Here is a 45,853-nt window from a genome sequence, read left to right as displayed (position 1 = left end):
GCTGCAGGTCGGGCCACCCCGGCGGTACGTTTCTGCTCGGGCGGTGGTGCGCTCAGCCCTCGTCGTGCGAGGCGACCGCGCGGCGCGCGTCCGCGTCCAGCACGCCCCAGCTGATCAGCTGTTCGGTGAGAACCGAGGGCGACTGGTCGTAGATCACGGCGAGCGTGCGCAGGTCGTCCTGGCGGATCGAGAGCACCTTGCCGTTGTAGTCACCGCGCTGGGACTGGATCGTCGCCGCGTACCGCTGCAGCGGGCCTGCCTTCTCCGGCGGCACCGTGGCCAGCCGCTCCAGGTCGAGGACCAGCTTCGGCGGCGGCTCGGCGGCGCCGCCCGGCGTGGTACCCGGAAGCAGCTCCTGCACCGGAACGCCGTAGAAGTCGGCCAGCTCGGCAAGACGCTGCACGGTCACCGCGCGGTCGCCGCGCTCGTACGAACCGACCACGACCGCCTTCCAGCGGCCCTGGGACTTCTCCTCGACACCGTGGAGGGAAAGGCCCTGCTGGGTGCGGATCGCGCGGAGCTTGGCCCCGAGCTGTTTGGCGTATTCGCTGGACATATAGCTCCCCGGCACTGTGTCGACGCGGCCGGCATGGTTTCCGGGCCGCGCGGCTGGTAACTCACTGTGAGGTTACGCAGAGTTACTCTCGCCCGTCAAGCCGAACGGTCCACACCGACTCTTCCGGGGCCGGCGGGAACCGTTGCGCCAATGGGGTGGCCGGCGCCGGCGGGAGGGGGAATCGGGGGTGTCGCTCCCCGCCTGGTAGCGTGGGCGCCGTACATCCGACGTCCTTTAAGGTCCGTCCCGTGAGGCGGAGAAGGAGGTCCGTTCACATGGACACGCACTCCGACGCGCGGCCCGTTCTCGAGGGCCCCGACATCGCGCGGGTACTCACCCGCATCGCCCACGAGATCGTCGAACGCGCCAAGGGCGCCGACGACGTGGTGCTCCTCGGCATCCCGACGCGGGGCGTCTTCCTCGCCCAGCGGCTCGCCGCCAAGCTCGAGCAGGTCACCGAGCGCAAGGTCCCGGTCGGCTCGCTCGACATCACCATGTACCGCGACGACCTGCGCATGCACCCCCCGCGCGCGCTGGCCCGCACCGAGATCCCCGGCGACGGCATCGACGGCCGCCTCGTCGTCCTGGTCGACGACGTGCTCTTCTCCGGGCGCACCATCCGCGCCGCCCTCGACGCGCTGAACGACATCGGGCGCCCGCGCGCGGTGCAGCTCGCCGTCCTCGTCGACCGCGGCCACCGCGAACTGCCCATCCGTGCCGACTACGTCGGCAAGAACCTCCCCACGTCGTTGCGGGAGACGGTCAAGGTCCTGCTCGCCGAGGAGGACGGTCGCGACACCGTGCTGCTCGGCGCCAAGCAGCCCTCCCCGTAGCGATCCGGGCGCGCCACCCGCGTGCGCCGGCCCGGTGCGCCCCCATGCGTCCGGCTGCCCGGATTCTCCCGTTCTTCCGATTGAACTGCCTTACGGAGCCTGACAGATGCAGCGTCATCTCATCTCGGCCGCCGACCTCACCCGCGACGACGCCGTCCTGATCCTCGACACCGCCGAGGAGATGGCCCGGGTCGCCGACCGGCCGATCAAGAAACTGCCGACCCTGCGCGGCCGGACCGTCGTCAACCTCTTCTTCGAGGACTCCACCCGGACCCGGATCTCCTTCGAGGCCGCCGAGAAGCGGTTGTCCGCGGACGTCATCAACTTCACCGCCAAGGGTTCCAGCGTCTCCAAGGGCGAGTCCCTCAAGGACACCGCCCAGACCCTGGAGGCCATGGGCGTCGACGCCGTCGTCATCCGGCACGGCGCCTCCGGGGCCCCGTACCGGCTGGCCACCTCCGGCTGGATCGACGCGCACGTCATCAACGCCGGCGACGGCACCCACCAGCACCCCACCCAGGCCCTGCTCGACGCCTTCACCATGCGGCGCCGGCTCGTCGGCCGGGACACCGGGATCGGCCAGGACCTCTCCGGCCGGCGCATCACACTGGTCGGCGACATCCTGCACAGCCGGGTCGCCCGCTCCAACGTCGACCTGCTGCACACCCTCGGCGCCGAGGTCACCCTCGTCGCCCCGCCGACCCTGCTGCCGGTCGGGGTCGGGGCCTGGCCCTGTGAGGTCTCCTACGACCTCGACTCGACGCTGACCAAGTCCGACGCGGTGATGCTGCTGCGCGTGCAGCGCGAGCGCATGAACGCCGCGTTCTTCCCGACCGAGCGAGAGTACTCCCGCCGCTACGGCCTCGACGGCGACCGCATGGCGAAGATGCCCGGGCACGCCATCGTGATGCACCCCGGCCCCATGGTCCGCGGCATGGAGATCACCGCCGAGGTGGCCGACTCCGAGCGCTGCACCGCCGTCGAACAGGTCACCAACGGGGTCTCCATCCGGATGGCCGTCCTGTACCTGCTGCTCGGGGGCAACGAACCCGCCCTCACCCACGCCGCCCGCACCACGGAGGAGAAGTAACACCATGAGCAAGACCCTGATCCGCGGTGCGAAGGTGCTCGGCGGCGACCCGCAGGACGTGCTGATCGACGGCGGGACCGTCGTGGCCGTCGGCACCGGGCTGAGCGCCGGGGGCGCCGGTCGTGCCGGAGGCGCGCAGGAGGTGACCGTCGTCGAGGCGGACGGCAAGGTGCTGCTGCCCGGCCTGGTCGACCTGCACACCCACCTGCGCGAGCCCGGCAGAGAAGACTCCGAGACCGTACTGACCGGCACCCGTGCGGCGGCGAGCGGCGGCTACACCAACGTCTTCGCCATGGCCAACACCTTCCCGGTCGCCGACACCGCCGGCGTCGTCGAGCAGGTCTGGAGGCTCGGCCAGGAGTCGGGCTACTGCGACGTGCAGCCCATCGGCGCCGTCACCGTCGGCCTGGAGGGCGCCAAGCTCGCCGAGCTCGGCGCCATGCACGAGTCGGCGGCCGGTGTCACCGTCTTCTCCGACGACGGCAAGTGCGTCCACGACGCCGTGATCATGCGCCGTGCCCTGGAGTACGTGAAGGCCTTCGGCGGCGTCGTCGCCCAGCACGCGCAGGAACCCCGGCTGACCGAGGGCGCCCAGATGAACGAGGGGGTCGTCTCCGCCGAGCTGGGCCTGGGCGGCTGGCCGGCCGTCGCCGAGGAGTCGATCATCGCCCGGGACGTGCTGCTCGCCGAGCACGTCGGCTCCCGCGTCCACATCTGCCACCTGTCGACCGCGGGCAGCGTCGAGATCGTCCGCTGGGCCAAGTCCCGCGGCATCGACGTCACCGCCGAGGTCACCCCGCACCACCTGCTGCTCACCGACGAGCTGGTGCGGTCGTACGACCCGGTCTACAAGGTCAACCCGCCGCTGCGCACCGAGCGGGACGTCCACGCGCTGCGCGAGGCGCTCGCCGACGGCACCATCGACATCGTCGCCACCGACCACGCCCCGCACCCGCACGAGGACAAGGACTGCGAGTGGGCCGCCGCGGCCATGGGCATGGTCGGCCTGGAGACCGCGCTGTCGGTGGTCCAGGAGACCATGGTGGACACGGGGCTGCTGGACTGGGCCGGGGTCGCCGACCGGATGTCCTTCACGCCCGCGCGCATCGGACGCGCCGAGGGCCACGGCCGGCCCGTCTCGGCAGGTGAGCCCGCCAACCTCACACTCGTCGACACGGCATACCGTGGTTCCGTGGACCCCGCGGGCTTCGCCTCGCGCAGCCGCAACACCCCGTACGAGGGCCGCGAGCTGCCGGGCCGTGTCACGCACACCTGGCTCCGGGGCACGGCCACGCTCATCGACGGGAAGCTCACGTGACACCTGTAATCCTGCTGGCCGCCGAGAAGGAATCGGCGGAAGTGACCGACTGGGCGGCCCGGATCGGCTGGGTCGTCGGCCTCGCCCTCTTCGTCGCGCTCGTCTACTGGCTGATGCGCGAGGGCTGGAAGTGGCGCGGCACCCTCCAGGGCGACCTGCCCGAGCTGCCCACCCGCCCGTCTCCCACCGCCACCCTCAACCGAGGCGGCGAGCCGTCGCTGCCTGGAATGCCGGAGTCGCCGGGTGCGGCGAGACTGACGATGAGCGGCCGCTACCACGGCTCCACCACTGCCGGGCAGTGGCTGGACCGCATCGTGGCGCACGGCCTGGGCACCCGCAGCCGGGCCGAGGTCACCCTGACGGACGCGGGACTGGACGTCGTACGCCCCGGCGCGAGCGACTTCTTCGTTCCTGTCGCCGCGCTGCGCGAGGCCCGGCTCGACAAGGGCATCGCCGGCAAGGTCCTCACCGAGGGCGGTCTGCTCGTCGTGACCTGGGCGCACGGCGACAAGCTGATCGACTCCGGCTTCCGCTCCGACCGCGCGGCCGAGCACAACGCATGGGTCGAGACCCTGAACGACATGATCAACAAAATGGAAACGGAAGGCGCACGATGACGACCTCCACCAGGGGAGTCGCCAAGACTCCCGCCGTACTCGTCCTGGAGGACGGCCGGATCTTCCGCGGCCGCGCCTACGGGGCAGTGGGGGAGACCTTCGGCGAAGCGGTGTTCTCCACCGGCATGACCGGCTACCAGGAGACCCTCACCGACCCCTCCTACCACCGCCAGGTCGTGGTCATGACCGCCCCGCACGTCGGCAACACCGGCGTCAACGACGAGGACCACGAGTCCCGGCGGATCTGGGTGGCCGGCTACGTCGTGCGCGACCCCGCGCGCATGCCGTCCAACTGGCGCTCCCGCCGTTCCCTGGACGAGGAACTCGCCGCCCAGGGCGTCGTCGGCATCAGCGGCATCGACACCCGCGCCCTCACCCGGCACCTGCGCGAGCGGGGCGCCATGCGCGTCGGCATCTTCAGCGGCGACGCAGTACGCGACGACGCCTCGCTGCTGGCCGAGGTCCGCGAAGCGCCCGGGATGAAGGGCGCCGACCTCGCCGCCGAGGTCGCCACCACCGAGCCGTACGTCGTCCCCGCCGTCGGCGAGAAACGATTCACCGTCGCCGCCATCGACCTCGGCATCAAGGGCATGACCCCGCACCGGATGGCCGAGCGAGGCATCGAGGTGCACGTCCTGCCCGCCACCGCGACCGCCGACGACGTCCACGCCGTGAACCCCGACGGCGTGTTCTTCTCCAACGGGCCCGGCGACCCCGCCACCGCCGACCACCCCGTCTCCGTGATGCGGTCCGTCCTGGAGCGCGGCACCCCGCTGTTCGGGATCTGCTTCGGCAACCAGATCCTCGGCCGTGCCCTCGGCTTCGGCACCTACAAGCTGAAGTACGGCCACCGCGGGATCAACCAGCCGGTCCAGGACCGGACGACCGGCAAGGTCGAGGTCACCGCGCACAACCACGGCTTCGCCGTCGACGCACCCCTCGACAAGGTCTCCGACACCCCGTTCGGCCGCGCCGAGGTGTCCCACGTCTGCCTCAACGACAACGTGGTGGAAGGGCTCCGGCTGCTCGACAAGCCGGCCTTCAGCGTCCAGTACCACCCGGAAGCGGCAGCGGGCCCGCACGACGCCGCCTACCTGTTCGACCGCTTCGTTTCCCTGATGGAGGGCCAGCGTGCCTAAGCGCACCGATATCCAGTCCGTCCTGGTCATCGGCTCCGGCCCGATCGTCATCGGCCAGGCCGCCGAGTTCGACTACTCCGGCACCCAGGCCTGCCGGGTGCTCAAGGCCGAGGGCCTGCGGGTCGTCCTGGTCAACTCCAACCCGGCGACGATCATGACCGACCCGGAGATCGCCGACGCCACCTACGTCGAGCCGATCACCCCCGAGTTCGTCGAGAAGATCATCGCCAAGGAGCAGCCGGACGCCCTGCTGCCCACCCTGGGCGGCCAGACGGCCCTGAACACCGCGATCTCGCTGGCCGAGAACGGGGTTCTGGAGAAGTACGGCGTCGAACTGATCGGCGCCAACGTGGAGGCCATCAACAAGGGCGAGGACCGCGAGCTGTTCAAGGAGGTCGTGGAGGCCGTCCGCGGGAAGATCGGGCACGGCGAGTCCGCCCGCTCGGTCATCTGCCACACCATGGACGAGGTCCTGGCCGGCGTCGACGAGCTCGGCGGCTACCCGGTCGTGGTCCGCCCCTCCTTCACCATGGGCGGCGCAGGCTCCGGCTTCGCCCACGACGAGGAAGAGCTGCGCCGCATCGCCGGACAGGGGCTCACCCTCTCGCCGACCACCGAGGTGCTCCTCGAGGAGTCCATCCTCGGCTGGAAGGAGTACGAGCTGGAGCTGATGCGCGACAAGCACGACAACGTCGTGGTCGTCTGCTCCATCGAGAACTTCGACCCCATGGGCGTGCACACCGGCGACTCCATCACCGTCGCCCCCGCGATGACCCTGACCGACCGCGAGTACCAGATCCTGCGGGACGTCGGCATCGCCGTCATCCGCGAGGTCGGCGTCGACACCGGCGGCTGCAACATCCAGTTCGCGGTGAACCCGGAGGACGGCCGGGTGATCGTCATCGAGATGAACCCGCGCGTGTCACGGTCCTCGGCGCTGGCCTCCAAGGCGACCGGTTTCCCGATCGCCAAGATCGCCGCCAAGCTCGCGGTCGGCTACACCCTCGACGAGATTCCCAACGACATCACGAAGAAGACCCCGGCCTCCTTCGAGCCGACCCTCGACTACGTGGTCGTCAAGGCACCGAGGTTCGCCTTCGAGAAGTTCCCGAGCGCCGACTCCACCCTCACCACCACCATGAAGTCGGTCGGCGAGGCCATGGCCATCGGCCGCAACTTCACCGAGGCGTTCCAGAAGGCGCTGCGCTCGCTGGAGAAGAAGGGCAGCCAGTTCACCTTCGTCGGCGAGCCCGGCGACAAGGCCGGCCTGCTGGGCGAGGCCGCCCGCCCGACCGACGGCCGCATCAACACCGTCATGCAGGCCATCCGCGCGGGCGCCACCCCGAAGGAGGTCTTCGACGCCACGAAGATCGACCCCTGGTTCGTCGACCAGCTCTTCCTCATCAAGGAGACCGCCGACGAACTGTCCGAGGCGCCCGAGCTGACCACCGAGCTGCTCGCCGAGGCCAAGCGGCACGGCTTCTCCGACCAGCAGGTCGCGGAGATCCGCGGCCTGCGCGAGGACGTCGTCCGCGAGGTCCGGCACGCCCTCGGCATCCGGCCGGTCTACAAGACCGTCGACACCTGCGCCGCCGAGTTCGCCGCGAACACGCCGTACTTCTACTCCTCCTACGACGAGGAGACCGAGGTCGCCCCGCGCGAGAGGCCCGCGGTGATCATCCTGGGCTCCGGCCCGAACCGCATCGGCCAGGGCATCGAGTTCGACTACTCCTGCGTCCACGCCTCCTTCGCGCTGAGCGACGCCGGGTACGAGACAGTGATGGTCAACTGCAACCCGGAGACCGTCTCCACCGACTACGACACCTCCGACCGGCTGTACTTCGAGCCGCTCACCCTGGAGGACGTCCTGGAGATCGTCCACGCGGAGCAGCAGGCAGGACCGGTCGCGGGCGTGATCGTCCAGCTCGGCGGCCAGACCCCGCTGGGCCTGGCCCAGGCCCTCAAGGACAACGGCGTACCGGTCGTCGGCACGTCCCCCGAGGCCATCCACGCGGCCGAGGACCGGGGTGCCTTCGGCCAGGTCCTCAAGGAGGCCGGCCTGCCGGCCCCCAAGCACGGCACCGCCACCACCTTCACCGAGGCCAGGGCCATCGCCGACGAGATCGGTTACCCGGTCCTCGTCCGCCCGTCCTACGTGCTCGGCGGCCGCGGCATGGAGATCGTCTACGACGAGTCCCGCCTCGCGTCCTACATCGCCGAGTCGACCGAGATCAGCCCCTCCCGGCCGGTGCTGGTCGACCGGTTCCTCGACGACGCCATCGAGATCGACGTCGACGCGCTCTACGACGGCGAGGAGCTCTACCTGGGCGGCGTCATGGAGCACATCGAGGAGGCCGGCATCCACTCCGGCGACTCGGCGTGCGCCCTGCCCCCGATCACCCTGGGCGGCTTCGACATCAAGCGGCTGCGCGCCTCCACGGAGGCCATCGCGCGCGGCGTCGGGGTGCGCGGCCTGATCAACATCCAGTTCGCGCTGTCCGGCGACATCCTCTACGTCCTGGAGGCCAACCCCCGCGCCTCGCGCACCGTCCCCTTCACCTCGAAGGCGACCGCGGTGCCGCTGGCCAAGGCGGCCGCCCGGATCTCGCTCGGCGCGACCGTCGCCGGACTCCGCGCGGAGGGCCTGCTCCCGGCCCGGGGCGACGGCGGCGACATCCCGCTCGACGCGCCGATCTCCGTCAAGGAGGCCGTGCTGCCCTGGTCGCGCTTCCGCGACATCCACGGCCGCGGCGTCGACACGGTCCTCGGCCCGGAGATGCGCTCCACCGGCGAGGTCATGGGCATCGACTCCGTCTTCGGCACCGCGTACGCCAAGTCGCAGGCGGGCGCCTACGGGCCGCTGCCCACCAAGGGCCGCGCCTTCATCTCCGTGGCCAACCGCGACAAGCGCTCGATGATCTTCCCCGCGCGCGAGCTCGTCGCCCACGGCTTCGAACTGTTCGCCACCTCCGGCACCGCCGAGGTCCTCAAGCGCAACGGCATCAACGCCACCGTGGTGCGCAAGCAGTCCGAGGGCACCGGACCGAACGGGGAGAAGACCATCGTCCAGCTGATCCACGACGGCGAGGTCGACCTCATCGTCAACACGCCGTACGGCACCGGCGGCCGGCTCGACGGCTACGACATCCGTACGGCCGCCGTGGCGCGCTCCGTGCCGTGCCTGACGACGGTCCAGGCGCTCGCCGCCGCGGTCCAGGGCATCGACGCCCTCAACCGCGGCGAGGTCGGCGTCCGCTCGCTCCAGGAACACGCGGAGCATCTGACAGCGGCCCGCGACTGACAGCCCCGAGGGGGACACCGGAAACGGTGTCCCCCTCTTCATGAGGCCCTTCAGGTTCGTCAGGCTCTTCACGAGGCCTTTCACGAGGACACAGGTATGTACAAGTACTTCTTCCATCTGGTGTTCAAGCGGATGGATCCGGAGCGGGCCCATCACCTCGCCTTCCGCTGGATCCGTCTCGTCGCGCGCGTCCCCGGCCTGCGCACCTTCGTCGCCGCCGCGCTCGCGCCCCGCCACAGGGAACTGCGCACCGAGGCCATGGGGCTGCGCCTGCACAGCCCCTTCGGGCTCGCCGCCGGCTTCGACAAGAACGCCGTCGGCGTCGACGGCATGGCGATGCTCGGCTTCGACCACGTCGAGATCGGCACGGTGACCGGCGAGCCGCAGCCCGGCAACCCGAAGAAGCGGCTGTTCCGGCTGGTGGCGGACCGCGCGCTGATCAACCGCATGGGCTTCAACAACGAGGGCTCGCTGGCCGTGGCCGCCCGCCTGGCCTCCCGCACGCCCGTCTTCAGGACGGTCGTCGGCGTCAACATCGGCAAGACCAAGGCCGTTCCCGAGGCCGAGGCAGCCGACGACTACGTGAAGTCCGCCGAGCGGCTGGCGCCGTACGCCGACTACCTGGTCGTCAACGTCTCCTCGCCGAACACGCCCGGCCTGCGGGACCTCCAGGCCGTCGGCCATCTGCGCCCGTTGCTCACCGCCGTCCGCGAGGCCGCCGACCGCGCCGTCCCCGCCCGCCGGGTGCCGCTGCTGGTGAAGATCGCCCCGGACCTCGCCGACGAGGACATCGACGCGGTCGCCGACCTGGCCGTGGAGCTCGGCCTGGACGGGATCATCGCCACGAACACCACCATCGCGCGCGCGGGGCTCGGCCTGCGGTCCGCCCCCGCCGCCGTACAGGAGACCGGCGGCCTGTCCGGCGCGCCCCTGAAGGCACGCTCCCTCGAGGTGCTGCGCCGCCTGTACGCGCGTGTGGGGGACCGGATCACCCTGGTCGGTGTCGGCGGTGTCGAGACCGCCGAGGACGCCTGGCAGCGCATCCTGGCCGGCGCCACGCTGGTCCAGGGCTACAGCGCCTTCGTCTACGAGGGGCCCTTCTGGGCCCGCACCCTCCACAAGGGGCTCGCCGCGCGCCTGCGCACCAGCCCGTACGCCACGCTCGCCGACGCGGTGGGCGCCGACGTGAGGACAACGGCATGAGCGCACGACCCGACCCCTTCGGCACGCGGCTGCGACGGGCCATGGACACGCGCGGCCCGCTGTGCGTCGGTATCGACCCGCACGCCTCCCTGCTCGCCGAATGGGGCCTGAGCGACGACGTGACCGGTCTGGAGCGGTTCAGTCGCACGGTCGTCGAGGCGCTCGCGGACCGGGTCGCCGTGCTCAAGCCGCAGAGCGCGTTCTTCGAGCGCTTCGGCTCGCGCGGCGTCGCGGTGCTGGAGACGACGGTGGCGGAGGCACGGGCGGCCGGCGCGCTGGTCGTCATGGACGCCAAGCGCGGCGACATCGGCTCCACCATGGCCGCCTACGCCGAGTCCTTCCTGCATCCGGACTCCCCGTTGTTCTCGGACGCGCTGACCGTGTCCCCGTACCTCGGCTACGGCTCGCTGAGCCCGGCGGTGGCGCTGGCCCGTGAGAGCGGCACGGGACTGTTCGTCCTGGCGCTGACCTCCAACCCGGAGGGCGGCGAGGTACAGCACGCGGTACGGGCCGACGGGCGCAGCGTGGGCGCGACCATGCTCGGACACCTGGCCGCCGAGAACGCGGGGGAGGCCCCCCTGGGGTCCTTCGGCGCGGTCGTCGGCGCGACGCTCGGCGACCTGTCGTCGTACGACCTGGACATCAACGGTCCACTGCTCGCGCCCGGCATCGGCGCGCAGGGGGCCACGGCGGCGGACCTCCCGGCGGTCTTCGGCCCGGCGGTGCGCAACGTCGTGCCGAACGTCAGCCGGGGAGTGTTGCGCCACGGTGCCGACATGGTCGCACTGCGTGACGCCGCGGAGCGGTTCGCGGAGGAGATCGGAACGGCCCTGGCGGCGGTCTGAGCCTCCGACGAGGGACGCAGGAGAGCGCCGGGACCCACGTACGACAAGAAAACAGGGTCGTTATGCCCGTAAATGTCTGCCATCCTGGAGGCTGACCAGGACTTTTCCGCTGTTCTCGCTGACTCCGGAGGAGTTGGCCGCTAGTCTCCGACGGAGAGTGAACGGGCAAGCGTGTTGCTCGTGGCTCCCCTGGTGTGGGGCGACTAGGTTCCTCACCGGTCCGTATCCGACATTTCGACATCCGAGGTGACGTAGGCGTGGCTCTTCCGCCCCTTACCCCTGAACAGCGCGCAGCCGCGCTCGAAAAGGCCGCCGCGGCTCGCCGGGAGCGGGCCGAGGTCAAGAATCGACTCAAGCACTCCGGCGCCTCTTTGCACGAGGTCATCAAGCAGGGCCAGGAGAACGACGTCATCGGCAAGATGAAGGTCTCCGCCCTGCTCGAGTCCCTGCCGGGCGTGGGCAAGGTCCGCGCCAAGCAGATCATGGAGCGACTGGGCATCTCCGAGAGCCGCCGCGTGCGGGGTCTCGGCTCGAACCAGATCGCCTCCCTGGAGCGCGAGTTCGGCAGTACCGGCTCCTGAGTCCCGGGCATACCGGGATTGCTGGAATAATCGCCGCATGGCTGCAACACCCCGGGGGACGACCCCCGTACCCCCGGACGTACGTCCGCGGCTGACCGTGCTCTCCGGCCCCTCGGGGGTCGGTAAGAGCACGGTCGTCGCACATATGCGCAAGGCGCACCCCGAGGTCTGGCTCTCGGTGTCGGCGACGACCCGCAGGCCGCGCCCCGGTGAGCAGGACGGGGTCCACTACTTCTTCGTCACCGACGAGGAGATGGACAAGCTGATCGCCAACGGTGAACTGCTGGAGTGGGCCGAGTTCGCCGGCAACCGCTACGGCACGCCGCGCGCGGCGGTGCTCGAGCACCTGGAGTCGGGCCTGCCCGTCCTCCTGGAGATCGACCTCCAGGGTGCCCGCCAGGTCCGCGAGTCCATGACCGAGGCCCAGTCGGTCTTCCTGGCCCCTCCCTCCTGGGAGGAGCTGGTGCGCCGGCTCACCGGCCGGGGCACCGAGTCGCCCGAGGTGGTCGAGCGCCGGCTGGGAGCCGCGAAGATCGAGCTGGCGGCCGAGCCGGAGTTCGATACGACCCTGGTCAACACCTCCGTCGAGGACGTGGCCCGCGAGCTGCTAGCCTTGATGAACGTCGTGTGATCGTCAGCGTTTCCTCAACGGTCATTCAGCGATCATGCAGACCGATTCTTTCCCATCCATCGGAAGGTAGAGCGTGTCCTCTTCCATCTCCACGCCCGAGGGCATCATCAACCCGCCGATCGACGAGCTTCTCGAGGCCACGGACTCGAAGTACAGCCTCGTGATCTACGCGGCCAAGCGGGCTCGCCAGATCAACGCGTACTACTCGCAGCTCGGCGAGGGTCTCCTCGAGTACGTCGGTCCCCTCGTGGACACCCACGTCCACGAGAAGCCGCTCTCGATCGCCCTGCGCGAGATCAACGCGGGACTCCTGACCTCCGAGGCCATCGAGGGCCCCGTTCAGTAAGTCGCAGTTCGGTACGTCGCAGTACAGCGAGTCACATGTCCGAAAGTCGCATCAGCGGCTTTCGGTCGACTTTTCCACAGGCCCGGCAGCCATGTCTGCCGGGCCTGTGGTGTGGTGGGGTGCGGGGCCGTTCTGTTCCAGGAAGAGACGGAGAGAGACGTGGACAAGCCGAAGGTCGTTCTGGGCGTCAGCGGCGGCATCGCCGCGTACAAGGCCTGTGAGCTGCTCAGGAGGCTGACGGAGTCGGGGCACGACGTCCGCGTCGTCCCCACCGCCTCCGCGCTGCACTTCGTCGGCGCCGCCACCTGGTCCGCGCTTTCCGGCCACCCTGTCTCGACCGGGGTGTGGGACGACGTCCACGAGGTGCCGCACGTCCGCATCGGGCAGCATGCCGACCTGGTCGTGGTCGCCCCGGCCACCGCGGACATGCTGGCGAAGGCGGCGCACGGCCTGGCCGACGACCTTCTCACCAACACCTTGCTCACCGCACGCTGCCCCGTGGTCTTCGCCCCCGCCATGCACACCGAGATGTGGGAGCACCCGGCCACACGGGAGAACGTGGCCACCTTGCGCCGGCGCGGCGCCGTCGTCGTCGAACCGGCGGTGGGCCGGCTCACCGGCACCGACAGCGGCAAGGGCCGGCTGCCCGACCCGGGCGAGATCTTCGAGGTCTGCCGCCGGGTGCTGGCCAGGGGTGTCAGTGAGCCCGATCTCAGAGGCCGGCATGTCGTGGTCAGCGCCGGCGGCACCCGGGAACCCCTCGACCCCGTCCGCTTCCTCGGCAACCGCTCCTCCGGCAAGCAGGGCTACGCGCTCGCCCGGACCGCCGCGGCGCGGGGCGCACGGGTCACCCTGATCGCCGCCAACGCCGGACTGCCCGACCCGGCGGGGGTGGACGTCGTCCCCGTCGAGACCGCCGTACAACTGCGCGAGGAAGTGCTCCGGGCCGCCGCCGACGCCGACGCGGTGGTCATGGCCGCCGCGGTCGCCGACTTCCGCCCCGCGGCGTACGCGGCCGGGAAGATCAAGAAGCAGGACGGCCGGGAGCCCGAGCCCGTCGCCCTGGTGCGCAACCCGGACATCCTCGCCGAGATCTCCGCCGACCGGGCCCGCCCCGGACAGGTGGTCGTCGGCTTCGCCGCGGAGACGGACGACGTGCTCGCCAACGGACGCGCCAAGCTGAAGCGCAAGGGCTGCGATCTGCTCGTGGTCAACGAGGTGGGCGAGCGCAAGACGTTCGGCTCCGAGCAGAACGAGGCCGTGGTGCTGGACGCCGACGGCAGTGAGACGCCCGTGGCGCACGGCCCCAAGGAAGCCCTGGCCGACACGGTCTGGGACCTGGTGGCCGGGCGCCTCGGCTGAGGGGCCCGGGGCGGGTTTCGGCGCCGTGAGGAGTCCGAAACCTTGCCACCGGGGTGTGGCGCCTCTGGCCAACACGCCTCGGCATGGGCAGAATGCCCCGTGCCGCAGGTCACCGGGCTTCCCGCGAGGCGAGACAGGGGACCCGCGGCGAGGCGCGACCGATAAACTGTTCCACGGACGGTGTGCGGTGCAGCCCCTGCCGTCCGCCAATGATCAGCCAGCAGCCGCTGCAACCCCAGGGAGCGTTGTGTCCCGTCGTCTCTTCACCTCGGAGTCCGTGACCGAAGGTCACCCCGACAAGATCGCTGACCAGATCAGTGACACCATCCTCGACGCGCTGCTCCGCGAGGACCCGAACTCCCGCGTCGCCGTCGAGACCCTGATCACCACCGGCCTGGTGCACGTGGCCGGGGAGGTCACGACCAAGGCCTACGCACCGATCCCGCAGCTGGTGCGGGACAAGATCCTGGAGATCGGCTACGACTCCTCGAAGAAGGGCTTCGACGGCGCCTCCTGCGGCGTGTCGGTGTCCATCGGCGCCCAGTCCCCGGACATCGCCCAGGGTGTCGACACCGCGTACGAGAACCGGGTCGAGGGCGACGAGGACGAGCTGGACCGCCAGGGCGCCGGTGACCAGGGCCTGATGTTCGGTTACGCGTCGGACGAGACGCCGACGCTGATGCCGCTCCCGGTCTTCCTCGCGCACCGTCTGGCCAAGCGCCTGTCCGACGTGCGCAAGAACGGCACCATCCCCTACCTGCGCCCGGACGGGAAGACCCAGGTCACCATCGAGTACGACGGCGACAAGGCCCTCCGTCTCGACACCGTCGTGGTCTCCTCGCAGCACGCCTCCGACATCGACCTCGAGTCGCTGCTCGCCCCCGACATCCGCGAGTTCGTCGTGGAGCCGGAGTTGAAGGCACTGCTGGACGAGGGCATCAAGCTGGACACCGAGAACTACCGTCTGCTGGTCAACCCCACCGGCCGCTTCGAGATCGGCGGCCCGATGGGCGACGCCGGCCTCACCGGCCGCAAGATCATCATTGACACGTACGGCGGCATGGCCCGGCACGGCGGCGGTGCCTTCTCGGGCAAGGACCCGTCCAAGGTGGACCGCTCGGCGGCGTACGCGATGCGCTGGGTGGCCAAGAACGTGGTCGCGGCCGGCCTGGCCGCCCGCTGCGAGGTCCAGGTGGCGTACGCCATCGGCAAGGCCGAGCCGGTCGGTCTGTTCGTGGAGACCTTCGGTACCGCCAAGGTCGACACCGAGCTGATCGAGCGGGCGATCGACAACGTGTTCGACCTCCGTCCGGCCGCGATCATCCGTGACCTGGACCTGCTCCGGCCGATCTACTCCCAGACCGCCGCCTACGGCCACTTCGGCCGGGAGCTGCCCGACTTCACCTGGGAGCGCACCGACCGCGTGGACGCCCTGCGCAAGGCGGCGGGGCTGTAGTCCGCGCCCCGGCTCTTCCACCGAGGCCCGGCGTCCCTTCGGGGGGGGGCCGGGCCCCGGCGTGTGCGAGGCACCGCCGGCCGGGGCCGGTGTGCCGATCGAGGCGGCAGCGCCCGTCGCGTGTCAGTGCCGTTTGGTAAGAATGCAGGCGTGAGCAGCGAGAACGGCGGGAACGGAGAGGCGGACGGCGGTGCGCGGGGCGCGCCGCCCGAGCAGCTCGCGCTCATCCGGGAGACCGTGCGCAAGGCCGACACGCCCCGGGCCAAGCCGCGGACCTGGCGGGGCGCCGCGCTCGCCGGGCACCTGCCGGTCGCGCGCGTCCTCGTCGACAAGGGCGTCCTGCATCTCGATCGGTACTTCGACTACGCCGTGCCCGAGGAACTCGATGCCGACGCGCAGCCGGGCGTCCGGGTGCGGGTGCGGTTCGGGGCCGGCCGGCACCGGGTGCGCGAGGGGCGCCGCGAGGGCGGCGGGCTCATCGACGGGTTCCTGGTCGAGCGGCTCGCCGAGTCCGACTACGCGGGGCCGCTGGCCGCCCTCGCCCAGGTGGTGTCGCCCGAGCCGGTCCTGAGCGCGGAGCTGCTGGGACTGGCCCGCGCGGTCGCCGACCGGTACGCGGGCAGTCTCGCCGACGTGCTCCAGCTCGCCGTACCGCCGCGCAGCGCCCGCGCCGAGCGGCGGCCCTCGCCCGACCCGGCGCCGCCGCCCCCGGCGCCCGAGCCGGGCTCCTGGGCCCGGTACGAGCAGGGGCCCGGCTTCCTCCGGGAGCTGTCCGCCGGAGGCGCTCCGCGCGCCGTGTGGAACGCGCTGCCCGGACCGCTCTGGAGCGAGGAACTGGCCCGCGCGGTCGCGGCGACGCTGGCCTCCGGCCGCGGCGCCCTCGTCGTCCTGCCGGACGGACGGACCGTCGCCCGCGTCGACGCCGCGCTCACCGAGCTCCTGGGCAAGGGACGGCACGCGGTGCTGACCGCCGACGCCGGGCCCGAGAAGCGGTACGCGCAGTGGCTCGCCGTGCGCCGCGGGTCCGTGCGCGCCGTGATCGGCACCCGGGCGGCGATGTTCGCGCCCGTCCAGGACCTCGGGCTGGTCGCGCTCTGGGACGACGGCGACGACAGCCACAGCGAGCAGCACGCCCCGCAGCCCCACGCGCGCGAGGTACTGCTGCTGCGGGCGGCGCAGGACAAGTGCGGGTTCCTGCTGGGGGGCTGGAGCTGCACGGTGGAGGCCGCCCAGCTGGTGGAGACCGGCTGGGCCGGACCCCTGGTCGCCGGCAGGGACCGGGTACGGGCCGTCGCCCCGCTGGTGCGGACGGTCGGGGACGGGGATCTCGCGCGGGACGAGGCCGCCCGCGCCGCCCGGCTGCCGTCGCTCGCCTGGCAGGCCGTCAGGGAAGGGCTGCGGCAGGGGCCGGTGCTCGTGCAGGTGCCCCGGCGCGGCTACGTCCCGCGGATGACGTGCGCCAACTGCCGTACCCCGGCGCGGTGTCGGCACTGCTCGGGGCCGATGGAGGCACCCGGCGCCGACGCTCTGCGGTGCGGCTGGTGCGGACGCGAGGAGGATGGATGGCACTGCCCGGAGTGCGGCGGGTTCCGGCTGCGGGCCCAGGTGGTGGGGGCGCGCCGGACCGCCGAGGAGCTGGGCCGGGCCTTCCCCGCCGTACCGGTGCGCACCTCCGGGCGCGAGCATGTGCTGGACACGGTTCCCGAGGCGCCCGCGCTGGTGGTGAGTACGCCGGGGGCCGAGCCGGTCGCCGAGGGCGGGTACGCGGCAGCGCTGCTGCTGGACGGCTGGGCCATGCTGAGCCGGCCCGACCTGCGGGCGGGGGAGGACGCGTTGCGCCGCTGGATCGCCGCGGCGGCGCTGGTACGTCCGCAGGCGGAGGGCGGCACGGTCGTGGTGGTCGCCGAGCCGACCCTGCGGCCCGTGCAGGCGCTGGTGCGGTGGGACCCGGTCGGCCACGCGGTACGGGAGCTGGGGGAGCGGGCCGAACTGGGATTTCCGCCGGTGTCCCGGATGGCGGCCGTGTCGGGGCCCGCGGAGGCCGTCGCCGGGTTCCTCCGCGCGGCCGAACTCCCCGGGGAGGCGGAGGTGCTGGGGCCCGTCCCGCTGCCCGTCACCCCCACGGGCCGCCCGCGGCGCCCCGGCGGCCCGCCGCCCGGGGACCACTGGGAGCGGGCCTTGATCCGCGTACCCCCGGGCAGGGGGGCCGCACTGACCGCCGCCCTGAAGTCCGCCCAGGCGGCTCGCATGGCCCGCGGCGGCGACGAACCGGTGTGGGTACGGATCGACCCGCCCGACATCGGCTGAGAACCACGGGCCGGGCAATGCCGAGCGGTGGTTGTGGCCGGCGGAGCGGGCGAGCGGGAAGCTCCTCGCCGGTGCCGCAAACGGATCGAGCCCCGGGGGAGGCACAAGTGCCGACGCGAGGCGCACCGTTGCCCGCCGCGCGTGCGGCGATGGTCGTTCAGGCGGTTTGGCCGACCCGCGGGCTGGGCGGCGCGCGGCGCGTGTCCCGTCCGGGCGGCACGGGGCCGGTGTGCAAACCGGGCGGGCGGCTTGGTTCCGGAGCCGGACGGCGTCGGGTGTGGGGCGCGTCGGCGCCCGTTCGCGCGGTGCGGCCGGTCCGTGCGGGGGAGCGGCGGCACGCTGCGGCTGTGTCCGCTCGGCCGGCCCGACACGGCTGCGGCAGGGCAGGCCGGCTGTGGAGTCCCGGCCCCCCGGACGGTGGTCGTGCCCGGGAGGGCCGGGAACGGGTGGCGCGGTCAGCCGTTGCGGGGGCCCGGGAAGGTGGTGGGGCCGGGGAAGGCGGTGGGGCGCGGGTCGTCACGGAGGGGCGAGCTGCCCGCCGTCGGCTGCGTCGGCATGGAACGGGCGGCGGGGACCGCGGGCACACCGGAGGCCCCGGCGCCCACGTTGACCGTGCGCGTTCCCGACGGCTCGGCGGTGTGCTCCGTCTCCGTGATCTGGTTCTGGGCGGCCGCGGCACGACGGGCGCCGTAACGACGGTGGACCGCCTGCTTGGTGACGCCGAGCGCGGAGCCCACCGCGTCCCACGAGAAGCCCAGCGAGCGGTCGAAGTCCACGGCCGCGGTGACCAGCGTCTCGACGCTGTCCCGCAGTTCCTGGGCGAGACGGACCGTCGGGGCGGGGGCGCGTCCGTAGACGACGAAGCCCGTGGAGGGGCCGGAGCGGCGCGGGCGGTAGACGTTGCCGAGCTGGGCGGTGAGCGTGCGCAGTGCGTCCACCTGCCGGCGGACCCGCTCGATGTCCCGCACCAGCAAGTGCAGGCTGGCGCGAGCCTGGGCGTCGTGGGTTGCGTGGTCGGCCATGAACAAGCCTCTCGAACCGGCGTTGAAAGGAACGGGCCGCGTCGGAGCGGCCCGGCGTGGTCAACTCTTTCTTGACCAACGCGGATTCGCTCAGTGGGTCACGGGGTGGGGGCGCGGCGAATCCCACGCACGCCCCCCACGGATGTCCCACGCACGCCCCCCGCGGGCGACCGTGCGCCCGGGGCCCCGGCCGGGCCCTCGTCCGGAGCGCGTTCCCGGGCCCGTTCCCCGTACCGCACCCGAACCGCCGCCCGGGTGCCACCTGCACGCCGCCCGTACGTCCCCAGCCGTCCCCCCATAGACTGGTGCGCCGCCCGCAACGTCCCCGCCCGAGAGGCCCGAACCACCCCATGAAGCTCGTCTTCGCCGGTACCCCCGAGGTCGCCGTTCCCGCTCTGGACGCTCTTCTCGCCTCGGAGCGGCACGAGGTGGCCGCCGTCGTCACCCGGCCCGACGCGCCCGCGGGGCGGGGCCGCAGGCTGGTCGCCTCTCCGGTCGCCGAGCGGGCGCAGGAGGCCGGGATCGAGGTGCTCAGGCCCGTGAAGCCGCGGGACCCGGAATTCCTCGAGCGGCTGCGCGAGATCGCCCCCGACTGCTGTCCCGTCGTCGCCTACGGCGCCCTGCTGCCCCGGGTCGCCCTCGACATCCCGGACCGGGGCTGGGTCAACCTGCACTTCTCGCTGCTGCCCGCCTGGCGCGGGGCGGCGCCCGTGCAGCACGCCGTCATGGCGGGCGACGAGATCACCGGCGCGTCCACCTTCCTCATCGAGGAAGGGCTCGACTCGGGGCCGGTCTACGGCGCCGTCACCGAGGAGATCCGCCCCACGGACACCAGCGGCGACCTGCTCACGCGGCTCGCCCTCGCCGGCGCCGGACTGCTCGCCGCGACCATGGACGGCATCGAGGACGGCACCCTGAAGGCCGTACCGCAGCCCGCCGACGGGATCACCCTCGCCCCGAAGGTCTCCGTGGAGGACGCCCGCGTCGACTGGAGTGTCCCGGCCCTGCGCGTCGACCGCATCGTGCGCGGCTGCACGCCCGCGCCCGGCGCCTGGACCACCTTCCGGGGCGAGCGGCTCAAGCTCGTCCAGGTCACGCCCGCCCCCGACCACACGGATCTCACCCCGGGCAGGCTGTCCGCGGGCAAGAACAACGTGTACGTCGGCACCGGCTCGCACGCCGTGGAACTGCTGTGGGTGCAGGCCCAGGGCAAGAAGCCGATGCGCGCGGCCGACTGGGCCCGCGGCGTACGGATCGGCGCCGAGGAGACCGTCGGCGGCTGACGCCGCGGGGCCCCTGCCCCGCGCCGCCGTACCCTCCGCTCCGCGCACGGCGGCACGCGGCCCCGGCCCGTCCCGACGGCGTACGCTGGACCGCGCACTTCATCCCACACCCGGAGCACCTTTTCGTGAGCGACCAGCCCCGTCGTCCCCGCAAGCCCGGCAAGCCCTACCGCCGGCCCAAGAAGGACCCTGTCCGTTTTCTCGCCTTCGAGGCCCTGCGGGCCGTGGACGAGCGGGACGCCTACGCCAACCTCGTCCTGCCGCCCCTGCTGCGCAAGGCGCGCGAGGGCGGTGACTTCGACGCCCGGGACGCGGCGCTCGCCACCGAGCTGGTGTACGGCACGCTGCGCCGGCAGGGGACGTACGACGCGGTCGTCGCCGCCTGTGTCGACCGGCCGCTGCGCGAGGTGGACCCGCCCGTCCTCGACGTGCTCAGCCTCGGCGCGCACCAGTTGCTCGGGACCCGGATCCCGACCCATGCCGCGGTGTCCGCCTCCGTCGAGCTCGCGCGTGTGGTGCTCGGCGACGGGCGGGCCAAGTTCGTCAACGCCGTCCTGCGCAAGGTCGCGCAGCACGACCTCGACGGCTGGCTCGAGCGGGTCGCGCCGCCGTACGACGAGGACCCCGAGGACCATCTCGCCGTAGTGCACTCGCACCCGCGCTGGGTCGTCTCCGCGCTGTGGGACTCCCTCGGTGGCGGCCGCGCCGGCATCGAGGAACTGCTGCGGGCCGACAACGAGCGGCCCGAGGTCACACTCGTCGCCCGTCCCGGCCGGGCCACCACCGGGGAACTGCTCGACGAGGAGGCCGCCCTGCCGGGCCGCTGGTCGCCGTACGCGGTGCGGCTGAGCGAGGGCGGCGAGCCGGGCGCGATCCCGGCCGTGGCGGACGGCAGGGCCGGCGTGCAGGACGAGGGCAGCCAGCTCGTCGCGCTCGCCCTGGCCAACGCCCCGCTGGACGGGCCCGACCGGATGTGGCTGGACGGCTGTGCCGGCCCCGGCGGCAAGGCCGCGCTGCTCGCCGCGCTGGCCGCCGAGCGCGGCGCCGTCCTGCTGGCCTCCGAGAAGCAGCCGCACCGGGCCGGACTGGTCGCGAAGGCGCTGGCCGGGAACCCCGGCCCCTACCAGGTCGTCGCCGCCGACGGGACCCGGCCGCCGTGGCGGCCCGGCACCTTCGACCGGGTGCTGGTCGACGTGCCGTGCACCGGCCTCGGCGCCCTGCGCCGTCGCCCCGAGGCGCGCTGGCGGCGCCGGCCGGGCGATCTGGAGGGCTTCGCCCCACTGCAGCGCGGACTGCTGCGCACCGCCCTGGAGTCCGTACGGGTCGGTGGTGTCGTCGGCTACGCCACCTGCTCGCCGCACCTGGCCGAGACCCGGGCCGTGGTCGCCGACCTCCTCAAGCAGTTCCCGGACGCCGGACTTCTCGACGCCCGGCCGCTGCTGCCCGGCGTCCCGGAGCTGGGGGAGGGCCCCGACGTCCAGCTGTGGCCGCATGTGCACGGGACCGACGCCATGTACCTGGCACTCATCCGTCGGACCGGCTGACGCCCGCCTGCGCCGGCTCGCGCGCCGCGCCGGCGCCGTCCTCGCGGGCCAGCCGGTGCGGCCACCACACGGCGGGGCCCACGTCCAGGAACAGGGACGTGACCAGCACCGACCGCACGACGAAGGTGTCGAGCAGCACGCCGAGGGCGACCGCGAAGCCGATCTCGGCGAACGCGACCATGGGCAGCGTGCCGAGCGCGGCGAAGGTGCCCGCCAGCACCAGGCCCGCCGAGGTGATGACGGCGCCCGTGGTGGCGAGCCCGGTGACCACGCCCCGCCGGGTGCCGCGCAGGCCCGCCTCCTCGCGGATCCGGGTGGTCAGGAAGATGTTGTAGTCGATGCCCAGGGCCACCAGGAAGACGAAGACGAACAGCGGGAAGTCCGTCGACTCGCCCGCGTAGCCGAACACGTACCGGAAGGCCAGGGCGCTGAGACCGAGCGCCGCGGCGAACGACAGGATCACCGTCCCGACGAGCAGCAGCGGGGCGATCAGGGCGCGGAGCAGGACGCACAGGATCAGCAGGACGACCAGCAGCACCAGCGGGATGATCAGCAGGTTGTCGTGCATGGTCGCCCGGTCCATGTCCAGCAGCGCCGCCGTTCCGCCGCCCACCCGGCCGTCCGCGTCCGGCACCGCGTGCACGGCCTCCCGGACCCGCTCCACGGTCTGCTTCGCCGCCTCGCTGTCCGCCGGGGCGGTCGTGGTCGCCTCGAACCGCGCGGTTTCCCCTACGTAGGGTCTGCTGCCCGGCGGCACGCCCAAGGACCCGGGCACGACGCCCTCCGTCGAGGCGACCGCGCGGCGCAGCTCGTCGGCCTGCGCCCGGTTGCCGACGACGACCAGCGGATCACCGCTGCCCGCGGGGAAGTAGCGTGCGGAGATCTCCTGCCCCATGATCGAGTCGGGCTTCCCGGTGAAGGCGTCCGCGTTGCCGATGCCCTCGGCGCGCAGCTGGACCAGGCCCAGCGAGCACACCACGAGCACCGCCGCCGTCACGCCCCAGACCATGCGCGGACGGCGCGCGATCCGGCGCCCCATGCGCGCCCACACACCGCGCTCCGTCGGGTCGGGCGCGCCGTGGTGCGGGATCACCGGCCAGAAGATCCACCGGCCGAAGACGACCAGCAGCGCCGGGAAGAGGCTCAGCATGGCCAGCAGGGCCACCGCCACACCGATCGCGGCGACCGGGCCGAGGCCGCTGGTGGAGTTCATCTCCGCGGCCAGCAGCACCAGCATGCTCAGCACGACGGTCGCGCCCGAGGCCAGCACCGCGGGGCCCGCCCGGTGCAGGGCCTGGGCCATGGCCTCGTGCCGGTCCTCGTGCCGGCGCAGCTCCTCGCGGTAGCGGGCGACCAGCAGCAGCGCGTAGTCGGTGCCCGCGCCGAAGACCAGCACGGTGAGAATGCCGGCGCTCTGTCCGTTCACCGTCAGACCGGTGTGCTCGGCCAGCAGATAGATCAGGGCCTGCGCGGTGAACAGGGCACAGATCACCGACAGCAGCGGGACCAGCAGGAGCGTGGGGCTGCGATAGGTGAGCAGCAGCATCACGACGACCACGCCCATCGCGGCGAACAGCAGCGTCGAGTCGATGCCCTCGAACGCCTCGGCGAAGTCCGCCGAGGTGCCGCCCGGCCCCGTGATGTGCACGGCGAGCCCGTCGTCGTTCCCGCCGACCTCGTCCCGTACCGAGTCGACGGCGGGTGCGATCCGCTGCCAGCCCTGCTCGTTCATCGTGACCGGTACGAGGATCTGCGCCGCCCGCGGACCGGTCTCGCGGTCGTAGACCGGGCCCCGGGTCTCGGCACCCCGGATGCCGTGGTCGGACAGCCGCCTCAGCTGCGCCGCGTCCTCGGTGATCCGCTCCCGGTCGGCGGCCGTCAGACCGCTCGCACGCGCGTAGACCACGATCGCGGGGATCTGCTCGGGCCTGAAGTCCTCGGAGATCTCCAGGACCTGGGTGGACTCCGCGGACCCCGGCAGCCAGGACGCCGCGTCGTTGTCCTGGGCCTCGGTCAGCTTCTGCGCGAGGGGCGCCGCCAGGAACAGCACCACCAGCCACAGTGCCAGGACCAGCCACTTGGCGCGGCGCCCGCAGACCGGATGCCCGATGCCGCGCTTGCCGTCAGGTGCCCCACCCGGATCGGGTGCCCCACCCGGATCGGGTGCCCCGCCGGCAGCGGGCGCCCCGGGTGTGCCGCGTGTCGCGCTCATGGCCGCCTCCCCGGCCGGCCTGCCCGGGACACGGAGGACCGATACGCCCGCATCCGTCCCCGACCGGTGGTACCGACCGCCGGAGGGCATGGCAGGCTTGGTGCATGGCCGCGCAGATCAACCCCAGCATTCTCTCCGCCGACTTCGCCCGCCTCGCGGACGAGGCGCAGGCGGTCGCGGGAGCCGACTGGCTCCACGTCGACGTCATGGACAACCATTTCGTCCCGAACCTCACGCTCGGTGTTCCGGTCGTGGAGTCGCTGGCCCGTGCGACGGACACTCCGCTGGACTGCCACCTGATGATCGAGGCCCCCGACCGCTGGGCGCCCCAGTACGTCGAGGCGGGGGCCGGTTCCGTCACCTTCCACGTCGAGGCGGCCGCGGCGCCGGTGCGGCTGGCCCGGGAGATCCGGGCCAAGGGGGCCAGGGCCTCCATGGCCCTGCGGCCCGCGACGCCGATCGAGCCGTACGAGGACCTGCTCCCCGAGCTCGACATGCTGCTGATCATGACGGTCGAGCCGGGTTTCGGGGGGCAGGCCTTCCTCGACATCATGCTTCCGAAAATTCGCCGCACCCGCGAGTTGATCAGCAAGCACGGCCTGGAGCTCTGGCTCCAGGTCGACGGCGGTGTCTCGGCGTCCACCATCGAGCAGTGCGCCGACGCCGGAGCCGATGTCTTCGTCGCGGGATCCGCCGTGTACGGGGCACAGGACCCGGCCGAGGCGGTACGTGCATTGCGCACGCAGGCCGAGACCGCCACGGGCAAGGCATCCTGGGCGTGCGACCACTGAGCCACGAGAACGTGAACGGCTCCCCGCAGGGCTGATCGACCGCGCCGGATCTGCAAGGATGAACGGCGAATCCAGAGTGTGAACAGCAGTGAGGAGATCGCCGTGTCGGGTATGTCGGCGGCGGGCCGTTCAGCCATGCGGATGGGACCCGCTGAGCTGGTGCAGGCGGCGGCCATGGCCCGCCGTTTCTACCTAGAGGGCAAGTCCAAGATCCAGATCGCCGAGGAGTTCGGCGTCAGCCGCTTCAAGGTGGCCCGGGTCCTGGAAACCGCCCTCGAACGGGATCTCGTACGCATCGAGATCCGCGTGCCGGCCGAGCTGGACGCGGAGCGCTCCGACGCGCTGCGCGCCCGCTACGGCCTCAGACACGCCGTCGTGGTGGAGTCCCCGGCCGAGGCCACGGAGACACCCGACCCCGAGAACCTGGGAGAGGTGGCCGCCGACCTGCTCGGCGAACTGGTCAACGAAGGAGACGTACTGGGCCTGGCCTGGGGCCGGTCCACCATCCACATGGCGGCGGCCCTGGACCGGCTGGCGCCCTGCACGGTCGTGCAGCTGACGGGCGTGTACGACGCCGGGACCGCCGAGCGCGGCTCGGTGGAGGCCGTACGGCGGGCCGCGCAGGTGTCGGGCGGCGACGCCCACCCCATCTACGCGCCGATGCTGCTCCCGGACGCGGCGACCGCCGAGGCGCTGCGCCACCAGACCGGTATCGCACGGGCCTTCGAGTACTTCGACAAGGTGACGGTCGCCTGCGTCTCCATCGGATCCTGGGAGCCGGGCATCTCCACGGTGCACGACATGCTCTCGGACGAGGAACGGGAGCACTACGCCTCCCTGGGCGTCGCCGCCGAGATGTCCGCGCACCTCTTCGACGCCGACGGGCGCAGGGTCGGCCGCGACCTGGGGGAGCGGTGCATCACGGTCAAGACCCACCAGCTCCGCAAGGTCCCCGAGGTCGTCGCGATCGCCGGCGGGCAGCGCAAGGGCCCCGCGATCGACGCGGTGCTGCGCTCCGGGCTGGTCACCAGCCTGGTGACGGACACCTCCGCCGCCGACTACCTGATGGCGGCGGGGCCCGCCCCGAGGTCCGCCCTCAACCGGTCCGACCCGGACGGCTCCTGACCGCGCGAGGGACGGGGACGGGCGTGGCGGCATCGCCGTACGGTGCCGCGGCTCCTCCCTCGTCTCCCGGCCTGCCCGCTCGTCCTGCCGGCGGGCCCGCTCCCCGCGGGCTGCCCGCCCACCGGCGCGGACGACGCGGCCCCCGGGCCGACGGCACGGCCACCGTCCAGGAGCCCGATCGTCGTCGACGGCCGGCCGCCCTGCGCGACCACGCGCCCCGACGGGTGGGAGACCGGGCGGGAGGTGTTCGCCGAGGCGGTGCGGCGGACCCCGTCGCTCACCGTGGCGCTCACGCTGGGAGGTTCCTCCGAGCCGCGCGCCGGCCTGTCTGGATGATCGCACCGGCACGGGCGATCCGGTCGTCATGGGACAATGAAGTACGTGCTCTTCCCCCTGGCTGACCTGTCCGGGGGCCACCTCTGATCGACTGGGATGTGCAGCACGTGCGTTTCCTCAACGACATCCAGCCCGCGTACGACCTGACGTACGACGACGTCTTCATGGTGCCGAACCGCTCCGCCGTCGGCTCGCGTCAGGACGTGGACCTCAGCTCCCCGGACGGTACGGGCACCACGATCCCGCTCGTCGTCGCCAACATGACGGCCATCGCCGGCCGCCGCATGGCCGAGACGGTGGCCCGCCGCGGCGGGCTCGTGGTCATCCCGCAGGACATCCCCATGGAGGTCGTCACCGAGGTCGTCGCCTGGGTCAAGAGCCGCCACCTGGTTCTCGACACCCCGATCGTGCTGGCCCCGCACCAGACCGTCGCCGACGCGCTCGCCCTGCTGCCCAAGCGCGCGCACAACGCGGGCGTCGTCGTCGACGACGGGCACCGGCCGGTCGGCGTGGTCACCGACACCGACCTGACCGGCGTGGACCGCTTCACGCAGCTCAGCGAGGTCATGTCCCGCGACCTGCTGCTCGTCGACGCCGACATGGACCCGCGCGAGGCCTTCAACACCCTCGACGGCGCCAACCGGCGCTACGCCCCCGCCGTGGACAAGGACGGCCGCCTCGCCGGCATCCTCACCCGCAAGGGAGCCCTGCGCGCCACCCTGTACACACCGGCCACCGACGACCGAGGGCGGCTGCGCATCGCCGCGGCCGTCGGCATCAACGGCGACGTCGCGGGCAAGGCCCAGCAGCTGCTGGACACGGGCGTCGACACGCTCGTCATCGACACGGCGCACGGGCACCAGGAGTCGATGGTCAGCGCTCTCAAGCTGGTCCGCGACCTCGACCCGCAGGTCCCCGTCGCCGCGGGCAACGTGGTCTCCGCCGCCGGCGTCCGTGACCTGATCGAGGCCGGCGCGGACATCGTCAAGGTCGGCGTCGGCCCCGGCGCCATGTGCACCACCCGCATGATGACCGGCGTCGGCCGGCCGCAGTTCTCCGCGGTCCTCGAGTGCGCGGCGGAGGCGAAGAAGTACGGCAAGCACGTGTGGGCCGACGGGGGCGTCCGCCACCCGCGCGACGTGGCCATGGCGCTCGCGGCCGGCGCGTCCAACGTGATGGTCGGCTCCTGGTTCGCCGGAACCTTCGAATCCCCGGGCGACCTCCAGCACGACGTGAACGGCCGCCCCTACAAGGAGTCCTTCGGCATGGCCTCCGCGCGCGCCGTACGCAACCGCACCTCGGAGGAGTCGGCGTACGACCGGGCCCGCAAGTCGCTGTTCGAGGAGGGCATCTCCACCTCCCGCATGTTCCTCGACCCGACCCGGCCCGGTGTCGAGGACCTGATCGACTCGGTCATCGCGGGCGTCCGCTCCTCCTGCACCTACGCGGGTGCGGGCTCCCTGGAGGAGTTCGCCAAGAAGGCCGTCGTCGGCATCCAGAGCGCCGCCGGATACGCCGAGGGCAAGCCGCTGCACGCCAGCTGGACCTGACCTGGGCCCCGGCTGTCCGGCCGCCCGGCTTCCCGGGCGGCCCTCCCTCCCAGAAGCTCCCAGAAGCCTCCGAGAAGCGAAGTGAACCGCCCGCAGTGCTGAACGATCTCGACGAACGCATCGTGCACGCCCTCGCCGAGGACGCCCGCCGCTCCTACGCGGACATCGGCAAGCTCGTCGGTCTGTCCGCGCCCGCCGTCAAGCGGCGCGTGGACCGGCTGCGCGCCACCGGCGCCATCACCGGCTTCACCGTACGGGTGGACCCCGCCGCCCTCGGCTGGGAGACCGAGGGTTTCGTCGAGATCCACTGCCGCGGCAACACCTCCCCGGAGACCATCCAGCGGGGGCTGGAGCGCTACCAGGAGGTCGTGTCCGCCTCCACCGTCACCGGGGAGGCGGACGCGGTCGCCCAGGTCTTCGCCGCCGACATGCGGCACTTCGAACGGGTCCTGGAAAGAATCGCGGGGGAGCCCTTCGTCGAGCGCACCAAGTCCGTGCTGGTGCTGTCCCCGCTGCTGCGACGATTCTCGCCAGGGCCGCCCGGCTGACCGCCGACCCGGCTACCATCGGTGTCATGATCTGGCGACATTGATCCACCGGTAACGCCTCCCGAGGGCCACCCCGGATGCCGTACGTCCTCCACGTCCGGTGTCCGAACCGCCCTTACGGGAAGGCCTCATGACTTCCACGCCCACGCGTGCGCACGACCCCCGCGTCCGACGGCTGACGACCACGCTGTACGGCTACGCGTTCCTCGAAGACTTCGTGCTGCTCTACCCGGTGTACGCGCTGCTGTTCAGCGACGCCGGCCTCACCGTCTGGCAGATCTCCTCCCTGTTCGCCCTCTGGTCGGTCACCGGCGTGCTGCTGGAGGTCCCCTCCGGCGTCTGGGCCGACGCCGTCTCCCGCCGGCTGCTCCTGTGGCTCGGCCCGCTGCTCACCGCCGCCGGCTTCGCCCTCTGGGTGCTGCTGCCCTCGTACGGTGCCTTCGCGGCCGGCTTCGTCCTGTGGGGCGCCGGCGGAGCACTCGCCTCGGGGGCGCTGGAGGCCCTGGTCTACGACGAACTCGACCGGCTCGACGCGGCCGGCCGCTACGCCCGGATCATGGGCCGCGCCCGCGCGGCCGGCCTGGTGGCCGTGATGGCGGCCATGGGACTCGCCGGTCCGGTGCTCGGCTGGGGCGGCCACACCGCCGTCGGCGCCGCCGGCATTCTGGCGTGCCTGCTGACCGCGGCCACCGCCCTCCGGTTCCCGGAACACCGGCACCCGGCGGCCGCCCACCAGGGCTGGACCGCCACCCTGCGCGCCGGGCTCGCCGAGGCCCGCGCCGACCGGTCGGTGCGCGGCGCCCTCCTGCTCGTACCGGCCGTCGGCGCGGTGTGGGGCGCCCTCGACGAGTACACGCCGCTGCTGGTGCGGGACACCGGCGTCGCGGACGAGACCGTCCCCTACCTCCTGTTGCTGATCTGGGCCGGTGCCACCGCCGGAAGCCTGCTGGCCGGGGAGGGAGAACGCCTTGGTACGACCGGACTCGCGGCCCTGCTCGCCGGCGCCGGACTCCTCCTCGCCGTCGGCTCGCTCGCCGGTACGCCCGCCGGGCTGATCCTGGTCGCCCTCGCCTTCGGCGGCTTCCAGGCGGCGACCGTGCTGGCCGACGCGCGGCTCCAGCGGCGCATCGAGGAGACCGGGCGGGCGACCCTGACCTCGCTCGCCGGCCTGGGCACCGAGCTGGCCACCGTCGCCGTCTTCGGCGGCTACGCCCTGATCGCCTCACAGGGCCCGCACAGCACGGCCTTCGCCGTGTTCGCGGTGACGTATCCGGTGACGGCGACGGTGCTGGTGGCGGGGGCGCGGGCAGTGACGCGGACCGGAGCGGGGGAGGGGACCGAGGGGACCCGGGCGGTGAAGGACCGTGCGTGAGGCGGCCCGCATCGGCCGTCGTGCGCGGGCAGGTGCGCGGGAACGAGTGCGGCGGGGCGCCGCGGAAGCCCTCCGGGGCCGCTGTGTCCCTCCCCGTGACGCCGGTTGCCGGGGCGGCCCTGGCCGGTGTGCGCGATGCGTTGCCTGGTGGGGGAGCGTGGGACGGCCGTCAGGCGGAGCAGCGGAGCAGCGGGGCTGGGGGCCGTGCAGCGGCCGGCCTGCCGGGGGCGCTGGTGAGGCCGCTCGTGCCGTGCGTGGGCGGGGTGAAGGGGGACCGGGCCCGGCGCCCGCGGAGGGCTGGGGCCAATCCTGCGGCTCCGGTTGCCCGGCCGGTTCTGGCCCCGTCGGCGGGTGCGGTGAACCGTCGGCGGCGGGAGGTACAGGTGGCGGGTGAGGAAGGCTTGCCCGGGAGGGTGCGGGTGTGGTCCTCCACGTGGCCGTGAGGAGGTCCGCGGTGTGCCGTGCGTGAGCGGGGGAGCGGGGTGGCCGGTGCCGGTTGTCCTCCGGCGAGGCGGTCCGGCTCCGCGGTCCCGCCCCGCCGGGGCGGTCCGGGCGGCGCGTGCAACGAATCGCCGCCGGGGCCGCCAGGGACGCAACGATCCGCTCACCGGCGCGCAACGGCTCCCGCTTGTCCGGCCGAGCCGGCCGAACGTACCGTCTATGCGATCCCTCCCGGCGGCCCTTTTGCCTCCTCCCCTGCCCTCCCGCGCACCGACGAGGAACACACGCATGCGTACCGCCCTGCTCCAGAGCTCCGGACGGCCCGGTTCCGTCGCCGGGAACCTCAAGGTCCTCGACGAGGCCGCGGGCCGTGCCGCCGCGGCCGGCGCCGGGCTGCTCGTCACCCCGGAGCTGTTCCTGACCGGCTACGCGATCGGCGACGACCTCGCGGTGCTCGCCGAGCCCGCCGACGGCGACGCGGCCGACACGATCGCCCGGACCGCCACCCGGCACGGGCTCGCCATCGCCTACAGCTACCCGGAGCGCGCGGGCGACACGGTCCACAACTCCGCCCAGCTCATCTCCGCGGACGGCACCCGCCTCGCGAACTACCGCAAGACCCACCTCTTCGGCCCCTTCGAGCAGGACCACTTCGCCCCCGGCGACCGACAGGTCGTCCAGGCCGAGCTGCACGGCCTCACCGTCGGCCTGCTGACCTGCTACGACATCGAGTTCCCGGAGAACGCGCGGGCCCACGCCCTGGCGGGCACCGACCTCCTGCTGGTGCCGACCGCGCTGATGCACCCGTTCCAGTTCGTCGCCGAGTCCCTCGTGCCGGTGCGGGCGTTCGAGAACCAGATGTACATCGCGTACGTCAACCGGGTGGGCCAGGAGGGCGAGTGGGAGTTCGCGGGGCTCTCCACCCTCGCCGGACCCGACGGTCTCGCCCGTACCCGGGCCGGGCGCGGCGAGGAACTGGTCCTCGCCGACGCGGACCCCGTGCTCCTCGCCGCCTCCCGCGAGCACAACCCGTATCTGCGGCACCGCCGCCCCGCCCTGTACGGGTCCCGCGACTGAATCCGCCGCCTCCGCAACACCTTTCCCCCGCAACACCTTCGACATCATCAGCGCAAGGAGTCCGTACCCCATGACGTCCACGGTGCCCAACGCCGTCGAGCACGCCGACGAGCAGCAGCCGCCGATCACCATGTTCGGCCCGGACTTCCCCTACGCGTACGACGACTTCCTCGCGCACCCCGCGGGCCTCGGCCAGATCCCCGCGACGGAGCACGGCACCGAGGTCGCGGTGATCGGCGGCGGCCTGTCCGGCATCATCACCGCCTACGAGCTGATGAAGATGGGCCTCAAGCCCGTCGTGTACGAGGCCGACCGGATCGGCGGCCGGCTGCGCACCGTCGGCTTCGACGGCTGCGACCCCTCGCTCACCGCGGAGATGGGCGCGATGCGCTTCCCGCCGTCCTCCACCGCCCTCCAGCACTACATCGACCTGGTGGGCCTCGAGACCCGCCCGTTCCCCAACCCGCTGGCCGCATCGACGCCTTCGACCGTCGTCGACCTCAAGGGCGAGTCCCATTACGCCCGGACACTCGACGACCTCCCGCAGGTCTACCGGGACGTGGCCGACGCCTGGGCCCGGTGCCTGGAGGAGGGCGCCGACTTCTCCGACATGAACCGCGCCCTGCGCGAACGGGACGTCCCGCGCATCCGCGAGATCTGGTCCCGGCTCGTCGAGAAGCTCGACAACCAGACCTTCTACGGCTTCCTCTGCGACTCCGAGGCCTTCAGGTCGTTCCGGCACCGAGAGATCTTCGGCCAGGTCGGCTTCGGCACCGGCGGCTGGGACACCGACTTCCCCAACTCCATCCTGGAGATCCTGCGCGTCGTCTACACCGAGGCCGACGACCATCACCGCGGCATCGTCGGAGGCTCGCAGCAACTGCCCCTGCGCCTGTGGGAGCGCGAGCCCGAAAAGCTCGTCCACTGGCCGTACGGCACCTCGCTGAAGTCCCTGCACGTGGACGGCGAGCCGCGCCCCGCGGTGACGCGGCTGCACCGCACCGCGGGCCACCGCGTCACGGTGACGGACGCGAACGGAGACGTCCGCACCTACAGGGCGGCCGTCTTCACCGCCCAGTCCTGGATGCTGTTGTCCAAGATCGCCTGCGACGACGCGCTCTTCCCGATCGACCACTGGACCGCCATCGAGCGCACCCACTACATGGAGTCCAGCAAGCTCTTCGTACCCGTCGACCGGCCCTTCTGGCTCGACAAGGACGAGGAGACGGGGCGGGACGTCATGTCGATGACGCTGACCGACCGGATGACCCGCGGCACCTATCTGCTGGACGACGGCCCGGACCGGCCCGCCGTCATCTGCCTGTCCTACACCTGGTGCGACGACAGCCTGAAGTGGCTGCCGCTGTCCCCGAACGAGCGGATGGAGGTCATGCTGAAATCGCTGGGCGAGATCTACCCGAAGGTCGACATCAGGAAGCACGTCATCGGCAACCCGGTCACCGTCTCCTGGGAGAACGAGCCCTACTTCATGGGCGCGTTCAAGGCCAACCTGCCCGGCCACTACCGTTACCAACGGCGCCTGTTCACACACTTCATGCAGGACCGGCTGCCCGAGGACAAGCGGGGCGTCTTCCTCGCCGGCGACGACATCTCCTGGACGGCCGGCTGGGCCGAGGGCGCCGTCCAGACCGCGCTCAACGCCGTCTGGGGCGTCATGCACCACTTCGGCGGAGGGACCGACGCGACCAACCCGGGGCCCGGTGACGTGTACGACGAGATCGCGCCGGTGGAACTCTCCGACGACTGAGCCGGATCACATCGGGAGCGCGGCGGCAGGCCGGGGCGCACGCCGGTCGTGGCGAGTGGCCGGCCGCGGTTCCTGCTCAGTCCGGCAGCGGTGTGAGCAGCAGGCGCCCTGCGAAGCCCACGGCCATGTCCAGGTGTTCGGTGAACTCCCCGGTGACGTCCGGCAGCCCGCGCAGCGCCCACAGCGCGCGGGCCGCCGTCCACGCCGCGTCCCGGGCGCGGTCCAGGCTCCACGCGCCGGCCAGATGGGTGAGCGGGTCGGCGAGCTGGAGGACGTCGGGACCGGGCATCAGGTCCTCGCGGATGCGCTCCTCCAGCGCGACCAGCAGGTCGCCCACCCGCTCGAACTCGTCCTCCAGCCGGGCGGGTCCGCAGCCGAGGGTACGGCAGGTGTCCACGACGGCGAGCGCCAGATCATGACCGATGTGCGCATTGATGCCCGCCAGCGCGAACTGCAGCGGACGTACGCCGGGATGGTGGCGGAACTGGAACAGCGGACGCCAGCAGGCCGGCGGGCGGCGCCCCTCGGACACCGCTTGGACGGCGGCCAGATAGCGCTCGGCGAACACCACGTTCAAGGTGACCGCCGCTCCGTTGTCCGCGATCGGACCCGCGTCGATACGCCGGCCGGCCTCCGTCGTCACCGTGAGGTAGACCCGGTTGAAGACCGCGATCCCGTCCCGGCGGGGCAGGGCGGAGTCGAGGGCGCGCATACGGGAGACGACCGTGTCTACGGGGATGTGGACTTGCTCGCATCGCGCCATGGGCGCAGATTCGCACCTTTGGTGTGGTGCCCGTGGCGGCGGGCCCGAGGCTTCCCCGAAACGGGGTAACGCGCCCGTCGTGGAGGAGGGAGAGCAGTACGGTGTCAGGCTCGCGTGCCCCACGCATGGCCGCCCGGCGATCCGCGCGCAGAGGTGCGACCCGGCACGGCACCATGGCCATGACCGCCTCCGCCATGACCGCCTCCGCCATGACCGCCTCCGTCGTGGCCGCCGTCGGTACCGTCACCGGGATGATCCCTGCCCGCGGCGAGGGCCGCGGCCCGGACGGAACCCCTGCCCGCCGTGCCGTCGGCGTCCCCGTCGCTCGAGGCGCCGTCCCCCTCCCGCCGGCTTCTCCGGACCCTGCACGATCGCCCCGGCCGGCGCCGTACCCGGCGTCCCGGATCGCGCGATTACATCGACCCGGACGGCCCACGACACCGCAAGCCGGCCACCACACGAGCGAGTCACACCACCCTCGTGCATGCTCCCAGGAAAGAAGCTGACGACCCCCGGGCGCGCGTCTACGACGACGCCGGGCACTCCGGATGGATCGCGCCCGCGCAACAGGCCGGCCGGCCGCGGCAGTCCGGCGCCGCGTCGGCGCCGCGTCCGACGGCATCTTCAGCAACGTCTCCAGCCTCCACGTCACCGCCGACGAGGCCGCCCACGACCGACGGGTGCTCGGCGCCCTCGGTGGCCCGCCGGGCCTCGGTGCTGTGATCGACACCAGCCGCAACGGCAACGGCGCACCGGCCGACGGCCGAGTGGTGCGACCCCGTGGGCCGCACCACTCGGCCGGGCCCCGACGCTCAGCACCGAAGAGGCCGGGATCGACGCCTCCCTGTGGGGCAGGCTGCCGGGGGAGTCCGACGGCTGCGAGGGAGCGCCGGGCACCTTCACCCCGTCGTACGCCTACGACTTGGCGCGCTGACCGCTTCCGCCGTCCGCCTCGCCGTCGCCCTCCCCACCGTTCTTGCCGCGCGCGCCGGCATCGGCGCCCTTGTCACCCGTGTCGTAGGACGAGGTGCCCTCGTCGAGCAGCGGCTCCTGCGTCTTGAGGTGGGCGGGCGCGAAGGCGCGCAGCGCGTGGTAGCCCGTGATGACGACGAGCGTGCCGAGCGCGATGCCGCTGAGCGAGAAGGTGTCGGTGAAATCCATCGTGACGTTGCCGACGCCGATGATGATCCCCGCGGCGGCCGGCACCAGGTTCAGCGGATTGCGCAGGTCCACCTTCGCGTTGATCCAGATCTGGGCACCGAGCAGGCCGATCATGCCGTACAGGATGACGGTGATGCCGCCGAGCACGCCCCCGGGAATGGCCGCCACGACCGCGCCGAACTTCGGGCAGAGGCCGAACAGCAGGGCGAAGCCCGCGGCCGCCCAGTAAGCGGCGGTCGAGTAGACACGGGTCGCCGCCATGACGCCGATGTTCTCGGAGTACGTGGTGTTGGGCGGGCCGCCGACGGCGGTGGAGAGCATGGAGCCGACGCCGTCGGCGGAGATGGCCGTGCCCAGCTCGTCGTCGAGGTCGTCGCCGGTCATCTCACCGACGGCCTTGACGTGCCCGGCGTTCTCGGCGACCAGCGCGATGACGACCGGCAGGGCGACCAGGATCGCCGACCATTCGAACGACGGGCCGTGCAGGGTCGGCAGGCCGATCCAGTCGGCCTGGCCGACACCCGACAGGTCCAGCCGCCAGTGGTCGGTGACCTCACCGCTCGCGTCCGCGGAGTGGATCTGCCCGAAGACCCGGTCCAGGCCCCAGGAGAGGACGTACCCGAAGACCAGTCCGAGGAAGATCGCGATGCGGGACCAGAAACCACGCAGGCACACCACCGCCAGGCCGGTGAACAGCATCACGGACAGGGCGGTCCACTGGTCCTGCGGCCAGTAGGTGGCGGCCGTCACCGGCGCCAGGTTGAAGCCGATCAGCATCACCACCGCGCCGGTGACGATCGGCGGCATCGCGGCATGGATGATCCTCGCCCCGAAGTGCCGCACCGCGAGCCCCACCAGGAACAGCGCGGCCCCGACCACGAACACCGCGCCGGTGACGGTGGCGCTCGACCCGCCCTGGGCCCGGATGACCGCGGCGACGCCGACGAAGGACAGCGAGCAGCCCAGATAGCTGGGTACCCGGCCGCGCGTGGCCAGCAGGAAGACGATGGTCGCGACGCCCGACATCATGATCGCGAGATTGGGGTCCAGACCCATCAGGACCGGTGCGACGAACGACGCCCCGAACATCGCGACGACGTGCTGGGCACCCAGTCCCGCGGTGCGGGGCCACGAGAGCCGTTCGTCGGGACGGACCACCGCACCGGGGGCCGGTGTGCGTCCGTCGCCGTGCAGTGTCCAGCGGACGCCGAGATCCATGGGCTGTCGCTTTCGTCGTTCGTGCAGCGTGTCCGGACCATTGTGAGGGCTGATCAGGGATGCCTCGTCCACGCGGGCGGTCGGGGACCGGTCCGTGCGGGCAGGGCCGACGCGGCCGACCCGGCTCGCCCCGAGCGCGATCCGCGGCCCCGGAGCGGGAGCCCGGCGAAACGGTCCGCGGGGCCTTCAGGCCCGAGGAGCCTTCAGGTCCGTGGGCCGGGAACCGCCGCGTCCGACCGGGTGATCTTCACCCGGTCCCCGGCGCGCAGCACACCCGCGAAGCCGGCCAGACCGCACGACAACACCGTGACCAGGACGAACGACACCATCAGACTGGTCGCCTGGGCCAACAGCCCGATCGCGCTCGGAGCGATCAGTCCCGAGGTGTACGTGATGGTGGCGACGCCCGCGATGGCGAGGCTCGGGTTGCTGCCGCTGCGGCCGGCCGCGGCGAAGCACAGCGGCACCACCACCGCGATACCGAAACCCATCAGCGCGAACCCGGCCATCGCCACCGCGGGGTGCTGCGCGAGGACGATCAGCAGTCCGCCGCAGACGGCGACCACTCCGCTCGTCCGGACCGTGCGCACCGCGCCGTAGCGGTCCACCACCCGGTCCCCGGCGATCCGGGCGACCGCCATGGTGAGCGTGAAACCGGTGGTGCAGGCCGCCGCGAGGCCGGCCGAGGTCTCCAACCGGTCGCGCAGATAGACCGCCGACCAGTCGAGGCTCGCGCCCTCCGCGAAGACCGCGCAGAAGCCGATCGCGCCGATCAGCAGCGCGGAGCGGGGCGGCAGCGCGAACCTCGGCGGCGGCTCCTCGTCCACGGCGGACCGCAGATCGAGGACGTGGCCGGCGGCGGCGACGCCCGTCACCGTCAGGACACCGGCCGCGAGCGTGTGATGCAGCCGGGCGTCCGTGCCGAGGTGCGCGGCGAGTGTGCCGGCCGCCGAACCGATCAGAGCGCCGGCGCTCCACATGCCGTGCAGCCCGGACATGATCGACCGGTCGAGCCGGTTCTCCACCTCCACACCCAGGGCGTTCATCGCCACGTCGGACATGCCGGCCGTGGCGCCGTAGACGAACAGGGCCAGGCAGAGGGTGAGCAGGTTCGGGGCGACGGACGGCAGGACGAGCGCGAGCGTCCACAGGGCGATCAGCCCGCGCAGCGCGGCGCGGGCGCCGAATCGGTGGCTGATACGCCCCGCCAGCGGCATCGCGACCGACGCGCCGAGCGCGGGGAAGGCGAGCGCGAGCCCCAACTGCCCGGCGCCCACACCGGCATGGTCCTGGATCCACGGCACGCGGGTGGCGAACGAGCCCGTGACCGCGCCGTGCACGGCGAACACCGCCCCCACGGCGTACCGTGCCCGCCGCACCTCCCGCTGCCCGTACACCTCTGCACTCATGGTCCCGCCCTTCCCGGTCGTCCAAGGCATCCCTGACGCGCCGCGTAAACTATCAGGGTCCCTGCCTGAAAGATAAGGAGATTCTCGCCAGTCCTCGTTCAGCCCAGCCGGCCCGGTCCCGTGCCCCCGCCGGCTCCCCCAGCCGCCCGCTCGCCGGTCGGCCCGGCTCTGCCGCCGTCCGCCGTCCGTCGATCTGGAAGGATCACGCCATGGCCGCATCCCCGAGCACTGCCCGAGCCATCAACGACCGGCTCGCCCTGCGTCTGCTCCAGCGGGAAGGCCCGCTGACGGCCGGGCAGTTGAAGCAGCTGACCGGGCTGTCCCGGCCGACCGTCGCCGACCTCGCCGAGCGGCTGACCGTGGCCGGGCTGATCACCGTGGTCGGGGAGGCCGGGGAACAACGGCGGGGGCCGAACGCGAAGCTGTACGGCATCGTCGCCGACCGGGCGCACCTGGCCGCAGTCGACGTACGGACCGAGGGCGTCGCCGTGGTCGTGTCCGACCTCGTCGGCACGGTCCTGGCCGAGGCCTCGGCACCGATCGCGGTGGACGCCGGGACCGGGCCCGCCGTGGAGCGGGCGGTGACCCTGGTCGAGCGGACGGTGAAGGAGGCGGGCGCCGGCCGGCTGCACACCGTCGGCGTCGGTGCCCCCGGGCTGATCGACCCCGCGAGCGGGGAACTGCGCGACTCCGAGGGACTGCCGGAATGGCACCGCCGGCTGGTCGCCGCGCTTCAGGAGCGGCTGCCCGGGGCACGGGTCAGCCTCGAGAACGAGACCAACCTCGCCGCCCTGGCCGAGCAGCGCGACGGGGCCGCCCGCGACCGCGACACCTTCGTCCTGCTGTGGCTCGGTCACGGCACCGGTGCGGCCGTCCTCCTGGACGGCGCCCTGCGCCGGGGTGCCTCCGGAGGCACGGGTGAAATCGGCTTCCTGCCGGTCCCGGGTACGCCCGGCCTGCCGTCGGCCACGGACTGCGGCGGCGGCTTCCACTCCCTCGCGTCGGCGGCGGCGGTCGCGGAGCTGGCGGGGGAGTACGGGATCGTGGCCGAGCCGGGCGTGCGACCGGCGGCGGCGGGCGCGGTACGGGCGGCCACCGCGCGGGCACGGGAGGAACAGGGCTCGGCGGACGCGCGCTTTCTCGACGCCCTCGCCGGCCGCATCGCGGTGGGGGTCGCGTCGGTGGCCGCGCTGCTGGATCCGGGGTGCGTGGTGCTCGGCGGGGAGATCGGCCAGGAGGGCGGGGAGGAACTGGCCGCCCGCGTACAGGACCGGACGGCCCGGATGTCACCGCTGCCCACCGAGGTGCGGGCGAGCGCCCTGGGTGGCGGCGCGGTTCTGCGCGGTGCCCTCCTGACGGCCCGCGACCGCGCCCAGGACGAACTCTTCGGTCCGGCCGTGCAGGGGCACGCCCCCTGACCGGCCGCCCACGGACGGGCCGACTCGGCCCCGCGCACGCGCCCCTGGGCCCCGGCACCCGCGGCGGCTCATCCCCGGCGCGCGCTCACCTGCCCGCGCGCGCCGCCCGCGCCGCCAGGAAGTCCTCGAAGGTGCCCTTGCCCACCGCGTGCTCCGGGGCGAGATGGCCGCCGGCCCGGAAGGCGCGGTACGCCGCGCCCCGGAGGGGAACCCTGACCACCGCGCGGCGGCGGCCCGCAGCCTCCAGGTAGGAACGCGCCAGGGACTCGAACGTGCGCACCTCCGGCCCGCCCATGTCCGCGACGCGCCCCGCGGGCCCGCCCCGGGCCAGCTCCGCCAGACGGTCCGCGACCTCGGACACCTCGATCGGCTGGTCCTTCACACGGGCCGGCAGCAGCATCACCGGAGCCCTGCTCAGTCCCTGGAGGAACGTGAGCACCAGGTCGTGGAACTGGGTCGTACGCAGTACGGTCCAGCCGAGCCCCGACTCCTCGATCAGCCGCTCCACCGCGAGCTTGCTCCTGTAGTAGCCGAACGGCACCTGGTCGACCCCGACGATCGAGATGTGGACGAGGTGTCCCACCCCGGCCCGCCGTGCCGCCGCCAGGAGGTTCTCCGCCGCCGCCTCGTCGCCGCCGCGCGGGGTGCTCGCGCAGTGGACGATCGTGTCCGCCCCCGTGACGGCCGTGTCCAGCGCGCTGCCGCCCCGGCGCAGGTCTACGGCGTACGGCTGGGCGTGCCGGCTGAGCACCCGCACCTCCTGCGTACCGGTCCGCAGCCGCTCGACGACGTGCCGGCCGAGGGTTCCCGTACCGCCGGTCACCAGGATCGTGGTCATGCCGTTCAGCTCCTCAGGTGCTGTCGCCGGCCGCCGGCACTCCTGCGGGCGCGCCTTCGTCAAGTTCATCAGGAGAGGGACGGAACCGCCGCCGGGAATGTGACACGGGACCTCGGACGGGCCCGACGGAGCGGGGCCGGTGGGGCCGGCGGGCACGGTGGTGAGGCCCGGCGGCGGGCAAGGGCCGTCGTCACCGCCGCCGGGCCGGTCTCTGGGGAGGCTGAAGTAGACGCTAAGAGGACTAGACCAGTGCGTCAACAGGTATGGGCCAGCCGCGAGGGGCGTTCGGGAGCGCTCCGGTGGCATCGAACGGCGCACAAGGGCGCGAAGACGGGCGGCTGCCGGGCGGTCGCGGGCCCGGGGGCGGGCCGCCTCCAGGGGGCCCGCCCTGCGGTGACGGCGTACGGTGTCACCGTCTGTGAGTCACCCCACACCCGGTGCCTGTATGGGCAGCGGGCGGGCGTGGCACACTGGCCCTGTACCAGCAGCAGCGCACTCCGGGGTCGGTGAAAGTCCGAACCGGCGGTTACAGTCCGCGACCCGGCCGCTTCCAGCGGCCGGTTGACCAGGTGAAATTCCTGGACCGACGGTTAAAGTCCGGATGGGAGGCAGTGCGCGGCGGGCGGGCATCCATGCGCGCCGCCGTACCGGTCCGTCCTCGTGGCGGGCTCCGTCCGGCGTCGCTCCCGGTGCCTTCGTCCGTTCTTCTGTCGTCGTCGACAGCCCCGGAGTCCGTGCCCGAAGAGGCAGGAGGACCCGGGAAGTGTTCACCGGAATCGTCGAGGAACTGGGCGAGATCACCGCCGTCGAGGCTCTTGACGACGCTTGCCGCTTCCGGCTGCGCGGCCCCGTCGTCACCGAAGACGCGAAGCACGGCGACTCGATCGCCGTCAACGGCGTCTGTCTCACCGTCGTGGACCACGAGGGCGACGTGTTCACCGCGGACGTGATGGCCGAGACCCTGAACCGCTCCAGCCTCGGCGCCCTCGCCGTCGGCTCCCGCGTCAACCTCGAACGCCCCATGGCCCTGGGCGCCCGCCTCGGCGGCCACATCGTGCAGGGACACGTCGACGGCACCGGCCGGATCCTGGGACGCGAGCCGTCCGAGAACTGGGAGGTCGTCAGGATCTCCCTCCCCGCCGAACTCTCCCGCTACGTCGTGGAGAAGGGCTCCATCACGGTCGACGGCATCAGTCTCACCGTCGTCGCCGCCGGGCAGGACTTCTTCACCGTCAGCCTGATCCCCACCACCCTCGCCCTGACCACCCTCGGGTTCAAGCAGAGCGGCGACCCGGTCAACCTCGAGGTGGACGTCATCGCCAAGTACGTCGAGCGGATGATCAAAGACCGCGCGATCGGCGAGGGGGCCACCAAGTGAACTGGCTGAACTCCGAGGCGTTCACCCTCTTCGACCAGCACATCAAGTGGTCGGACATGATCGGCAACGTGATCGGACTGGCCGCCCTGGCCCTCGGCTGGCGCCGCTCCATCTGGACCTGGCCCGCCCAGTTCGTCTCGGGCCTCATCCTCTTCACGGCCTTCGCCGCCGCCCACCTCTCCGGCAGCGCGGGCAAGCAGATCGTCGTCATGGTCGTCGCCGCCTGGGGCTTCTGGCAGTGGAACCGCGGCCGGCAGCAGGCACAGGACGGCTCCATCGCGGTGCGGTTCGCCACCTGGCGCGAGCGCGGCGCGCTGGTCGGTCTCGCGGTCCTCGGCACCCTCGCCGTCGGCGGCCTGTTCACGCTGTACCCGTCCCTGTCCTGGGACCCCTGGCCGGACGCGTACATCTTCGTCGGCACCATCGTGGCCATGTACGCCCAGGCCCGCGGCATGGTCGAGTTCTGGTTCGCCTGGCTGCTGGTCGACCTCGTCGGCGTACCGCTGAACTTCGCCAACGGCTTCGCCTTCTCCGGCTTCGTCTACGTCCTCTACGGCGCACTGGTCCTGTGGGGACTGCGCGACTGGTGGCTGCGCACCCGCGAGGACGCGCGCCCCGCAATGGAAGGAGCGCCGGCATGAGCACGGCACCGATCCTTTACCGCACCGAGGAGTTCGAGGACCCCATGCTCGACCCGGTCGAACAGGCCGTCGCCGACATCGCGGCCGGCCGGCCCGTCGTGGTCGTCGACGACGAGGACCGAGAGAACGAGGGCGACCTCGTCGTGGCCGCCGAGAAGGCGACCCCCGAGATCGTCGCCTTCATGATGAGCGAATGCCGCGGACTGATCTGCGTCCCCATGGAGGGCGACGAACTGGACCGGCTCCGCCTCCCGCAGATGGTCGAGGACAACACCGAGTCGATGAGGACGGCGTTCACCGTCTCCGTCGACGCCTCCGCCGCCCACGGCGTGAGCACCGGCATCTCGGCCGCCGACCGGGCCACCACGCTCCAACTGCTCGCGAGCGGCACCGCCGAACCCGCCGACCTCGTCCGCCCCGGCCATGTCTTCCCGCTGCGCGCCCGCTCCGGCGGCGTGCTCGAACGCGACGGCCACACCGAGGCCGCCGTCGACCTCGCCCGCCTCGCGGGGCTGCGCCCGGCCGGCGCCATCGTCGAGATCGCCGGCGAGGACGGCCGGATGCTGCGCCTGCCCGAACTGATCCCGTTCGCCCGCAAGCACGGTCTGACGATCATCTCCATCGAGGACCTGATCGCCTACCGCCGCGGCTCCGAGCCCACCGTCCGCCGCGAGGCCGAGGTCCGGCTGCCCACCTCCCACGGCGTGTTCACCGCCTACGGCTACCGCTCCACCGTCGACGGCGTCGAACACGTCGCCCTCGTCCACGGAGACATCGGCGACGGCCGGGACGTCCTCGTACGCGTCCACTCCGAATGCCTCACCGGCGACATCTTCGGCTCCCAGCGCTGCGACTGCGGTCCCCAACTGGACGCCTCGCTGGACCGCATCCAGGCGGAGGGCCGGGGCATCGTCGTCTACCTGCGCGGGCACGAGGGGCGCGGCATCGGCCTGATGTCCAAGCTGCGCGCCTACGAACTCCAGGAACGCGGACGCGACACCCTGGACGCCAACCTCGAACTCGGCCTGCCCGCCGACGCCCGCGACTACGCCGCCGGAGCGCGGATACTCGCCGACCTCGGGGTGCGCGGCGTCCGCCTGCTGACCAACAACCCCGACAAGTCCCAGGCACTCGTCCGGTACGGCATCGAGGTCACCGGCCGCGAGCCGATGCCCGTCACCGCGGGCGAGCACAACATCCGCTACCTGCGCACCAAGCGCGACCGGATGGGCCACGACCTGCCCTGGCTGGACACGCCGACCGTGCCCGCCTGCGGCAACCAGTGACCGTGCCCGCCCGCGGCCACCAGTAACCGCGACGACCAGCAGGAGAGCCGGCCCGCGGCGGCCGGCCGGAGAACCACCGAGGAGAGATGTGAGCGGCAAGGGTGCACCGGAACTGTCCGTACGCGACGTGGGGGACCTCCGTGTCGCCGTCGTCGCGGCACAGTGGCACGAGAAGGTGATGGACGGACTGGTCGACGGCGCCCTGCGCGCCCTGCACGACCTCGGCATCGACGAGCCGACCCTGCTCCGGGTCCCCGGCAGCTGGGAACTACCGGTCGTCGCCAAGGTCCTCGCCGGACGCGGCTACGACGCGATCGTCGCCCTCGGAGTCGTCGTCCGGGGCGGCACACCCCACTTCGAGTACGTGTGCCAGGGCGTCACCCACGGCCTCACCCAGGTCAGCACCGACACCGGCGTGCCCGTCGGCTTCGGCCTGCTCACCTGTGACACCGAGGAACAGGCGCTGGACCGCGCCGGACTGCCCGGCTCCACCGAGGACAAGGGGCACGAGGCCGTCACGGCGGCGGTGGCGACCGCGGCCACGCTGCGTTCGGTATCCGAACCCTGGCGGTGAGCAGCCCCCGGCACCGCGTAGGGTAAGGACCACCATGTCCAAGAAGACGTTCGAGGAGCTCTTCAGCGAGCTCCAACACAAGGCCGCGCACGGCGACCCCGCCACCTCCCGCACCGCCGAACTGGTGGAAAAGGGCGTCCACGCCATCGGCAAGAAGGTCGTCGAGGAGGCCGCCGAGGTCTGGATGGCCGCCGAGCACGAGGGCAAGGAAGCGGCCGCCGAGGAGATCTCGCAGCTGCTCTACCACGTCCAGGTGATGATGGTCGCCCGAGGCATCTCCCTCGAGGACGTCTACGCCCACCTGTGAGCGCGGGCAGCCCCTGCCACCCCTGACCACCGGTACACCGTCACACCGCAAAGGAAGCCGACCTCATGCTGCGCATCGCACTCCCCAACAAGGGTTCACTGGCAGGCCCTGCGGCGGAGATGCTGCATGAGGCCGGCTACCAGCAGCGCCGGGAGTCGAAGGAACTGCGGATCGTCGACCCGGTCAACGAGGTCGAGTTCTTCTACCTCCGCCCCCGCGACATCGCCATCTACGTCTCGTCCGGCCGCCTCGACATCGGCATCACCGGCCGCGACCTCCTGATCGACTCCGGTGCCGAAGCCGAGGAGATCCTGCCCCTGGGCTTCGCCCGCTCCACCTTCCGCTTCGCCGCCAAGCCCAGCGCCGCCAAGAGCATCGCGGACCTGAACGGCAGCACGGTCGCCACCTCCTACGAGGGCATCGTCGCGCGGTACCTCGCCGACCAGGGCATCGACGCCTCCGTGGTCCACCTCGACGGCGCCGTCGAGACCGCCATCGAACTCGGTGTCGCCGAGGTCATCGCGGACGTGGTCGAGACCGGCACCTCCCTGCGCAACGCGGGCCTGGAGGTCATCGGCGAACCGATCATGACCTCCGAGGCCGTCGTCATCCGCCGCACCGGCGCCGAGGCCGGGGCCGACGACACCGTCGAGTCCAAGGTGGGCCAGTTCCTGCGGCGCCTCCAGGGCGTCCTCGTCGCCCGCACCTACGTGATGATGGACTACGACTGCCGGGTCGAGCAGCTGGAGAAGGCCGTCGCGCTGACCCCCGGTCTGGAATCCCCGACCGTGTCACCGCTGCACAACGAGGGCTGGGTCGCCGTCCGCGCCATGGTCCCCTCCAAGGAGGCCCAGCGGATCATGGACGACCTCTACGACCTCGGCGCCCGTGCCATCCTCACCACGGCCATCCACGCCTGCCGTCTCTGAGCCGGACCGATCCCGGAGCCGCACCATGCCGGACGCCATCCCCGAGCCCTCCCCGGACGCCACCCCGGACCCTCCGTCGGTCCACCTGCCCGCCCTGCCCGTCACCTTCCGGCCGGGCCGCACCCGCGCGGTGCTGCTCACCACGGCCGTCGCGCTCTTCGCGGCCATCTCCCTGATCGCGCTGCTGCTGGAGCAGCTCGGCCCCGGCGAGCGCCTCAGCTTCGTGTTCACCGCCGCCCTGCTGGCCGGAGTCCTGGTCCTGCTGGCCCGGCCCAGGGTCGACGCGGACGAGACGGGCGTCACCGTCGTCAACATCACGACCCGGCGCCGCCTGGACTGGGCCCAGATCCTTCAGGTGAACCTCCGGCCCGGTGACCCCTGGGTCTTCCTCGACCTCAGCGACGGCACCAGCCTGCCGGTGCTCGGCATCCAGCCGGGCATCGCCCGGGAGCGCGCCATCGCCGACGCGCGGGCCCTGCGGGCGCTCGCCGAGACACGGACCACGGCCACCGGCCCCGAGGCGTCCCAGGACTGATCCGGGAACACCCGGGAACACCCGGGATCACGCCGGGCACACGCCAGGGGTGCCTCGACCGGCTGGTCGAGGACGCCGGTCAGGCGGGCCTCCTCGACCCCGAGGAGGCCGAGCGCCTGGAGGACGCCCTGGAACCGGGCTCCCGCCCGGTGACGGACGTACTCCTGCCCCGCGAGTCACTGGTGACGGTCGGCCCCGAGGCCACCCCGGCCCGGATCGTGGAACTCACCGCCCGCACCGGGTACTCCCGGTTCCCGGTCGCCGCGCCCGGCGGCACCTTCATGGGCTATCTGCAGGTCAAGGACGTACTCGACCTGGAGGAGCCCGACCGGGCGGTGCCACAGCGGCTCCGGCGGCGCATGCCGGCCCTCGGACCCGAACTCCCGCTCGACGACGCCCTCACCGTGATGCGCCGCGCCGCCACCCACCTCGCCCAGGTGACCGGCGCGTCCGGCCGGGTACGGGGCCTGGCGGCCCTGGAGGACGTCCCGGAACTGCTGATGGGCGAGGTCCGCGAACCGGCACACCGGAAGAGACCTGGCCCGCGGGCGGACGGCGCGACGGAGCCCGGAACCGGGGTGACCGAACCCAGGAACGGCGCCCGTAAGGGAGCGCTCGCCGGCGGCTGACGTCAGGGGCGCAATGCTCCGGGAGCGGGCGCCGGAGTGCGTACCGGCGGTGGACTGCCGGGCAGGAGCCGTGGAGACCGAGGGCCTGTCCGGCGGATCGTGCCGGACAGGCC

The 45,853-nt window shown here is 72.5% G+C and carries 39 protein-coding genes, 2 pseudogenes and 1 riboswitch; of the genes and pseudogenes, 34 read left to right on the top strand and 7 right to left on the bottom strand.

Annotated features, from left to right (window positions below; genetic code table 11):
• Nucleotides 1–52: 52 nt before the first annotated feature.
• The gene (gene bldD, locus ACFWVE_RS24065) at nucleotides 53–556 is read right to left on the bottom strand and encodes a transcriptional regulator BldD (protein WP_042174065.1); all 504 of its coding nucleotides are present in this window, start codon (nucleotides 554–556) and stop codon (nucleotides 53–55) included.
• Between the two features lie 275 nt (nucleotides 557–831).
• Between bldD and pyrR the strand changes: the two genes are divergently transcribed.
• The 14 genes from pyrR (at nucleotide 832) to ACFWVE_RS23995 (ending at nucleotide 17,585) form a co-directional block, all read left to right on the top strand.
• Nucleotides 832–1,389, top strand: a complete 558-nt coding sequence (gene pyrR, locus ACFWVE_RS24060; protein WP_055594544.1) for a bifunctional pyr operon transcriptional regulator/uracil phosphoribosyltransferase PyrR — start codon at nucleotides 832–834, stop codon at nucleotides 1,387–1,389.
• A 106-nt stretch (nucleotides 1,390–1,495) separates the two neighbouring features.
• Nucleotides 1,496–2,479 (top strand): aspartate carbamoyltransferase catalytic subunit, encoded by a 984-nt coding sequence (locus ACFWVE_RS24055; RefSeq protein ID WP_384017519.1) that lies wholly within the window; start codon nucleotides 1,496–1,498, stop codon nucleotides 2,477–2,479.
• 4 nt (nucleotides 2,480–2,483) lie between these two features.
• Entirely contained in the window at nucleotides 2,484–3,797 is a 1,314-nt protein-coding gene (locus tag ACFWVE_RS24050; RefSeq protein WP_384017516.1) for a dihydroorotase, read from the top strand.
• The gene (locus tag ACFWVE_RS24045; RefSeq protein ID WP_384017513.1) at nucleotides 3,794–4,414 is read left to right on the top strand and encodes a hypothetical protein; all 621 of its coding nucleotides are present in this window, start codon (nucleotides 3,794–3,796) and stop codon (nucleotides 4,412–4,414) included. The genes ACFWVE_RS24050 and ACFWVE_RS24045 overlap by 4 nt, the downstream gene beginning before the upstream one ends.
• Nucleotides 4,411–5,553, top strand: a complete 1,143-nt coding sequence (gene carA / locus ACFWVE_RS24040) for a glutamine-hydrolyzing carbamoyl-phosphate synthase small subunit (RefSeq protein WP_384017510.1) — start codon at nucleotides 4,411–4,413, stop codon at nucleotides 5,551–5,553. Before ACFWVE_RS24045 ends, carA begins: the two co-directional genes overlap by 4 nt.
• Complete coding sequence (carB, locus tag ACFWVE_RS24035; protein WP_384017507.1) at nucleotides 5,546–8,854, top strand: carbamoyl-phosphate synthase large subunit; 3,309 nt, start codon at nucleotides 5,546–5,548, stop codon at nucleotides 8,852–8,854. The genes carA and carB overlap by 8 nt, the downstream gene beginning before the upstream one ends.
• Nucleotides 8,855–8,950: 96 nt before the next feature.
• Nucleotides 8,951–10,057, top strand: coding sequence for a quinone-dependent dihydroorotate dehydrogenase (locus ACFWVE_RS24030; RefSeq protein ID WP_384017504.1), 1,107 nt, complete (start codon nucleotides 8,951–8,953; stop codon nucleotides 10,055–10,057).
• The gene (gene pyrF, locus ACFWVE_RS24025; RefSeq protein ID WP_384017501.1) at nucleotides 10,054–10,902 is read left to right on the top strand and encodes an orotidine-5'-phosphate decarboxylase; all 849 of its coding nucleotides are present in this window, start codon (nucleotides 10,054–10,056) and stop codon (nucleotides 10,900–10,902) included. The genes ACFWVE_RS24030 and pyrF overlap by 4 nt, the downstream gene beginning before the upstream one ends.
• Before the next feature lie 257 nt (nucleotides 10,903–11,159).
• Nucleotides 11,160–11,483: an integration host factor gene (locus ACFWVE_RS24020; protein ID WP_003977346.1), complete on the top strand. Its 324-nt coding sequence runs from the start codon at nucleotides 11,160–11,162 to the stop codon at nucleotides 11,481–11,483.
• Nucleotides 11,484–11,520: 37 nt separating this feature from the next.
• Entirely contained in the window at nucleotides 11,521–12,114 is a 594-nt protein-coding gene (gmk, locus tag ACFWVE_RS24015) for a guanylate kinase (protein WP_384017498.1), read from the top strand.
• 73 nt (nucleotides 12,115–12,187) lie between these two features.
• Nucleotides 12,188–12,460 carry a DNA-directed RNA polymerase subunit omega gene (gene rpoZ / locus ACFWVE_RS24010; RefSeq protein ID WP_055570801.1) on the top strand — a complete coding sequence of 91 codons (273 nt, stop codon included), beginning with the start codon at nucleotides 12,188–12,190 and terminating at the stop codon, nucleotides 12,458–12,460.
• A 159-nt stretch (nucleotides 12,461–12,619) separates the two neighbouring features.
• The gene (gene coaBC, locus ACFWVE_RS24005) at nucleotides 12,620–13,822 is read left to right on the top strand and encodes a bifunctional phosphopantothenoylcysteine decarboxylase/phosphopantothenate--cysteine ligase CoaBC (protein ID WP_384017495.1); all 1,203 of its coding nucleotides are present in this window, start codon (nucleotides 12,620–12,622) and stop codon (nucleotides 13,820–13,822) included.
• Between the two features lie 247 nt (nucleotides 13,823–14,069).
• Nucleotides 14,070–15,278 (top strand): methionine adenosyltransferase, encoded by a 1,209-nt coding sequence (gene metK, locus ACFWVE_RS24000; protein WP_384017492.1) that lies wholly within the window; start codon nucleotides 14,070–14,072, stop codon nucleotides 15,276–15,278.
• Between the two features lie 150 nt (nucleotides 15,279–15,428).
• Nucleotides 15,429–17,585: a primosomal protein N' gene (locus tag ACFWVE_RS23995; protein ID WP_384017489.1), complete on the top strand. Its 2,157-nt coding sequence runs from the start codon at nucleotides 15,429–15,431 to the stop codon at nucleotides 17,583–17,585.
• Nucleotides 17,586–18,040: 455 nt separating this feature from the next.
• On the opposite strand, the gene ACFWVE_RS23990 is transcribed toward ACFWVE_RS23995, so the two are convergent.
• Entirely contained in the window at nucleotides 18,041–18,607 is a 567-nt protein-coding gene (locus tag ACFWVE_RS23990; RefSeq protein ID WP_384017486.1) for a hypothetical protein, read from the bottom strand.
• Between the two features lie 350 nt (nucleotides 18,608–18,957).
• On the opposite strand from ACFWVE_RS23990, the gene fmt reads away from it, so the two are divergent.
• Both fmt and ACFWVE_RS23980 read left to right on the top strand, forming a co-directional pair.
• On the top strand, nucleotides 18,958–19,890 hold the full coding sequence (gene fmt / locus ACFWVE_RS23985) for a methionyl-tRNA formyltransferase (RefSeq protein ID WP_384017483.1): 933 nt from the start codon (nucleotides 18,958–18,960) through the stop codon (nucleotides 19,888–19,890).
• A 125-nt stretch (nucleotides 19,891–20,015) separates the two neighbouring features.
• On the top strand, nucleotides 20,016–21,434 hold the full coding sequence (locus ACFWVE_RS23980) for an RsmB/NOP family class I SAM-dependent RNA methyltransferase (RefSeq protein WP_384017480.1): 1,419 nt from the start codon (nucleotides 20,016–20,018) through the stop codon (nucleotides 21,432–21,434).
• Here ACFWVE_RS23980 and ACFWVE_RS23975 read toward each other — a convergent pair.
• Nucleotides 21,415–23,646 carry an MMPL family transporter gene (locus ACFWVE_RS23975; protein WP_384017477.1) on the bottom strand — a complete coding sequence of 744 codons (2,232 nt, stop codon included), beginning with the start codon at nucleotides 23,644–23,646 and terminating at the stop codon, nucleotides 21,415–21,417. The two genes, ACFWVE_RS23980 and ACFWVE_RS23975, sit on opposite strands and share 20 nt — an antisense overlap.
• Nucleotides 23,647–23,750: 104 nt before the next feature.
• Here ACFWVE_RS23975 and rpe point away from each other — a divergent pair, with 104 nt between their 5' ends.
• The 8 genes from rpe to ACFWVE_RS23935 all read left to right on the top strand — a co-directional run bounded on the left by rpe (nucleotide 23,751) and on the right by ACFWVE_RS23935 (nucleotide 32,654).
• On the top strand, nucleotides 23,751–24,437 hold the full coding sequence (gene rpe, locus ACFWVE_RS23970) for a ribulose-phosphate 3-epimerase (RefSeq protein ID WP_384017474.1): 687 nt from the start codon (nucleotides 23,751–23,753) through the stop codon (nucleotides 24,435–24,437).
• 78 nt (nucleotides 24,438–24,515) lie between these two features.
• Nucleotides 24,516–25,562 (top strand): sugar-binding transcriptional regulator, encoded by a 1,047-nt coding sequence (locus ACFWVE_RS23965; RefSeq protein ID WP_384017471.1) that lies wholly within the window; start codon nucleotides 24,516–24,518, stop codon nucleotides 25,560–25,562.
• Nucleotides 25,563–25,604: 42 nt separating this feature from the next.
• Nucleotides 25,605–25,898 (top strand): hypothetical protein, encoded by a 294-nt coding sequence (locus ACFWVE_RS23960; protein WP_384017468.1) that lies wholly within the window; start codon nucleotides 25,605–25,607, stop codon nucleotides 25,896–25,898.
• A gap of 107 nt (nucleotides 25,899–26,005) precedes the next feature.
• The gene (locus ACFWVE_RS23955) at nucleotides 26,006–27,448 is read left to right on the top strand and encodes a GuaB1 family IMP dehydrogenase-related protein (RefSeq protein ID WP_384017524.1); all 1,443 of its coding nucleotides are present in this window, start codon (nucleotides 26,006–26,008) and stop codon (nucleotides 27,446–27,448) included.
• Nucleotides 27,449–27,543: 95 nt separating this feature from the next.
• Complete coding sequence (locus ACFWVE_RS23950) at nucleotides 27,544–27,996, top strand: Lrp/AsnC family transcriptional regulator (protein WP_384017465.1); 453 nt, start codon at nucleotides 27,544–27,546, stop codon at nucleotides 27,994–27,996.
• Between the two features lie 130 nt (nucleotides 27,997–28,126).
• Nucleotides 28,127–29,368 carry an MFS transporter gene (locus ACFWVE_RS23945; RefSeq protein ID WP_384017462.1) on the top strand — a complete coding sequence of 414 codons (1,242 nt, stop codon included), beginning with the start codon at nucleotides 28,127–28,129 and terminating at the stop codon, nucleotides 29,366–29,368.
• A gap of 729 nt (nucleotides 29,369–30,097) precedes the next feature.
• Nucleotides 30,098–30,886: a carbon-nitrogen hydrolase family protein gene (locus ACFWVE_RS23940; RefSeq protein ID WP_384017459.1), complete on the top strand. Its 789-nt coding sequence runs from the start codon at nucleotides 30,098–30,100 to the stop codon at nucleotides 30,884–30,886.
• A gap of 70 nt (nucleotides 30,887–30,956) precedes the next feature.
• Nucleotides 30,957–32,654: a flavin monoamine oxidase family protein gene (locus tag ACFWVE_RS23935; RefSeq protein WP_384017457.1), complete on the top strand. Its 1,698-nt coding sequence runs from the start codon at nucleotides 30,957–30,959 to the stop codon at nucleotides 32,652–32,654.
• A gap of 76 nt (nucleotides 32,655–32,730) precedes the next feature.
• Here ACFWVE_RS23935 and ACFWVE_RS23930 read toward each other — a convergent pair whose 3' ends face one another.
• Complete coding sequence (locus tag ACFWVE_RS23930; RefSeq protein ID WP_384017453.1) at nucleotides 32,731–33,417, bottom strand: DUF5995 family protein; 687 nt, start codon at nucleotides 33,415–33,417, stop codon at nucleotides 32,731–32,733.
• A gap of 501 nt (nucleotides 33,418–33,918) precedes the next feature.
• Between ACFWVE_RS23930 and ACFWVE_RS23925 the strand changes: the two are divergent.
• Nucleotides 33,919–34,351, top strand: a pseudogene (locus ACFWVE_RS23925) (glycoside hydrolase family 6 protein); the annotation flags it as partial.
• On the opposite strand, the gene ACFWVE_RS23920 reads toward ACFWVE_RS23925, so the two are convergent.
• On the bottom strand, nucleotides 34,333–35,796 hold the full coding sequence (locus ACFWVE_RS23920) for a uracil-xanthine permease family protein (RefSeq protein ID WP_384017450.1): 1,464 nt from the start codon (nucleotides 35,794–35,796) through the stop codon (nucleotides 34,333–34,335). The pseudogene ACFWVE_RS23925 and the gene ACFWVE_RS23920 sit on opposite strands and share 19 nt — an antisense overlap.
• A gap of 203 nt (nucleotides 35,797–35,999) precedes the next feature.
• On the bottom strand, nucleotides 36,000–37,205 hold the full coding sequence (locus tag ACFWVE_RS23915; RefSeq protein WP_384017447.1) for an MFS transporter: 1,206 nt from the start codon (nucleotides 37,203–37,205) through the stop codon (nucleotides 36,000–36,002).
• 209 nt (nucleotides 37,206–37,414) lie between these two features.
• Between ACFWVE_RS23915 and ACFWVE_RS23910 the strand changes: the two genes are divergently transcribed.
• On the top strand, nucleotides 37,415–38,623 hold the full coding sequence (locus ACFWVE_RS23910; protein ID WP_384017445.1) for an ROK family transcriptional regulator: 1,209 nt from the start codon (nucleotides 37,415–37,417) through the stop codon (nucleotides 38,621–38,623).
• 85 nt (nucleotides 38,624–38,708) lie between these two features.
• On the opposite strand, the gene ACFWVE_RS23905 is transcribed toward ACFWVE_RS23910, so the two are convergent.
• Nucleotides 38,709–39,461, bottom strand: a complete 753-nt coding sequence (locus ACFWVE_RS23905) for an SDR family oxidoreductase (protein WP_384017443.1) — start codon at nucleotides 39,459–39,461, stop codon at nucleotides 38,709–38,711.
• Nucleotides 39,462–39,949: 488 nt separating this feature from the next.
• A riboswitch (FMN riboswitch) is annotated at nucleotides 39,950–40,080 on the top strand.
• Between the two features lie 144 nt (nucleotides 40,081–40,224).
• Here ACFWVE_RS23905 and ACFWVE_RS23900 point away from each other — a divergent pair.
• From ACFWVE_RS23900 to ACFWVE_RS23865, 8 genes and pseudogenes are all read left to right on the top strand, one after another.
• The gene (locus ACFWVE_RS23900) at nucleotides 40,225–40,839 is read left to right on the top strand and encodes a riboflavin synthase (protein ID WP_384017439.1); all 615 of its coding nucleotides are present in this window, start codon (nucleotides 40,225–40,227) and stop codon (nucleotides 40,837–40,839) included.
• Nucleotides 40,836–41,480, top strand: a complete 645-nt coding sequence (locus ACFWVE_RS23895; protein ID WP_384017436.1) for a nicotinamide riboside transporter PnuC — start codon at nucleotides 40,836–40,838, stop codon at nucleotides 41,478–41,480. The genes ACFWVE_RS23900 and ACFWVE_RS23895 overlap by 4 nt, the downstream gene beginning before the upstream one ends.
• Nucleotides 41,477–42,766, top strand: a complete 1,290-nt coding sequence (locus ACFWVE_RS23890; RefSeq protein ID WP_384017433.1) for a bifunctional 3,4-dihydroxy-2-butanone-4-phosphate synthase/GTP cyclohydrolase II — start codon at nucleotides 41,477–41,479, stop codon at nucleotides 42,764–42,766. The genes ACFWVE_RS23895 and ACFWVE_RS23890 overlap by 4 nt, the downstream gene beginning before the upstream one ends.
• A gap of 88 nt (nucleotides 42,767–42,854) precedes the next feature.
• Nucleotides 42,855–43,340: a 6,7-dimethyl-8-ribityllumazine synthase gene (ribH, locus tag ACFWVE_RS23885; RefSeq protein WP_384017430.1), complete on the top strand. Its 486-nt coding sequence runs from the start codon at nucleotides 42,855–42,857 to the stop codon at nucleotides 43,338–43,340.
• 34 nt (nucleotides 43,341–43,374) lie between these two features.
• Nucleotides 43,375–43,647 (top strand): phosphoribosyl-ATP diphosphatase, encoded by a 273-nt coding sequence (locus ACFWVE_RS23880; protein ID WP_384017427.1) that lies wholly within the window; start codon nucleotides 43,375–43,377, stop codon nucleotides 43,645–43,647.
• 65 nt (nucleotides 43,648–43,712) lie between these two features.
• Nucleotides 43,713–44,576: an ATP phosphoribosyltransferase gene (hisG, locus tag ACFWVE_RS23875; protein WP_384017424.1), complete on the top strand. Its 864-nt coding sequence runs from the start codon at nucleotides 43,713–43,715 to the stop codon at nucleotides 44,574–44,576.
• A 25-nt stretch (nucleotides 44,577–44,601) separates the two neighbouring features.
• Nucleotides 44,602–45,111, top strand: a complete 510-nt coding sequence (locus tag ACFWVE_RS23870; protein WP_384017421.1) for a PH domain-containing protein — start codon at nucleotides 44,602–44,604, stop codon at nucleotides 45,109–45,111.
• A 53-nt stretch (nucleotides 45,112–45,164) separates the two neighbouring features.
• Nucleotides 45,165–45,740 (top strand): annotated as a pseudogene (locus ACFWVE_RS23865) (CBS domain-containing protein); the annotation flags it as partial.
• Between the last annotated feature and the right edge of the window lie 113 nt (nucleotides 45,741–45,853).

Source organism: Streptomyces sp. NPDC058632 (assembly GCF_042717095.1).
GTDB lineage: Bacteria > Actinomycetota > Actinomycetes > Streptomycetales > Streptomycetaceae > Streptomyces.
This window is presented reverse-complemented; position numbering and strand designations above follow the sequence as displayed.

Excerpts from the sequence above, each read along its gene's own strand:
- bldD (WP_042174065.1), bottom strand. The coding sequence starts at position 556 with ATGTCCAGCGAATACGCCAAACAGCTCGGGGCCAAGCTCCGCGCGATC.
- pyrR (WP_055594544.1), top strand. The coding sequence starts at position 832 with ATGGACACGCACTCCGACGCGCGGCCCGTTCTCGAGGGCCCCGACATC.
- ACFWVE_RS24055 (WP_384017519.1), top strand. The coding sequence starts at position 1,496 with ATGCAGCGTCATCTCATCTCGGCCGCCGACCTCACCCGCGACGACGCC.
- ACFWVE_RS24050 (WP_384017516.1), top strand. The coding sequence starts at position 2,484 with ATGAGCAAGACCCTGATCCGCGGTGCGAAGGTGCTCGGCGGCGACCCG.
- carA (WP_384017510.1), top strand. The coding sequence starts at position 4,411 with ATGACGACCTCCACCAGGGGAGTCGCCAAGACTCCCGCCGTACTCGTC.
- ACFWVE_RS24030 (WP_384017504.1), top strand. The coding sequence starts at position 8,951 with ATGTACAAGTACTTCTTCCATCTGGTGTTCAAGCGGATGGATCCGGAG.
- pyrF (WP_384017501.1), top strand. The coding sequence starts at position 10,054 with ATGAGCGCACGACCCGACCCCTTCGGCACGCGGCTGCGACGGGCCATG.
- gmk (WP_384017498.1), top strand. The coding sequence starts at position 11,521 with ATGGCTGCAACACCCCGGGGGACGACCCCCGTACCCCCGGACGTACGT.
- ACFWVE_RS23990 (WP_384017486.1), bottom strand. The coding sequence starts at position 18,607 with ATGGCCGACCACGCAACCCACGACGCCCAGGCTCGCGCCAGCCTGCAC.
- fmt (WP_384017483.1), top strand. The coding sequence starts at position 18,958 with ATGAAGCTCGTCTTCGCCGGTACCCCCGAGGTCGCCGTTCCCGCTCTG.
- ACFWVE_RS23975 (WP_384017477.1), bottom strand. The coding sequence starts at position 23,646 with ATGAGCGCGACACGCGGCACACCCGGGGCGCCCGCTGCCGGCGGGGCA.
- rpe (WP_384017474.1), top strand. The coding sequence starts at position 23,751 with ATGGCCGCGCAGATCAACCCCAGCATTCTCTCCGCCGACTTCGCCCGC.
- ACFWVE_RS23945 (WP_384017462.1), top strand. The coding sequence starts at position 28,127 with ATGACTTCCACGCCCACGCGTGCGCACGACCCCCGCGTCCGACGGCTG.
- ACFWVE_RS23940 (WP_384017459.1), top strand. The coding sequence starts at position 30,098 with ATGCGTACCGCCCTGCTCCAGAGCTCCGGACGGCCCGGTTCCGTCGCC.
- ACFWVE_RS23935 (WP_384017457.1), top strand. The coding sequence starts at position 30,957 with ATGACGTCCACGGTGCCCAACGCCGTCGAGCACGCCGACGAGCAGCAG.
- ACFWVE_RS23930 (WP_384017453.1), bottom strand. The coding sequence starts at position 33,417 with ATGGCGCGATGCGAGCAAGTCCACATCCCCGTAGACACGGTCGTCTCC.
- ACFWVE_RS23920 (WP_384017450.1), bottom strand. The coding sequence starts at position 35,796 with ATGGATCTCGGCGTCCGCTGGACACTGCACGGCGACGGACGCACACCG.
- ACFWVE_RS23915 (WP_384017447.1), bottom strand. The coding sequence starts at position 37,205 with ATGAGTGCAGAGGTGTACGGGCAGCGGGAGGTGCGGCGGGCACGGTAC.
- ACFWVE_RS23910 (WP_384017445.1), top strand. The coding sequence starts at position 37,415 with ATGGCCGCATCCCCGAGCACTGCCCGAGCCATCAACGACCGGCTCGCC.
- ACFWVE_RS23905 (WP_384017443.1), bottom strand. The coding sequence starts at position 39,461 with ATGACCACGATCCTGGTGACCGGCGGTACGGGAACCCTCGGCCGGCAC.
- ACFWVE_RS23890 (WP_384017433.1), top strand. The coding sequence starts at position 41,477 with ATGAGCACGGCACCGATCCTTTACCGCACCGAGGAGTTCGAGGACCCC.
- ACFWVE_RS23880 (WP_384017427.1), top strand. The coding sequence starts at position 43,375 with ATGTCCAAGAAGACGTTCGAGGAGCTCTTCAGCGAGCTCCAACACAAG.
- hisG (WP_384017424.1), top strand. The coding sequence starts at position 43,713 with ATGCTGCGCATCGCACTCCCCAACAAGGGTTCACTGGCAGGCCCTGCG.
- ACFWVE_RS23870 (WP_384017421.1), top strand. The coding sequence starts at position 44,602 with ATGCCGGACGCCATCCCCGAGCCCTCCCCGGACGCCACCCCGGACCCT.